Source organism: Candidatus Uabimicrobium amorphum, from assembly GCF_009002475.1.
Lineage (GTDB): Bacteria > Planctomycetota > Uabimicrobiia > Uabimicrobiales > Uabimicrobiaceae > Uabimicrobium > Uabimicrobium amorphum.
In genome coordinates this window covers 7,875,383-7,933,053 of sequence record NZ_AP019860.1, presented here as the reverse complement: position 1 = coordinate 7,933,053, position 57,671 = coordinate 7,875,383, and the positions used below count along the sequence as shown (strand labels likewise).

The 57,671-nt window shown below is 40.8% G+C and carries 39 protein-coding genes (2 of these 39 running past the window's edge); 20 read left to right on the top strand and 19 right to left on the bottom strand.

Annotated elements, in window-relative coordinates:
* A protein-coding gene (locus UABAM_RS27790; protein WP_151971256.1) for a C25 family cysteine peptidase crosses the window boundary here: on the top strand, positions 1-1,407 show its 3' portion. The gene continues 408 nt to the left of window position 1, outside the view; 1,407 of the gene's 1,815 nt are visible here — the last part of the coding sequence; its start codon lies beyond the left edge, outside the window; the stop codon is at positions 1,405-1,407.
* A 44-nt stretch (positions 1,408-1,451) separates the two neighbouring features.
* Here the strand turns inward: UABAM_RS27790 and UABAM_RS27785 are convergent, their stop codons facing one another.
* The 4 genes from UABAM_RS27785 to UABAM_RS27770 are packed head-to-tail and all read right to left on the bottom strand — an operon-like array spanning position 1,452 to position 5,432.
* Complete coding sequence (locus UABAM_RS27785) at positions 1,452-1,922, bottom strand: hypothetical protein (RefSeq protein ID WP_151971255.1); 471 nt, start codon at positions 1,920-1,922, stop codon at positions 1,452-1,454.
* A gap of 21 nt (positions 1,923-1,943) precedes the next feature.
* Positions 1,944-4,613, bottom strand: a complete 2,670-nt coding sequence (locus UABAM_RS27780) for a dynamin family protein (RefSeq protein WP_151971254.1) — start codon at positions 4,611-4,613, stop codon at positions 1,944-1,946.
* A gap of 9 nt (positions 4,614-4,622) precedes the next feature.
* A complete protein-coding gene (locus tag UABAM_RS27775) occupies positions 4,623-4,964 on the bottom strand; it encodes an STAS domain-containing protein (RefSeq protein ID WP_151971253.1) in 342 nt (113 codons plus the stop codon).
* A gap of 3 nt (positions 4,965-4,967) precedes the next feature.
* Positions 4,968-5,432 (bottom strand): ATP-binding protein, encoded by a 465-nt coding sequence (locus UABAM_RS27770; RefSeq protein WP_151971252.1) that lies wholly within the window; start codon positions 5,430-5,432, stop codon positions 4,968-4,970.
* 241 nt (positions 5,433-5,673) lie between these two features.
* Here UABAM_RS27770 and gltX point away from each other — a divergent pair, with 241 nt between their 5' ends.
* From gltX to aroQ, 4 genes are all read left to right on the top strand, one after another.
* Positions 5,674-7,155 carry a glutamate--tRNA ligase gene (gltX, locus tag UABAM_RS27765; protein WP_151971251.1) on the top strand — a complete coding sequence of 494 codons (1,482 nt, stop codon included), beginning with the start codon at positions 5,674-5,676 and terminating at the stop codon, positions 7,153-7,155.
* Positions 7,156-7,258: 103 nt separating this feature from the next.
* Positions 7,259-10,765 (top strand): SUMF1/EgtB/PvdO family nonheme iron enzyme, encoded by a 3,507-nt coding sequence (locus UABAM_RS27760; protein WP_151971250.1) that lies wholly within the window; start codon positions 7,259-7,261, stop codon positions 10,763-10,765.
* A gap of 2 nt (positions 10,766-10,767) precedes the next feature.
* A complete protein-coding gene (aroB, locus tag UABAM_RS27755) occupies positions 10,768-11,844 on the top strand; it encodes a 3-dehydroquinate synthase (RefSeq protein WP_151971249.1) in 1,077 nt (358 codons plus the stop codon).
* Positions 11,837-12,280, top strand: coding sequence for a type II 3-dehydroquinate dehydratase (aroQ, locus tag UABAM_RS27750; protein WP_151971248.1), 444 nt, complete (start codon positions 11,837-11,839; stop codon positions 12,278-12,280). Before aroB ends, aroQ begins: the two co-directional genes overlap by 8 nt.
* A 12-nt stretch (positions 12,281-12,292) precedes the next feature.
* On the opposite strand, the gene UABAM_RS34060 is transcribed toward aroQ, so the two are convergent.
* Complete coding sequence (locus UABAM_RS34060) at positions 12,293-12,421, bottom strand: hypothetical protein (protein ID WP_261343919.1); 129 nt, start codon at positions 12,419-12,421, stop codon at positions 12,293-12,295.
* Between the two features lie 268 nt (positions 12,422-12,689).
* On the opposite strand from UABAM_RS34060, the gene UABAM_RS27745 reads away from it, so the two are divergent.
* Positions 12,690-16,460: an acetate and sugar kinases/Hsc70/actin family protein gene (locus tag UABAM_RS27745; RefSeq protein WP_151971247.1), complete on the top strand. Its 3,771-nt coding sequence runs from the start codon at positions 12,690-12,692 to the stop codon at positions 16,458-16,460.
* 55 nt (positions 16,461-16,515) lie between these two features.
* Here UABAM_RS27745 and UABAM_RS27740 read toward each other — a convergent pair whose 3' ends face one another.
* Entirely contained in the window at positions 16,516-16,881 is a 366-nt protein-coding gene (locus UABAM_RS27740; protein ID WP_151971246.1) for a pentapeptide repeat-containing protein, read from the bottom strand.
* A 322-nt stretch (positions 16,882-17,203) separates the two neighbouring features.
* Here UABAM_RS27740 and UABAM_RS27735 point away from each other — a divergent pair, with 322 nt between their 5' ends.
* The 3 genes from UABAM_RS27735 to UABAM_RS27725 are packed head-to-tail and all read left to right on the top strand — an operon-like array spanning position 17,204 to position 21,970.
* On the top strand, positions 17,204-17,887 hold the full coding sequence (locus tag UABAM_RS27735; protein ID WP_151971245.1) for a hypothetical protein: 684 nt from the start codon (positions 17,204-17,206) through the stop codon (positions 17,885-17,887).
* Between the two features lies 1 nt (position 17,888).
* The gene (locus tag UABAM_RS27730; protein WP_151971244.1) at positions 17,889-19,910 is read left to right on the top strand and encodes a trypsin-like peptidase domain-containing protein; all 2,022 of its coding nucleotides are present in this window, start codon (positions 17,889-17,891) and stop codon (positions 19,908-19,910) included.
* 14 nt (positions 19,911-19,924) lie between these two features.
* A complete protein-coding gene (locus UABAM_RS27725) occupies positions 19,925-21,970 on the top strand; it encodes a tetratricopeptide repeat protein (RefSeq protein ID WP_151971243.1) in 2,046 nt (681 codons plus the stop codon).
* A gap of 192 nt (positions 21,971-22,162) precedes the next feature.
* Here UABAM_RS27725 and UABAM_RS27720 read toward each other — a convergent pair whose 3' ends face one another.
* Both UABAM_RS27720 and UABAM_RS27715 read right to left on the bottom strand, forming a co-directional pair.
* On the bottom strand, positions 22,163-22,390 hold the full coding sequence (locus UABAM_RS27720) for a hypothetical protein (RefSeq protein WP_151971242.1): 228 nt from the start codon (positions 22,388-22,390) through the stop codon (positions 22,163-22,165).
* Between the two features lie 218 nt (positions 22,391-22,608).
* Entirely contained in the window at positions 22,609-23,232 is a 624-nt protein-coding gene (locus UABAM_RS27715; protein ID WP_151971241.1) for a 3'-5' exonuclease, read from the bottom strand.
* A gap of 206 nt (positions 23,233-23,438) precedes the next feature.
* On the opposite strand from UABAM_RS27715, the gene UABAM_RS27710 reads away from it, so the two are divergent.
* The 6 genes from UABAM_RS27710 (at position 23,439) to UABAM_RS27685 (ending at position 35,275) form a co-directional block, all read left to right on the top strand.
* Entirely contained in the window at positions 23,439-24,158 is a 720-nt protein-coding gene (locus UABAM_RS27710) for a tetratricopeptide repeat protein (protein ID WP_151971240.1), read from the top strand.
* A gap of 52 nt (positions 24,159-24,210) precedes the next feature.
* A complete protein-coding gene (locus UABAM_RS27705) occupies positions 24,211-28,677 on the top strand; it encodes a WD40 repeat domain-containing serine/threonine protein kinase (RefSeq protein WP_151971239.1) in 4,467 nt (1,488 codons plus the stop codon).
* Entirely contained in the window at positions 28,608-30,818 is a 2,211-nt protein-coding gene (locus UABAM_RS27700) for a WD40 repeat domain-containing protein (RefSeq protein WP_151971238.1), read from the top strand. The genes UABAM_RS27705 and UABAM_RS27700 overlap by 70 nt, the downstream gene beginning before the upstream one ends.
* 60 nt (positions 30,819-30,878) lie before the next feature.
* Positions 30,879-31,517: a 2-dehydro-3-deoxy-6-phosphogalactonate aldolase gene (locus UABAM_RS27695; protein WP_151971237.1), complete on the top strand. Its 639-nt coding sequence runs from the start codon at positions 30,879-30,881 to the stop codon at positions 31,515-31,517.
* On the top strand, positions 31,518-34,520 hold the full coding sequence (locus UABAM_RS27690) for a serine/threonine-protein kinase (RefSeq protein ID WP_151971236.1): 3,003 nt from the start codon (positions 31,518-31,520) through the stop codon (positions 34,518-34,520).
* An 89-nt stretch (positions 34,521-34,609) separates the two neighbouring features.
* A complete protein-coding gene (locus UABAM_RS27685; protein ID WP_151971235.1) occupies positions 34,610-35,275 on the top strand; it encodes a PEP-CTERM sorting domain-containing protein in 666 nt (221 codons plus the stop codon).
* 46 nt (positions 35,276-35,321) lie between these two features.
* Here UABAM_RS27685 and UABAM_RS27680 read toward each other — a convergent pair whose 3' ends face one another.
* From UABAM_RS27680 to cls, 6 genes are read right to left on the bottom strand one after another with little or no spacing between them, the layout of a single operon-like run.
* Positions 35,322-36,686, bottom strand: coding sequence for a neutral/alkaline non-lysosomal ceramidase N-terminal domain-containing protein (locus UABAM_RS27680; protein ID WP_151971234.1), 1,365 nt, complete (start codon positions 36,684-36,686; stop codon positions 35,322-35,324).
* A 26-nt stretch (positions 36,687-36,712) separates the two neighbouring features.
* Positions 36,713-37,375 (bottom strand): neutral/alkaline non-lysosomal ceramidase N-terminal domain-containing protein, encoded by a 663-nt coding sequence (locus UABAM_RS27675; protein WP_173013617.1) that lies wholly within the window; start codon positions 37,373-37,375, stop codon positions 36,713-36,715.
* A gap of 1 nt (position 37,376) precedes the next feature.
* Positions 37,377-38,423, bottom strand: coding sequence for a hypothetical protein (locus UABAM_RS27670; RefSeq protein WP_151971232.1), 1,047 nt, complete (start codon positions 38,421-38,423; stop codon positions 37,377-37,379).
* Positions 38,424-41,663 carry a WD40 repeat domain-containing serine/threonine-protein kinase gene (locus tag UABAM_RS27665; RefSeq protein ID WP_151971231.1) on the bottom strand — a complete coding sequence of 1,080 codons (3,240 nt, stop codon included), beginning with the start codon at positions 41,661-41,663 and terminating at the stop codon, positions 38,424-38,426.
* A 4-nt stretch (positions 41,664-41,667) separates the two neighbouring features.
* The gene (locus UABAM_RS27660) at positions 41,668-42,000 is read right to left on the bottom strand and encodes a hypothetical protein (RefSeq protein ID WP_151971230.1); all 333 of its coding nucleotides are present in this window, start codon (positions 41,998-42,000) and stop codon (positions 41,668-41,670) included.
* A gap of 33 nt (positions 42,001-42,033) precedes the next feature.
* On the bottom strand, positions 42,034-43,479 hold the full coding sequence (gene cls, locus UABAM_RS27655) for a cardiolipin synthase (RefSeq protein ID WP_151971229.1): 1,446 nt from the start codon (positions 43,477-43,479) through the stop codon (positions 42,034-42,036).
* A gap of 302 nt (positions 43,480-43,781) precedes the next feature.
* Between cls and UABAM_RS27650 the strand changes: the two genes are divergently transcribed.
* Both UABAM_RS27650 and UABAM_RS27645 read left to right on the top strand, forming a co-directional pair.
* Positions 43,782-44,648: a cobalamin-dependent protein gene (locus tag UABAM_RS27650; protein WP_151971228.1), complete on the top strand. Its 867-nt coding sequence runs from the start codon at positions 43,782-43,784 to the stop codon at positions 44,646-44,648.
* A gap of 9 nt (positions 44,649-44,657) precedes the next feature.
* On the top strand, positions 44,658-45,401 hold the full coding sequence (locus UABAM_RS27645) for a hypothetical protein (protein ID WP_151971227.1): 744 nt from the start codon (positions 44,658-44,660) through the stop codon (positions 45,399-45,401).
* 84 nt (positions 45,402-45,485) lie between these two features.
* On the opposite strand, the gene UABAM_RS27640 is transcribed toward UABAM_RS27645, so the two are convergent.
* From UABAM_RS27640 to UABAM_RS27620, 5 genes are all read right to left on the bottom strand, one after another.
* Entirely contained in the window at positions 45,486-48,437 is a 2,952-nt protein-coding gene (locus UABAM_RS27640) for a hypothetical protein (RefSeq protein WP_151971226.1), read from the bottom strand.
* The gene (locus tag UABAM_RS27635) at positions 48,424-51,342 is read right to left on the bottom strand and encodes an FtsK/SpoIIIE domain-containing protein (RefSeq protein WP_173013616.1); all 2,919 of its coding nucleotides are present in this window, start codon (positions 51,340-51,342) and stop codon (positions 48,424-48,426) included. Before UABAM_RS27635 ends, UABAM_RS27640 begins: the two co-directional genes overlap by 14 nt.
* Before the next feature lie 13 nt (positions 51,343-51,355).
* Complete coding sequence (locus tag UABAM_RS27630) at positions 51,356-51,715, bottom strand: hypothetical protein (protein ID WP_151971224.1); 360 nt, start codon at positions 51,713-51,715, stop codon at positions 51,356-51,358.
* Positions 51,716-51,740: 25 nt separating this feature from the next.
* Entirely contained in the window at positions 51,741-52,013 is a 273-nt protein-coding gene (locus tag UABAM_RS27625; RefSeq protein WP_151971223.1) for a WXG100 family type VII secretion target, read from the bottom strand.
* 301 nt (positions 52,014-52,314) lie between these two features.
* On the bottom strand, positions 52,315-53,265 hold the full coding sequence (locus tag UABAM_RS27620; protein WP_151971222.1) for a sigma 54-interacting transcriptional regulator: 951 nt from the start codon (positions 53,263-53,265) through the stop codon (positions 52,315-52,317).
* Between the two features lie 485 nt (positions 53,266-53,750).
* Here UABAM_RS27620 and UABAM_RS27615 point away from each other — a divergent pair, with 485 nt between their 5' ends.
* The 3 genes in view from UABAM_RS27615 to UABAM_RS27605 are tightly spaced (each overlapping or abutting the next) and all read left to right on the top strand, a layout consistent with a single transcriptional unit that may run on beyond the window.
* A complete protein-coding gene (locus UABAM_RS27615) occupies positions 53,751-55,478 on the top strand; it encodes an LTA synthase family protein (RefSeq protein WP_173013615.1) in 1,728 nt (575 codons plus the stop codon).
* Positions 55,471-56,163, top strand: a complete 693-nt coding sequence (locus UABAM_RS27610) for a phosphatase PAP2 family protein (RefSeq protein ID WP_151971220.1) — start codon at positions 55,471-55,473, stop codon at positions 56,161-56,163. The genes UABAM_RS27615 and UABAM_RS27610 overlap by 8 nt, the downstream gene beginning before the upstream one ends.
* A protein-coding gene (locus tag UABAM_RS27605; RefSeq protein WP_151971219.1) for an alpha-amylase family glycosyl hydrolase crosses the window boundary here: on the top strand, positions 56,135-57,671 show its 5' portion. It continues 110 nt past the right edge of the window; only the first 1,537 of its 1,647 coding nucleotides appear in the window; the start codon lies at positions 56,135-56,137; its stop codon lies beyond the right edge, outside the window. The genes UABAM_RS27610 and UABAM_RS27605 overlap by 29 nt, the downstream gene beginning before the upstream one ends.

Sequence of the window (57,671 nt, the reverse complement as noted above, 5' to 3'; positions counted from 1 at the left end):
GAGTCTGAGTATAAATTTAATCCCGTAGCATATGCAACTAAGTATTCGAAAACTAGTCCACTTCGCGTTAAAGAAGTAGGCATTATGCATAACTACAGAATTATTTTGCTACAAATGCAACTTGCAAACTACAGTCCAGCGGACAATAAGATTAAGTTCTACAACAACATTGTTGTAAAGTTAACTTATAACAAACTAGACATGAACAAAGTGAGTGCATTCAAGCAAAAATACTCTTCGCGTTCTTTTGATGTTTTGACAACACGCGTTTTGACTAGCAAAAAAATGGCGCGTTTTAGCCGTGATAGAGCTCCGTTAAAATACGTGATTGTTTCCGATCCAATGTTCAAAAACTCTTTACAAAGATTTATTTCTCATAAAGAGAAAATGGGATACACAGTTGTTACAGCGTATACCGATAAAGTTGGAAAAACACCAGAACAAATCAAAAGCTTTATCCAAAAAGAATATGACAATCCAAGTGACGGAATTATTCCTAGCTTTTTGTTGTTAGTAGGTGACAATGAGCAGATCCCTGCTTGGAAAGCAACCCAAGGAGCATTCATCACAGACTTATACTATAGTCTGCTTAAGGGAGAAGATTTTATTCCCGATGTTCTGGCGGGAAGATTCTCTGCAAAAACAATTAACGACTTAGAGCCACAAATTGACAAGACCATCGTTTACGAAAACGCACAAACTCTCGATAATGAATACTTAAATAGAATCTTGATGGTTGCTGGTTGGGACCCACATTTTACGCAAAAAAGAGGTGTTCCTCATCTGCGTTATGCTTTAAAGTACTACTTAACGGCAAAAGGTGGTTATAAAAACGTAAAAGATAGTACATTTTTATCTACAGGATCACAGCAAAATGTGGCAGCGATTAAGAATGCTTTTGATCGTGGTGTAGGGGTTTTCAACTACACAGCACACGGTGTTGAAGACGGTTTTGTCGATCCAGAGATGAAAAACTCAGATATTAAAAATCTTGCAAACTTTTCCATGTATCCAGTAGTTATTGCCAACTGTTGTTTGACAGGTGCATTTGACACGGATGCTTGTTTTGCAGAAGCTATGGTTCGTGCAAAAGATAAGGGAGCTGTTGCTTTTGTAGGAGCATCTAGTTTTACTTTTTGGGATGAAGACTTGTGGTGGGGTGTTGGTTATACAAGTATAACTAGCAATATCGAAAAAGGATTGCCGCCGCTACGCTCTGATACCGGAACAGGTGCTTACGACTATAGTTTCCAAAAATTGAAAGAATTCACCAACTCGGGAATGATGCTAACAGGTAATATGGCTGTTCAAGAAGCAAATTCTTTCTTAACTAAATATTACTTCGAAGTTTATCACCTTTTTGGTGATCCTGGAATTTCAACTTTTTGGGCAAAAGCAGGTAAGTAGTAGATATTTAATATATAAAAGCTCTATAGCAGAGCTTTTATATATTATTTTTGTTCTTCATTCTCTGATGGTTCCGCAGGTTCCTCTCCTGCCTGTTCTTCTTCTCCCTCTCCCTCTACTTCCAAACGTCCAAACATACGCTTCAGAGGTGGTTGTTCGAAAAACTTGGCAATGCTCACCAAATATCCCACAAACTGTTCCATTTGCTCAGTGGCTTTCGATATTTGCACTTCCATTTCTTGTATACGTTGCAACAAGTTGCGGATAGAAGTTTCGGAAACAGTAATGCGATCATTAATTTGTTTTTCGCGTTGTTGAATTTCTTTGATTCTCTCATCAGTTCGCGAAGCATTCTCGCGCATTTCTTCTAGATAACTCAGTATATCTTCTAGAGCATCTGTTTGCGCAAAAGTTTCTACTATTTTTTGTACAGCTTCCTCTAAAACGGCCCGCGTTCCTTGATCTACAAAGCCAGCGTATTCAGCTTCTCTTTTTTGAATATCATTCTCCGCCATTATTAGACCTTTCTGTAAGTTTTATAATGATAAATTTTCGAGTGATTTTTGTTCGCTAGAAAATTGTTTTACTTCTTTGAAAAAACTACGGATAAAACCTTCACGACCACTAATAACACGTGGTTGTGTTCTCGTCAATATTTCCAGTGCTTTTAGTTCATCGCTTACCGAGTCTTTGTCTCCTAAACTATTCGCTAGCCACAACAGCGATGTCAATAATTCTTCGCCATCGCCAAGAACAAAAGGACGCAAACCATAGCCTGGTGCTTTTTTTAGTCGTTGATAGGACTTATGAGCATCGATAAATTGTCCCCCTTTGAGGAGACGACCTGCTCCGAAACCAATGTAGGCAATTTTTTGTTTGTTGCTCTCTAAAATATCTTTTACCGGGAGTTTATCGAGACGTGTGCATTCATGCCCGATTTGGTGGAAGTCAACAGCGCGCCATATAATGTCCACCTGATCAACAATTTTTGCAAATGTCTCTTTTGCCTCGGGGGACTCGAAAATTCTGTCGTGAACAACAATTACTTTGGTTTTTTGTAAAAACCAGTTTTCGCGAAGATCTTTGCTGTCGCTAGAGACGTGCTTAATCGGAAGAGATGTCGCCACGGGTAGACTACAACCATAAACAACGATACCGGAGTATAACTCACTTTCTTCTAAAGTTAAATCTCCGATAATGGTTAGGTAATTCATCATTTCTTGCGAAAACGGTGTCGAGATCAAAACCTTGTGCTCTTCTTTTTCAGGGCACACTTCGTTGCATACATGCCAAAAACGATATGTTTTGTGATTGAAAATGAGTGTACGGCATGCTTGCAAGATGGGTAGGGCAAGTTTGGCGTAATGCATGGTTCTTGTCGTTGCCATCTGTAGTGTTTGGCGACGCTTTTTGTATTTTAACGCACTAAATCCCATCGTATGCTGTTTTCCTGTTTGCTTTAACTCTGATTCTAACCAGTCGCGAACGGTACGCAACTGATTGAGTAGGATGCGATACGGTTCAGGATCGTGGTCAACAGCACTTGTGTTGAGCTCGTCTTTTTTCTGCGCCAGCACGGTAAGGATAGTTCCCACATTTTGAAACCAGTTTTGACTCCAACTTTTTAGGTAACCGTTGAGGGTAATGAGGTAGACATTGTGGTAATCGAGTAGGTCTTCTTTTAGCGCTTCACGGTCAACAAAGGTTTCTGTTACTTCGCGTTCGGTGTATCCCCAGTCGTCTTTTTTGAAGAGCTTTCCCATCCATCTTTTCATCTTGGAACTTACCCCAGCTTCTTCTAATACATCAACGCGTACAACTTTTTCGTAGCGTTTTAACTGCGGCATGTCGGGAATGGATTGTGCATCTTCGGGACGGGCAGCTTGCAAGTCAACCGATAGCTCAACGGCAATTTTCTGTAAACGTTCTTCAATGCCGTCTGCTTGTTTAAAGAAAACGTTTTCCACATTTTTAATTTTATCGCGCACTTTTGTTGCCAAACCGTCGAGCTGTACATCTTCTGACTCTTCGATAAATGCGAGAAAATCGTCTTTAACTTTGTATATGTCTTGTTGTAACTGTACCAAGTTGGGAAATGCATCGTCTGTTTCAACGGGAATCGCATTTTGTAGGTGATTTAAACGCTCTTTTTCTTGTTCGCGAAAGTACGACGCTTCTTTTTCTTTCCCTCGGGCACTGAAGTAATCCATTTTTACACGGTCAGCGAGTTTTTGAATTTCGTTGAGAAGAAGCTGTAAGCGCTTGCCGGCTATTTGTTGCGAGACCTTGTCATGTAAACGTTCAAGAACGCCTGTTACTTCCCCGAAACCACTCGAATGCCATGCTTCTTCGGTGGAAGGGTCTACATCTGGCGACTTTAAACGTAAGTTAAGTGCATCGATAGACGACACCTGGATAATATGAGCGTTTCCAAGACCTATCGTTTGATGTAGTAAGTTTTTTACGCGGTTTTGATGCTTTTCCAAAACTTCCTCGGTGGATTCAATGATTTTTCCACCTTTGCCATAACGCGCTTCCACTGCGTCCTTGTGAGTTTGTACCACAATAGTTGGTTTAGATTCGCGACAGATTTTCGCCAGTGCTTTCAAATTTTCCTTATCACTGGTTGATTTTGTTGTTGTGAGAAACAACACCACGTCCACTAGTGGAATGAGAGTGCGTAGTGTAAGCTCTTCATGTCCTTGTAAACCAAAGGCATCAAGCCCTGGAGAGTCGATAAGATCGTACTTTGGTGGTATCATTAGGTTTGGTAGGTATAAGTGCATTTCTTGCACATTTTGTTCGTTGTTGGGATTTTCGGCTTCGTCTCCGTAGCGTTTTACCCACAAAGAATTGCATTCTTCGTTTTCAAAGTTGTATTCATTTTTGTCGCCGAAGAGTACTTTTAGTTTGCGTTCTTCGGACTTGCGGCACACAACTAATATACCTGAAGTCGGTTGTGCCCCTCTAGGGAGTATATCTTCTCCTGCGAGAGCATTGATAAAAGTAGATTTACCTGCCGAGGTAATCCCTACTAAACCGATACGCAAAAAGTTTTTTTCCCAATCGTCGACGCGATTGGTTAGCCATGAATTAAAATTATCGAGATATGTCGATGTCGGAAGTTCTCCTTGTTGCAGAGACTTTAGCTTTTCTATGGCATTTTTTAGCGTTTGTGTATGGTTAATATTATTATTAGCATCCATTGCGATTTCCTAAGGAAGGTTGTTGTGAACTTCTTCAAGAGAATCAAAAAAGCGAAAACGATTTTCGACTCTGGTCAACTTAAATACTCGCATAACTTGAGGTTGCGTTTTTACCAGCCAAACTTGACCATCTTTTTTCTCCATACGCATAATGGCAAGAAGAAAGCTTGCTAGTCCTTCGCTAGCTAAAAAATCAACGTCCTCCATATCGACAACGAGTAGTTTGATATTTTCTAGGTCAGCAATTTCTACAAACTTAGGTTTCACCACTTTGGCAGATTCAAAATCTAAACTACCTTGTAGTTTTACAAGGCGCGTATGTTCGCTTAAATCTTTCTCTTCGATGGTCATAACTCATCTTTCTGTAAATTTTTTTAGTTTCCATATGTTGGTACCGTGCGTTGTACGTGCGTATGAAAATTCGTCCATTAATTCTTTGATTAACGGAATTCCCATTTTCCCTACTTCTGTTGTTTTTGTAAAGTCAGGCATTTTCGCGGTATGAAGTATTTCTTCACAAAAAGGGCATCCGCGGTCACGGACGATGACCTCAACGAAGGTTTTTCTTATTTTAAAAGAGTACTTTATATTTCCTTGTTTACCGCAATAACCGTAGCGTATAATGTTTGTTCCATGCTCTTCTAATACAAGAGCAAAGTCATGCATTATTTCATTACATACCCCTGCTTTACAACCGTTGTCCATCCAAAAATTGCGGATGCTCGACAAATATTTGGTATTTGCAGGAATAGAAACATTAAAAAATAAGGGGTATTTCATCTTCACCCAAAATAAATCGGCAATGTTAGTTAGTAGCATGACATGCTACTGGTTCAAAAAACCTAGTATAATGTGTCATACGACACTTTTTCATTTAGTGTTGGATTACACTTAATTATAGCTATAAAAAAACTAAATTGAACATTTTTTTGCGGATATATAAAAATATTGTTAAAATAAACGCATACTATCAATTCATCTTGAAAAACATTTTGCTAAGGGGCGGCTGTAAATTTGTGAAAAAAATAGCCCCGATTTGCCTAGATCAAAGGATGTAAATATGTCACATGTACGGGTACGAATAGCCCCTTCCCCTACAGGCGCTCCCCATGTGGGAACTGCTTATATTGCGTTATTTAACAAAGTTTTCGCCATGCAAAATAGTGGGAAGTTTATTTTGCGTATAGAAGATACTGATCAAACGCGTTCGCATCCCGAATACGAAAAAAATATTTTTGATGCTCTAAAATGGGTAGGTCTTTTATGGGATGAGGGACCAGATGTTGGCGGAGATTATGGTCCTTATCGTCAAAGCGAGAGAACCGAGACTTACCAACAGCATGCAGAGAAGCTGGTACAAAAAGGCGGAGCCTATCGTTGTTTTTGTACACCTGATAGATTGGCAAAAATGCGTGCCGACCAGATGGCAAGAGGTTTATCTCCCAAATACGACGGTAAATGTCGTCACATTTCTGAAAATATTGTGGCGCAAAAAGTCAATAACGGAGAACCATTTACGGTACGCTTAAAAGTGCCGCGAAGTGGAAAATGCGTTTTTGAAGATCGCTTGCGTGGACGCATCACATACAATTATAAAGAAATCGACGATCAAGTACTGCTAAAATCGGATGGATTTCCTACGTACCACCTTGCGAATGTCGTGGATGATCATCTGATGAAAATATCGCATGTTATCCGCGGAGAGGAATGGATTTCTTCCACACCAAAACACGTACTTCTGTATAAATTATTTGGGTGGGAACAGCCTGAGTTTATCCACATGCCACTGTTGTTAAACGCCGATGGTTCTAAGCTCTCGAAGAGAAGAAATCCCACTTCTATTTTTTATTACCGCGATGCAGGTTACTTGCCGGAATCACTACTCAACTATTTGGGACTTATGGGATATTCGCGGCCAAATGGCGAAGAAAAGTTCAACATGGAACAAATGGCCGAAGATTTCGATATAGAACGCGTGAGTTTAGGTGGCTCCACTTTTGACTTGGTCAAGTTAAAGTGGCTAAGCGGGAAGTATATTCGCGAAGATCTGAAATCAGATGTTTTGCAGCAGCGTTTGAACGAGTGGCGATTAAATAGCGAATTTTTTACAGAAATTATTGCATGCGTACAGGAAAGAATGGATACTCTAGGAGATTTTATTCCTCTGTGTAGCTTTTTGTGGGCGAGAGAAGTTGAGTTAAATCCTGAAGATCTCATTCCAAAAAAGAAAGACGATAAAGAGACCCTTCAATTCTTGCAAACACTATTATTTGCTATAGAAGAAACACCTTTTTGGAATGCAGAAGTTATTGAAGAAAAAATTAAAGAAGTGGCTGAGTTTTTTGAATGGAAACTACGTCAAGCAACACAACCTCTTTTCGTGGCAATCTCCGGTAAAAAAGTGGCACCACCTCTATTTTCTTCTATGGCATTTTTAGGAAAAGACCTAAGTCGTGTACGTATCGTTAGCGCTATTGAAGCGTTAGGCGGTGTTTCAAAGAAGAAACTACAGAAGTTTCAAAAAGCCTGGGATCAGCGTTAAAATATAAGACACATGCGAATTTGTAAAAAATTCGCATGTAGAGTAAGACTCATACCGTTTGTTTTCTCTACGGTATTAAAATCGGGAGGTAGTCAAACAATTCATGTCTGGATCTATTAAGTTTTTCAAATCTTGTTGTGATATGGTCGCAAGAATAGCCGTTTTCGCTTCCCAAGATCCAATTTTTGGTAGCGGTGATTTGCACAGCTTATTTAAGCGACACCGTATAAAAGAGCAATACATCCACAGTTGTTTTAAACAAGCCATTACGGCATCCTTTAAAAGTATACAAGTTGCGCTAAATCAAAAACTCGGCCATGTAAAAGATGAAAAAAGTTATGTTCAAGAAATTTTTAGCTCATTCCCCATCATCATTGACGTCGACTATTCCACTTTAAAACAAGAAGCGCTTTCGGTATGCAATAAAATGTTAGAAAACAACAACATCGATAGACTTATTCGCACTGAAAAACTATCTCTTGATACTATTGTTACTGTTTTTTACGAAATTTGCGAAGGAAAGACGATCGCGAAGTTACCGCGTAGTTTTACCAAAGGGGTCGCTTCCATCTTACAATGTTCCCAGGACGATTTAGGAATAGCGTTTATCCGCCAAAACAATCTATTGGCAAAACTCGCCAATTTTCATTTTCGCCGCGCATGGTTTAGCAACAAATTTTTTGAATTTCCCAAGGATTTTTTTGATTACAAAGGGATGGAAAAGCGCATTGAATTTGTGGCACGCAAATCGCAATATATTCAGCAAGACTTGACGCCGCTGATGAATAGTTCTTCAAATGTACAACTGCGCAAAATGGCCAACGAAATTGAAAAATATGAAAGCGCTTACGAAAGAATGAATCAGTTTTTGTTGGCCAATAGAAAACCTCTAAAGGTTTTGGAGTCACTGCAAATTTTCCCTAACGTTGCCAGTAGTGGTACGCGCACTGTGCAAACTTCCGAGCGAAGTCTTACGGAACGAGTCAATACAATTACCGCTCGTACTAGCTATCCTGTAAGTGATTCTGGAAAGAGTAAAACAATCACCAAAAAAGTAGAACTTGTAAAAAAAAGCGATACAAAATCCAAAAAAATCACCCAAACAGACAGAGTACGGCTCAGTAAAAAAGTAAAAACGTCACCGGTAAGTAAGAAAATAACTAAGATAGATACAAAACCGAAAGTGACAAAAGAAAAAGTGGAGAAAAAGTCACCGGTTGTCAATAACGACGTGATTGTCATTGATGATAAGCGCGATGTGATTGTGTTAGAAAAAAAATCAAATGCTCAGCGGAAACCTCAGGTGGTAACTCCGGAAACCTCAGTAGACTCAGAAACTTCAGAAGTTGTGATTAGTGCGTCTTTTCGCGAAGGGGTGAAAATTTGGAAAACAGATGTGGATTGTATTCAAAATGATGACAACACCAGTGAAGAGGTTATTGTTAAAGAAAATTCTACATCTGAGAAGTCTGATTCTACTTCGCCACCCAAAGTGAAAAAGTCTTCTACGCAACGAAATGAGGTAAATACTACTCCTCAAGCGGAAAAGAAAAACGAAAATAAAGCACCGGCACTAAAAGATACGGCAGTGATTAAGTCCGAAGTCAAAAGGGTGAAAGATCTTATTGCGCCAGCCATTAAAGTCGTAGGCCATCGTGTTAGTTTTCGTCACTTTTTTATTCGCGACAATCTGACACAATTTCAAAATAAGATTAAGAAAGCCGAAAGTCATACCTCTAAACTGCAAAAAAGTAAGCAGCAGTCAATGGTCGCGAATGACATTGGCGTTATTCTCAACGCCTTAGAACAACCACGCGAAGCAGCAAAATATTTTAAAATGGCGTTGAATGACAAGTTAAGTTCGGAAAAATACAGCGTTGTATGTCGCAATTATCTCTATACACTGCTTAACATGGGTGATATTGCCTCGGCAGAAAAACACTTGCGCAAAATGATTACAGAATCGCGTATCGAAAAGTTGTACGACTATAAGCGTTTCTCTTTTAAACACATTCTCGGTGTGGGAAGTATCGGAATTGCTATTTGGTGTTTTGACCAAGTGGAAAAACAAGATGTGGTCGTGCGGTTATTTTGGAAAAAACCGGGTGGCAAAGATGTGGCGAGTGGTTTACATGATATTCGCGAGATGGAGCATGCGCGGTTTGTTCGCATACATGATATCCATTGGGGAGATCAACTTTACATTGTCAACGAGTTTTTCGAAGGGCACAATTTACGTGAACATATTCTCGGAGTTCGTAAAGACAAACCTCTAGAAACAAAAGAAGCCTTGCGAATTATCATGCAAGTAAGCCAAGGTTTGCACTGTTTACATACCAATGGCAAAGCTCATGGGAATATACGTCCTACTTCCATTTTGTATTCCGCCAAAAGTGGCCAAGTAAAAATAACCGATACGTGTTGTAACTACTTTAGTGTTGCTCCACAATGGTTGCAGATCGCTGCGAAATGGAAAAACTTACCAAAGAAACATATCATTCGTGAAAAAGTTGCTGAAGTGGAAGCATATACTTCTGTAGAACAAAAAAATAAAGGATATGCAACAGATAAGTGCGATATGTATAGTCTGGGAAAGACGCTCGTGTTTTTAGTGACATCGCAGTACATTCCTGGAGATAAAGTAATTTCATTACCAAAAAATCTCCAAGAAAAGATTGGGCATCTGGTGAAAAAAATGCTGCACCCACAACCAGAAAAGCGCTGCACAGCAATAGAGCTTGTGAAAGAGATACAGCAAATGTTGGGGACTTCTACCCCTACAAATACCAAAAAAACGGCGCCAAAGATTATTTTACCCGCTGGCGTTGCCAAACTTCCCGAAGGATATGTCAACGACAAAGACAATAGCGAATTGTGTTTTGTACCGCGTGGCTATTTTTTAATGGGGGCAAAAGAGGTGTACGCCAAAATGGATGAGCAGCCTCAAAATAAGATATATCTTAGTTCATATTTTATTGATAAATATCCTGTGACATGGCGACAGTTTAAGGAGTACTTGAAAGCGAAATATGGTTGGTTAAAATGGCGCGGATATATGCCTGAGGTACCATGGAAAACACGCGATGATGAACCTGTGGTGAACATTTCGTGGCAAGAAGCCATGAAATACGCTGCTTGGGCGGGAAAAACTCTTCCAACGGAAGCACAGTGGGAAAAAGCTGCCAAGGGAGGATTGTTTTTAGATCAGAGTCAAACACAAAAAAATCCATATCCGCAACGTCACTACCCATGGGGAAATGCTTCCCCGCAGGTAGATCAATCTTTTCGCGCCAATTTTTCGCAGACCAATTTGCAACAAACTACTTCGGTATCCATGTACAACGAGGGAAAATCTCCGTATGGATGTATGGATATGGCAGGTAATGTGATGGAATGGTGTAGCGATTGGTACAAAAAAAATTATTATCGTCATATTGCGTCAAAGAATCCGCAAGGACCTGCCGCAGGTAAAGAAAAAGTGGTACGTGGTGGGGCATGGAATACACCAGCACTAGCTTTGAAAAATACCCGCCGTTGTCATTTCCCGGTAAAAGTGCAAGAAACGCATATTGGTTTTCGTTGTGTTATCAATATTCCTGAAAGTAAGTGAGTATGCTAACAATATCAGTTTCGATTCCAGGAGAGAGTGTCAAGGAATACAATATTTTTATCGGTGAAAGTTTTGACGACAAGCAAATACTTTCGCTATTAAGCGCAAAGAAAACAATGTTGATTGCTGATAACAAGGCATTTGAGTATCACAAAGGACTGCTGCCTTCCATTTTGCAGCACAGTGCTACATACATAGTATGCGATGCGGAAAAATCAAAAAATCTTCATGAAATTGAAAAAATAACGACTTGGGCGATAGAAAATGGTTTTGATCGTGACGCTCAGGTGGTTTCTTTTGGTGGAGGAGCCGTGGGGGATTTAGCTGGCTTTTTTGCCTCAATCTATATGCGTGGTGTTCCTTTTATTCAAATTCCAACAACTCTTCTTGCCCAAGTGGATGCTTCCGTAGGAGGTAAAACGGCGGTAAACGCCTGTAAGGCGAAAAATCTCATCGGTAGCTTTTGCCAACCCAAAGCCGTTGTTGTCCATACCAAAGTTTTGCATTCTTTGCCAGAAAGAGAACTGCGCTCTGGTATGGCGGAAGCGATGAAAATGGGTGTAATTGCCAGCGAAGAACTATTTGTGCTTACACAGAAGTCTTTGGCAAATGGTTTTACCCAAATGCCCGACATTGTTGCACAATCAGTACGTCTAAAGATGAAAATTGTACGCGACGACGAGCGTGATGTTGGCAAACGAATGTGGTTGAATTTAGGGCATACCACAGCACACGCCATTGAGTCTGTCACCAACTACACTTCCTACTTACATGGAGAAGCTGTTGCCTTTGGTTGTATTGTGTCAGCAAATGTGGGGCACGAGCTAGGAGTCTGTTCTAACGACACGGTAAAAAGAGTAGAGGATGCTTTTCGACATATCATTGCAAATCTCACATTTGATCATCTCGTCGCCGATGACATAACTACGGCAATGAAGTACGATAAAAAACGTAAGGGAGATGAAATTCGTTTTATTGTTCCTTTGCAAATCGGTAAAGTCCAGGTTGTGGATGACATTGATTTAAATATCGTTCGCAAAACAATAGAAAAATTAATAGCAAAGTACAGCAATGTATAAAATATACGTAGTTCATGGCCCTAACTTAAATATGTTAGGGGTGCGCGAAACCGATGTTTATGGTTGTCTTTCTCTAGAAGAGATCAATGGCAAAATAACGATATTAGCGCAAGAACTTGAATGTAAGGTCAGTTTTTTTCAGTCAAATCATGAAGGGGAAATGATTGATACGATACATGATGCTGCGAATCATTACGATGGGATTATCATAAACCCTGCGGCATATACGCATACCTCTGTGGCAATACGTGATGCTATTGCAAGTATAACGCTTCCCGTTGTTGAGGTACATTTGTCAAATACGCATGCTAGGGAGTCTTTTCGTCATCATTCGTACTGTGCTGCGGTGTGTATTGGACGCATTGAAGGGTTTGGAGCACATTCTTATTTGCTTGCCTTACGAGGTCTTTGCGATTTTTTACAGGATAAAAAATAGCGACGTAAGCTTTCACAGAAACAAATAAATCGATCCTGGTCCCAATCCCGATTCCATTCCCGAAACAAAAAGATTTTCGGGAACAGGAACGGGATCGGGATCGGGGTTGTATTCGTAAAAAATAAGTTGTTTTATAAACATAGAAAACCTATAATGGTCACGTAACTTATTATAGATGTAAGGCGCGGAAGTCTGCGCGCCCTATAAAGTTATTAGAAATTTTAATGGATATTTTGATATTCAGAAAGGAAGTGCGAGGAATATTTTGCAGCTTGGGGATGTGATTGCGATGGATTGACTGTTTTCAACTACATTCCTTAAAATTTCAAATCAAATATCTTAGAGGTATCAAGAAAGAGCTTCAAGTCTGCTTTGTACCCTGATGTATAAATGACCTCGCCACATTGTAATGAAAAACGCCGAGTTTTACCCCGAACAAAAAAGTATTGAAATTCATCCAATCGAGGATCAGCAACCTCTGCGCTATTTTTTGGATGGACTTTCAGAAGATTCTTCTCCTCAGGAGTTTGAATTAAAGTTAGCTTTTCCTTCCAAATGGAATTTGCAATCTCCCAAATTAAAACAAGAAGTGCGCAAGATTCTAGCGCGAATCATTGCGGTGTCTAACTTTACAATTGACCAAACAGGCGAACAAGTTATTGTTGATATTCCTATCCGTACACTAGGGGACACAAGTTTGTTACCTGAAGCCGGTGTTGTAAATATTCCTATTTTGGTTAAACTGGTCGAAACCACGGAAGATGGTGAAGTGATCGAATATAAATGTCGTCAAGAAATCCTGCTGAATACAAATTCCGAAAATCAAGAAGATGTAGAAGAAGATCACGATGATTTCGCCGACGATGAAGAGCAGTATGATTCTGAAGGCGCAAGTGAAGATGAATATGGCGACGATGAAGGTGAACATCACGGCGAAGGTGAAGAGGAAGGCGAAGACGAAGACCAAGGTATGGTGGCTGGTGTCTACAGTGGTTTACTAGCTATTGACTATGGTACAGCAAACTCATCTGTTGCGGTTCGCGACCCGTCTTTTGCTGCGGAAGAGGTTCGAGGGCAGCTAGGTACAGATCAATGGGAAGCTCTATGCGAATGGATGGACATGTGGTTGACAGAGCACTTGTCTTCTCTAGAGCCGGACAATGTCGATGTATTTATCAAAAATTTAACTTTGGTGATTCCTACCGCAGAATTTCCAGAGTGTGGTGCTCCAAAAGCTGACATTTCTCAGGCCTTAAACCGTTTTGATGAAAAACTTCGCATTCAATTTTTGTCCGAGTTGATAGGACGTTTATCTAACTTCGTCAAAGACGGCGGGGACAGCCAAACAATCAAAGGCGTTGCAAGCGAAACGATGCAGGGGTTTGAGGCGAGTATTGATTCGCAAAACCTCGAGTCACAACGTTACTTTGTACTTGAATTAGATAAAAATGTTGGTCCGGCACCTATTTCTAGTGTACTACAAGTTATTGATGCACCAGATAGTGAAGATCCTGATCGTTTGGTCGAGGAAACCAAAATCGATATGGGGGCGCGTGTTGGATTGCTTCTACACAGTGCGGCAACTGGAGAACTTGATATTCGTCAATTTGTTCTGTCGAGTAAACGATATTTCGGGCGTGATGAAATCATTTCTGTCGTACCACAAGAGTCCGGTGGAAGAGAAGTCAACTTTCCTTCTGCAGCACTTGCTAAAATAACATACAAAGAACTGTTTACGCGTTCGGTGAGTGACATTCACCGTCGTAGTGAAGAAGGTAAATTTGAAGATGCGGAATGGCTATGCTCAGTTGTGGCAACTTTCCCGACATCTTACCCCGCAGCCAGTCGTCATTTACTACGCGAAATTCTCAACGAACTCAACATTCGCGAAGTGGACACTCGTTTTGACGAAGCGACAGCGGCGGCGATTTTCCATATTTGGCGTGAAATAGGCGCTGACCCCGTTTGTGGTATGCACGGTTTGATGGCACGTAGCCGCAAAGATAAATATGGACGTTCTTATCAAAATATACTTCTGTACGACTTAGGTGGTGGAACCACAGATATCGCTCTCATTCAACTCCTTTATGAAGAAATTGAAATATTCGAGCAAGGTGAAGACCGCGGTCATGGTGGATCTTATTTCCGTATTACACCTCGTTTGTTAGGAACAACAGGGCACGCATATCTCGGTGGTGACTTACTTACCCTATGGGTTTTCCGTTACATGAAGTCACGTCTTGCTGATCAGGTTTTGACACTCATTACCGAAAAGAACCTAGAACCACCTATGGACAGCGAACTAGGACAACTTCTATTAAACATGCCGGATGATTTAATCGATAATGAAGATGATCCGGAAGCCTTACCTCGTTATCGTCCAGGAGCACTTCTCGAATGGACAGTGCATCCATCTCAAAACCTACGTAATTACGACAACCTTAACGAAAAGGTTATCGACAAAGTCATCCCAACGCGTTTTATTGATGACAGTGACAAAATTTCCAACTTTTTTACACTATGGGAAATTTGCGACGAATTGAAAAAGACGTTAGGTACGCCAATTATTGAAAATTTTGGTACAGTAATGGCAAGTGCTTTACCAGAAAATTGGCCGGATGAAGTAGAACTTGACAGTGGTCAGCTCTACAACTTTATGCAAATGGCACAAGGATGGCTCGTTGATTCAGGTGCGATCCAACAAGATGACCTAGCACTTGTCGTCACTCAAGAAGACATGAACAACGTGATTATGGATACCATAAAACAATCGTTGAGTCTTGCCGCTAGTTTGGCCATTGCCAGATTACAAGGTACAGATGAAACCCAAGGAGATCGCATTGATCGCCTGATTCTTTCTGGTCTTTCTTGTAACATGAAAGCTGTACAACAAGGTGCTCATGAGATATTTACCGAGACTTCGGATATCTTTGATTACGATCCTGCAAACGTACGCTTTGACCGTGATTCTGCAAAAACCGCTGTACCTCTAGGAGCATGTATTGGACGTTATATGGAATCTGTTCGTGTCGATCCATACAACGAAAAAACACGCCAGTTACTACGTGATGGTTACGACCAAATTGAGCTCATTATTGAAAACTTGTTTAGTTATCTACCATGTCGTATCGCTTACGACTCACTCGTGGCGATGGTAACTATTTTTAGACAAGGTCAAGAACTCAATGTGAAGTCTTACTGGGACAAAGACGAAACTGTCGCACGTACCTCTATCAAAGACTTCCGTCCGGTACAGGAAAAATTCTGGATTTATCGTATCGATTTCGAAGGTGCTGAGCCTCAGTACTTAGGACTTATCGATTCAGAAGCTGTGGCCGCTGATCATGATTTTGAAAATTTCCGTCAATTCCGTGAAGAATATGTCGTTGGTTTCGAAGTAAACTCTGACATGGCGATTCGTTGCTTCTTCTTACCAAAAGGACAAACAACGATCGTTCTTCAAGATTATCATGAGCCAGTGGAAGGTGAGCCAGTACCACAGATCATCGAATCTATTTCTGATTATCGCGCACGCAATGTGAATCAGGAAGATGAAGAGGACGAATACAACGAAGATCCATACGCTGCGGAAGAAGAAGAAACACCTGAAACAGAGGAAGACCAAGGTGATGTCGTATTTGATGAAGAAGGTGAAGCTGATCCTGAAGACGATCAAATACTTGATGATGACGTTGATTCCGAAGAAGAAGGACAGGAAGAATACACTGCCGATGAAATGGAAGACGAACAACCTTCGACGAAGAGTAAGGCGATTAAGTCCGAAGAAGAATTCGATCCACAGTTTGCAGTGAATACCTCGATTCAATTGAGAGAAACTCTTGCGGAAACCACAGCAATCAATGCCGGTGATGCACTGAACTTTCGCGTACAGTATCCTGGTGGAGAAACCAAAGACTGTACATTGAGTTTAGCTGTACATATTCGCGATGAATATGAGTTTAAACTACAAGAAGCAGAAGGCGAAGATCCTTCTGAAGATTTAGTTGCACGTTTCAAGATAGACGAAACAGAGACCGAAGAAGCTACTCTCATTTGCGATCAAGATGGAAAACTAGTGATGACCAGCAATTGCCTTTTTGATATAGACATCTATGCTGAAATTGAGTATGTCGCACAGAAAGTCAACGCTGAATTCGATCCATTCTGCGGAACGCACTAACAATCCTAAAATAAAAAAAGACCTGATTTTTCAGGTCTTTTTTTATGACTTCATATTAATTTTTTAAATCCGTGCCAGAAAAATTGGCCTGCGAAAGATCAACATGTGAAAGATCGGCATTGATCAATTTCGCACCGCTAAAGTTAGTATTTTGTAATTTTGCTCCCACCAAGTTGGCATTTGTCAGATTTGCCTTGCTAAGATTTGCGCCAGAAAGATCTGCACCCTCAAGATCAGCTCCCTTGAGATCTGCATGTGATAAGTTCGCATTTTTTAAAATTGATTTGCGCAAGTTTATATTCTGCAAATTGCATTTGCAAAAATCAACATTGCTAAGATTCAAACCCGAGAGATTAACACCACTCAGATTATTGTCATTCAATTCATGCATGCTAGATTCTTTTTGAAAGACTATAAACATTTGTTCTCCTTTTTGTGTATAAATGATGCATCAAGCGATGCATTTGTCATATATACATTTGTATTGGCAAAAACGGCAGGCATTGTTATGTTTTTTTTTGAAAAAAGTGTAAAAAATTAAAAAAGCTGCACAAGTGAACGATATTCATCTTTCACATCTTTTACATCTCTCAATAGATCTCTGTTACCTCATGCTATGGTGCTGCGGGCTCGGGCTTTAGCAAATAGATATATTTTAAATTCATCACGCGCCTAGACAAAAATTATCATTAGGGCTATAATGAATATACGGAAAACTTGTGTTTCGATTTTAAGGAAAAGACATGAAAATTTTAGCGATTTTTACCGTTTTATGTGGATGTGTGTGTCTTGTTGCGCAAGACAAAGTTATTTTCGATTTGCAAAAAATACATGACAACCCTAAAGAACTATTGACCAGCGTAGAACAAAATATAAAAGAAGGAAAGCATACATTTGAAAACTATGTATACTCCGCATCATCTCTCATTGAGTTGCGCAAATTTGAAGAGGCTGTTGGTGCATGTGAAAAAGGGCTTGGTTATGTAAGCGAAAAAAAACACAAGGCGGTTCTTTACGCAGTGCAGGCCATTGCCTTTTCTATGTGGGCAAAAAATGACGAGAAGTCTGCAACGAACAACTATAAAAAGGCTCTTCTCAAAATAAAAAGAGCCGTGGCTTATGATGCGAGTAACATGTACTTTGCGCAAATGTATCACTTATATGCTATTTTGGCCAAAGATAAACTCGAAGAGCATCTGGCGCTCAAGAAGATTAAACAGGTCGATCCCAATGCCGCAGGACAGGAGGTTTTTTTGACTGTCGGTGGCGTTGCCGTAGTGATATTTATCGGTGGGGTGTTAGCAGGTATGTATATCCAAGGAGACGACAAGACAGAGGACAAGGTGTTAAAAGTTATCGAGAGCGTACTGATTTCTACGGCACATGACGTGGTGAAAATTCCGTTGATAAAATTTATGAGAAAATAATATGTGGAGAGTTAGCGTTGCGGTGTTGTTATTTTGCGGCTGTATTTTTGCGCAAAAAAGAGACGCCATTATACATATTGCCACGGAAGTCGAGTATACATATAGTTATAAAAAGCGCAATGTCATTTGGGGATCATCACAGCAAACCGCAACTTTTTCTGAAATCGTGTCTGGCGCAGGTTTTTTAATCGGCGACTATATTGTTACAGCAAGGCACGTTGTGACGGGGAGAGTTCCCGAACAAATTCTTAAAATCGGTGACATTGATTTTTCTGTGGAAGGCAACATTATCCATTCGAGTGCATGCCGTATACGTGTGAGTAGTAATGGCTTTGTTCCACGTGCGATATACATTTGTTTGGATAAAGATATCGCCATTCTCAAACTTGCCGAAGAAGATCGTGAGCTATTACAACTGCAACAGTTATCGTTGTCTACATCTCCTCTGAGCATCGAACAAAAAGTAAAGGCTTGGGGATTTCCCGCAACAGTTAATCCCCAAGTCAAAACCGATTTATTGGTTACCTCCATCAAAAACGAATGGTTTGTTCTGGATTGTCCATTAGGTTCTGGATTTAGTGGAGGACCTGTTGTCGATGAAGATGGGGCTGTTCTTGGGGTTGTGTCGCGCTCGGAAAAAAAACAGTCGCGCATTGTAAAACTTAGCCAACGAGACCTTTCGCGTGTCATTTTGGACCCTTATTGGGACACGATGTTTATTAGCAATGACGCGGATTTGTCTACAATTCTTCATCACGAGAACAATGTCTTTTGGTATCGAAAAATGGCCGCAAAGGACAATTCCCAAGCAATGTATTACCTTGGACTGTGTTTTTATTATGGCGAAGGAGTGAGCCAAAATTATCAAAAAGCACAACAGTGGTTTGAAAAAGCGACCGACTACAAGAATAGTTCTGCAATGTATGAACTGGGTTATTGTTATTACTACGGAATAAATACCGCAATGGATCGCGAAAAAGCGGTACTACTGTTCACAAACGCTGCTCTTTTGGGAAATGCTCACGCAATGAATACATTGGCAAGTTGTTACTACTATGGTGAAGGTGTGGATTGCAATTACAAAAAGGCAGTGAAATGGTATGAAAAAGCCAGTCTTTTGGGTTTACAAGATGCGCAGCACAATCTTTTACATTGTCAAAAAAATGGTCTCGAAGACAAGTTGATATTTGTCCAGCCAAAGTTGCAACTCGCTGCTACTGAAAATGTATTTTCCATGTTAGAAATTGGGCAAATTTATTTACACGGAATACAAAATCATCATAAAAATTTTCGCGAAGCAAAAAAGTGGATATGGAAAGCAGCACACAAAGGAATTGCCGCGGCGCAAACGGAACTGGCTCTGATGTTTAAAGATGGCTTAGGTGTTGGTGTGGACCATAAAGAAGCACTGTTGTGGCTGACAAAGGCTGCCGAACAAGATTTTGCAAAAGCACATTACTACCTAGGGCATATGTACCGTGGTGGCATGGGAGTCGAAAAAGATTTTAAGATGGCGCGAAAATACTTTGAGAAAGCTACGGAAAACAATGACGCCGACGCAATGGTATTACTCGGAATAATGTACGATCGCGGCGAAGGGATGGAGCAGGATGTCAATAAAGCACTGAAGTTCTACGGAAAAGCCGCTGAATTAAATAGCACTACGGCGATGAATTGCATTGGTAGTTGTTTTCTCAAAGGCGTTGGTGGTGTACCAAATTATGAAAAAGCCATTAAATGGTATACCAAATCGCATGAGTTGGGAAATAGTAGCGCAAGTTTTTATCTTGGCAATTGTCATGCAAATGGACATGGAGTGACCCAAAATCTCAATAAAGCTATTGAGTTGTGGGAAACTTCAGCAACAATGGGAAACATCACTGCGATCAAGAAGCTGGCTTCTGTGTATAAATCTAATGAGTTAGGAGTACAAAACCACCATCGCGCTTTATTTTGGTATAAAAAAGCGTTGGAGGCGGGGGATAAAGAAGTGAGAAGCAAGATTATTGAGTTGATCGAATGAATAAGGTGTATACAATGAGAGTAGTTGCGATAGTGGTGATCGTTTGTCTCTGTGGTTGTTCTATCATTCCTAGTGTTGTAGAAAAAGCACTGGCAGAAGAGAAAATGAGTGCTGCGGGAGTACAATACGAGGAGAAAAATCTCGATGCCGCTTTGGAACTTATTGAAGAAGCAATTGCACACAATGCACAATCGGGAAAAGCCTATGAACTTCGCGCATTTATCTTGCTTGGGCAACTGAAATGGGGAGATGCCCTTGATTCAGCGCGTACCGCATTGGCATTAGATTCTTCGTTAGTAAAGCCCCATTTTTTTGAAGCAGCGAACTACTTGCTTTATGGGCAATACCTTTCGGCGATAAAAACCATTGATAAAGTAAAAATGCTACATCCCGATTACCCATTTGGCAATGATGAAAATTTGGGGCTTTTAACCGCCTATTGGCGTGAGCTGTTGTCACTGTATCGCGATAAACTGCCACAAAGTGGAGACGTGTTAGCCAAAGAAGCATTAAAGAATTTTCCCCGACAAAATTTTTTACTAACGATCAAAGGACATTTTGCACTAGAGCAAAATGAACACCAAAGCGGTGGTGAATTTCTAGAAAAAGCATTGCAAGAAAATCCCTATTCTCTGCGCACGGTACAAATATATCGTCGATTTTTGTTGCGTAAAAAACAATATCGCAAGGCGTATGAAATTTGGCGGAGAATTGTTCCAGTTGAACTCATCTTTCACAAAGAAAACAAAGTCCGTTCGCGTTATGTCCGTTTGCAGAATGCGATGGAAAGTGCACGAGAAAATGACCAAGCATCTTTATTTGAATTGGCCCAGGCCCTAACATTTGTTGGTTGGGAAGAAGAAGCGCTGATTGTTTATGAACAACTACATGGTTATGAAGAGCACAAGCAACACCTAAAAAATCACGTGAAATTTGTCGAAGCGCTGCGCAAGTACGTCGGAAAATACTATCAGACAACGAAGCGTGACATCGTGCAGATGTTGCAAGACATTCGTGAAATTGCCACGACATTTGACATTGATCTTAAAACGACACCACAACGAGAATTTAATCGCTACTTATGGGTGGTGCGTGAAGCCAATCCTTTTAACCCAAAAGCCCAGAGCTTGTGCGATTATTTTGCGCGCTACAACAAGTTTTTCGATATGGGAAACAACTATGGACAAATTGAAATACGCCTGATGAACCGTCTGTGCGACCGCATATACCATCGTGAAATCTGGGGAAAGCCACGTACATACCAAGCGATTACTTGTGACGAAACATATATTGACTCTTATAGTGGCTATTTTTCTGGTTCCCCAACTATTGCCGGTCGTGCCTTTCTCTCCAACCAAGGATTTTATGTGGCGGTTGACACGCTGCGTCCGCACATTATTACCCTAAAGGAAATGTATCAGCGCATCACCAAGCCACAACAATTTCCCGAAAAGTTCGCCATGCGCGACAAGGAATTTTTGCCATACAATCGCTCGATTGCCGATGTTTTTTTGAAACGTTCCTTGGGAGATGAGGTTCAAAAACTTCCTGAAGGAGACAAAAAATGGGATGCGCTTTTTAATTTAGTATTAGAACGCCGTGTTGATACGGTTCACAATCATGAATTAGGACACATAAACGATCTTCCGTGCTACATGCCCATACAAGACAATGTCACGCGACATCTGAATTTATTGTGGAAACAAGGCTTTTCACCTAATAATATCCAGACAAGATTTGAACACGTTGCCGAACTGTTTGGAGTGCGCCATACCAAATATTTAGATTTTTATTTGTTTCAGGTAATGGAGCGCCTCGATGCGGATTTCGAGGGAATTTTTACCATGGTTTATTGGGCATGGTACGGTAGACTACCCAGTGACGATCCCTACTATAAAAGCGCGTCGCGCATCTATCGTGGTTTGATGCGTTTGTCGGGAAAAGAAAACGATTGGCCAACGCTACAAAAATTAACAACTTGCAGTGATACGCAATTGCGGCAATGGATTCACGATTTATGCGGTGAACAAGAGATCACCCAGCGCTGCGATTGCGATTAAGGATTTCCTGGTTGACTTGGGTAAGAATTTTCAGATGGTGCCCTCACCATCGTCTTGTAGATTTCAGCTACGCTGAAAGCAACAAGTCTCATGCCTCTCCCACAGGAGAGGCGTAACACGTCTTAATGTGCCTCCATTTGTTTTTTGTTGGTACAGCCAAAGGCATAAACATCAATCAAAAAATGAAACTATTCAGCTCAATATCCAGCTACGAATGCGTTTGTAGCCGTATTTGGAAATACGAATTTTATCATCTTCCATAAACACCCCTAAATTTGCCGCTATGATAATGTTCACGTCTTTACGCACGTCTTTGGGACTCATTTTGTATTCCTTGGCCAGACTTTCTACGGTGACTTGTGAATACGGAGACAATTGTCCTAAGATGTTGAATAGATGGGAAATTTTTTTCTGCCACATACTTTCTCTCCTTCATAAATTTTGTGTATTTTGTTGGTAGCATAGAGAAGCAAAGTACATGCCAATTTCAATATTCGATTTTAGAAAAAGTTATGAAGGCTATGTAAAATAAGGTGTTTGTTAAAATGTGAGAAAATAGGACACATTTTTTTGATGGAAGAATTTGCGGTTGACTGCGCGATTTCGCTCTGTTATGTGAGCGATTTCGCACAGTGCGATTATTGCGCTAACTTTGCAGATATTTTACGCAGTTTTATATCGTTTTGTGAGATGACTTCGCGGAGATTGGATTCGCCACAAATTTTATTGACTAGATGTGCACATGCCGCAGCATCAGAAAGAGCATCATGGTGATTCAGCGGAATGTCGAAATGTTTTGCTAAGGTATTTAGTTTGTGATTGGGAACTTCTTTTACGGTTTTCTTTGCTAAATGCACTGTGCATAGGTAATCAATATTTGGATAGTCTAGGTGATAAGAATCTAACACTGCCTTTAGTGCGGTAAGATCGAAGCTGGCATTGTGCGCCACTACTAACTCTTGGTCAATGAATTCTTTGATCTCGGGCCATAGTTTATCAAAGGTGGGTTTGTCTTCTACGTCCTTAATGCTGAGGCCGTGAATTTCGGTATTGCGTTTATTAAACTTCAATACCTTGGGACGAATGAGAAAGTGTTTTTTTTGTTGTATTTCGCCGTCTTTTACCACCACAATTCCGCATGAACAAATGCTCGATTTATCATTATTTGCCGTTTCAAAGTCAATGGCCACAAAATCATACTTATTGTTGTATGTTTCCTCTTTTTCACGAGCGAGAACTTGTTTGAACCAACTCCATAGCATATACTTTTTCCTTCAATGTAATATAATGTAAACAGTAAAGTGTTTATCTTCACTTTAGCGCATCAAATTATACAACAAACCTAACTTTTTTGAAACGCGTTTTTGCTTTTAATGCACGTAAATAAAAGTGAATTTTACATGGCTTTATGTTACAATTTTGCCGGTAGCGAATATAAAAGTGTTGTTACGTATGGAAAGGATACACTATGAAACGATTATGTTTACTATGTCTTTTTATTGTCAGTATTGTTGCCTCTCCTGAGCTTATTAACAAAGCCAAAGAGGTGGAGAAGACGTTTTCCTTGAAAGATTTAGAGGCGGTTCAGAAAGAGCTACGTCAATGGATGGACAAAAATCCTCAAGATGACAACGCTCATTATTGGTTTGCGCGCGTTTGCCTAGCCAATTGTAATGTACAACGTTTTTTCCGACGTGAATTATCTGACAAACAAGGAAAGAATATTACACGCCCAGGAACGGCAAAGGTCGCGGAAAAAGGTATTGTTGTTTTAGATAAATTGCTCAAGAAAAGAGCAAACTGGAGTGAATTATATCGGGTGCGTGGAGAACTTCATTCCCACACTATAGTCGGTTTTCTTACTGGTATGAGCAAAGGACCACAAGCACTAGAAGACTTAAATCGTTCTATTGAAATCGATAAAAATAATTCTTTGGCACATATTGCGAATGCGAAAATGTTTTACTATAATCCTCCTATTGCCGGCGGAGACGTGGATAGAGGTATTGCCACATGCAAGAAGGCCGTTAAGTTGGGCGGAGATGACAAAGCGTACACCCTTCTTGGTAGATGCTATATCAAAAAAGGTCGTCCGAAGAGAGCTGAATTGTATTTGCGTAAGGCTTTGAAGATCAATCCCAAAAATTTAGAAGCACAACATTTTCTTAATATTGCATTGCAAAAGTAGTGGAAAATTTTAAACGCTGTATTTAGTGTTGGACGAGAAAGAGGTAGTGTAAATGGATGAGAAGAGAATTCAACAACTGTGGTCGAAAACAATTGGGGCTGAGCAACTGGAAAAACATGGTGGTGGAGCAACGTATAAGGCAGAATCTGTAACTGCTGAGACCAATGTGTACTTACCGTTGATGACTCTCCTAAATGAAGGTGACGCTCCAGTAGAAGTGGTTCAGCCTCAAAAACAACAAGGAGATGAAACGATCAATGAAACGGCTGTCCGTCCGTTTGTGGTGGAACAAGAAACGGCGGTAGATGAAAACAGCCCTTTACAAAAAATGCCTCTTGACACAACACTAGATGATAATGCTACGGATGTTACCGGACAACAAACAATAGACGAGGCAAACACCTATAGTTCACAGCTTGCAGAAGAGGGAGCGCAAACAATAGACGATCCACAGTCGCAAGCGATCTTGGCCGCAGCCCATGAAGACCATTCGATTATAGATGACGGTAAGTCACAAATACCACTAGAAGACGGCTCACAAACACTTGATGCATTTGCCCAAGATGCCTCACCACTTGCGGAAGAAGGCGCGCAAACAATCGATGATCCACAGTCACAAGCGATCTTGGCCGCAGCCCATGAAGACCATTCGATCATAGATGACGGTAAGTCACAAATACCACTAGAAGACGGCTCACAAACGCTGGATGAATTTGCCCAGGATGCCTCATCACTTGCGGAAGAGGGCGCACAAACGATCGATGATCCACAGTCACAAGCGATCTTGGCCGCAGCCCATGAAGACCATTCGATTATAGATGACGGCAAGTCGCACATACCACTGTTAGAAGACGGGTCGCAAACACTTGACGCTCCCGCACAACACGAGATATCTGATCTGGAAAAAGGAGCACAAACTCTATTTGCCGACGAACAACAAACGGAAGACGAAAAAGACATTAGCGGTGAGCAAACCATTATCGATGATGAAGAATTGGCGAGTGCCATAACCGAAAAACAAGACAACTATAAATCTCCACAAAGTGCAACCACAAGAGGTAACGCCACCACACATGGCCTGAAGGAAACACTACACGAAGGGGTGAAAAGTAAACTCAGTAGTATGCGTTCCGAGAACTTTGTGATTGGAACCGAAATCGCGCGCGGTGGTATGGGAATTATCAATAGAGGTGAACAAAAGAGTCTCAAACGCAAAATTGCCATTAAGCGCATTATTCCCGGAAGTATCAATAACACCACCCAACAAAAATTTATCTCCGAAGCGCTGGTGACCGCATACCTTGACCACCCGAACATTGTTCCTGTCTATGAACTGGGGAAAGATACCAGTGGAGACGTTTTTCTCACCATGAAATTGGTCAAGGGTGTTGAGTGGAAAAAAAGTTTGAACAAAACAGCAGAGGACGAAAGATTTAACAACTACGATTTAGAAGCGCATTTACGTACTCTGATTGATGTTTGCGATGCGATGGCGTTTGCCCATAACAAGGGAATTGTGCACAACGACCTGAAACCCGAAAATATCATGATCGGAGAGTTTGGTGAAGTACTGGTGATGGACTGGGGGCTAGCGGTTTCACTCGAAGAAATTTCCACTGAGTTACGTACTTTACATAAATCGATGGTTGCAAGTCCGATGGGAACACCACACTACATGAGTCCCGAGTTGGCGGAAGGTCATGGTAATGACATCGGTCCATGGACCGATACCTATCTTCTCGGAGCGATGCTATACGAAATTGTCACCGGAATACCTCCGCATTACGATGAGAATATTTGGAAGTCGTTGATGAAGGCGATCGCCTCCGACCCACCGACATTTGATCATAAACGCGATGATTTATTTCCCGATGAAGTCCCTCAAGAGCTTAAGTCTATTTGTACGAAATCTTTGGCCAAAAATCCCGAAGATCGTTACCAAAGTGTTAGAGATTTTAAAGAAGCGATTTCCCACTTCTTAAAACACCGTGAAAGTTTGATCATTACACGTGAAGGACAAAAGATTCTCGGTGAAAACGAACAAAAGCTTTCCAAGCAAGACAACAAAATTCGTGGAAAAGAAAGAAACTATCTCTACGCGCAATATTCCAAAGCGGTGAGTTGTTTTGAGCAAGCTCTTAAATTGTGGTCGGGTAACACTGCCGCAGGGCAAGGGCGATTTGACGCGCGCTTGGCCTATTCTAAGATTGCTTTGAAAAACGATGACTTGGGATTGAGTGAAGCGCAAATTGACGAACTCGATTCGCAAGACCCGCAGGTGCAAAAAGTTCGCAAAGAAATTCACCTGGCGAAGGAAGAGAAAATTCGCGCACAGAAATCTTCACAGCGTATACGTATATTGTTAGCGGCTTCTATCCTGGTTACTTTTATCGTCTTAAGTGTCAGTTTGTATTTTATCCGGCAACAACACTTGTTGGCGGAGAAAAACGCTGAAGAGGCAAAGGCGCAAGAAAAGATCGCGCGAGCCAATGCGCAAGAAGCGCAAGAGCAAAGAGATATCGCACAGCGTGAAACAAAAGAGGCACAAAGACAACATCAACGTGCCGAACAGTCGGCCAAAGAAGCCGAAGAAGCGGCTCTGAAAGCGGCAAAAGAAGCGCGAAGAGCCGATGCCGAACGCGCTAAGGCGCGGCGCGAAGAGCGCATTCGTTTCGCCGAAGCGAAAGCTGCGAAGAAGACCTTGGCCAAAATATCGTTGCAAAAAGCCAGTGAGGCTTTTGACACCCAACAATGGAAAGATAGTATTTTATTTGCCGGGGCTAGTCTAGAACTTACTAAGGGCTTACCGTTGCGAGAAGTGCGTAAAATCCGCGAACAAAACAAGCAATTTATCAAACTTGGACTGATGAAAGAAGGTTTGGCTTGGGAAACAACGCCACACTACCGAGCAAAGCTGTCTCATATTGCTTCCAGTGTAGATGGGCGGATGTTAGCGAGCACTACAGGCGACAGCGCGTATTTGTGGGACGCCAATACCGGTCGCTTGAATAATATATTTCAAGAATCATCTACGGAATTTTTGTTTGCGGCATTTCGCAGCGACAACAAAGAAATTGCGACGGTATCGAAAGATCATTGTATATATTTATGGTCCATTGAAGAAAATGGTAGTGAAAAACTACTACGTGGCCACCGCGGTGAAATTACGGCGGCACTTTATAAACCCAATGGAGACGAGCTGATTTCGATTGCGAAAGACAAAACCATTCGCATTTGGGATACCACGGAGGAAACTGTCAAAAAGACCATTGCGTGTAATGAAATTGCGCGCGATTCTCTTAATATTTTTCTACGTGATTATCAGCTGGTGTACCTGAGCACAGATGGCAAACTCGTTGTGTGGAATCTGTCTACAGGAGAAAAAGAATACGTAAGTAATGAAAGTTATAACGCAATTACTTTGCACCCTAGTGGTAAGAGTGTGGTGGTTGCTGGTAACAAGGCAATACAAGTGATTGCCTTGGGAAATTTACAAAAACGTAAAACCCTGGGGAATTTCAATAAGAAAGTAAATGCATTGGCGTATAGCGATGATGGAAAGTTGATCATTACTTCGTCGCAAGAAATTATTGTGGTCGATTCCTCATCGTTTAAGGTAACGGAAACCAAAGAATGCGATGCGAAGTTTCGCGACGCGCATTACAACAAGTATTTACAGGCGGTGATCGGTTTGGAGGAATACGCACGTATTTATCCATTGTCGCAGAGCAAGCTAAAGGACCATGAGGAACTATTTTATCGTCCGCAGAATATTGAATGCTTACGTTACAGCCCGAACATGAAAACGATCGCGATTACCTCCGATAATTTGCTACAGCTTTTTGATAAAAACGGAAAGTATATTAGTCAGTGGCAAAATAATGCGAAAATTCGCGACATTGCTTACCACCCGAGTTCGGCGTTTATCGCGGCGGCAAGTAGCGATAACCATGTGTATATGTGGAGCACTTCTAAACGCAAGGCGCAAAAGCTCATTTCCCATGACGGAGAAATCACCATGCTGCGTGTTGCTCCCAATCAACGTTTGTATGCTACGGTCGCTAAAGACAATGTTATTTGTTTGTGGGATACCCAAGGACAAATTGTGCACTATCTAGAAGGACACACCGCGGCGATTAACGATATTGACTTTCAGCAAAATAGCGAATACATCGTTTCCACAGGAGATGATAAAACCGTACGCATTTGGAACGTAAAGACCGGACGCGAGCAAGTGAGTTTCACCACAAATGCGGCGATGCATAAGGTTCGCTACAGCCCCGATGGTAAAAAAATCGTGGCTTGCGCTGCGAAAACACTGTTTTTGTGGAATGTGCAAAACGAAAAGTTAGTTCGCAGGTACAGTGGTCATCAACGAGAAATCACCAGCGTTACTTTTGATCGTTCCAGTCGTATCATTTGTTCGGGAGATAAGGACAAAAAATATGGGTGTGGACACTTACAAATAGTAAACCCAGGTATGTATTGCGTGGACACAGTGCGCAAATCACCGATTTGAAGTTTAGTCGTAAACGCGATGTGATTTATTCCATTTCTTCTGATCGTTCTTTGCGTTCATGGGATTTACGCTCTGGAAAACTCGAACGCTCTTTTACTGGTCACAGTGCCGATGTGACTTCGATGGATTTGTCGAAAGATGAGAGATTTGCCGCGTCTACTTCTGGTAAGAACGTATATCTGTGGGACATGCAAAGTGGAAGACGTGTCGCACAATTCACCGGACACACTTCTTGGGTGAAGGGGGTTGTGTTTAGTAACGACAATCAGTACTTGATTTCTTGCTCATCGGACAAAACAGTAAAACTGTGGAGTATTCGTGCGCAAAAAAGTGTCGCAACGTTACGTGGACATGACGACCAAGTGATTGCTGTACGCCAAATGCAAAACCATGTTGTTTCTATTTCACGCAAAGAAGCGATCGCGTGGAATAGTTCTACGCAAAAGCCTCATTATGTGACGCACACTGGACACACCGCTCCAGTAAATACAGTGGTGGTAAGCCCTGACGGGAAATGGATTATTTCTGGCTCCGATGATAAAACGCTGCGTATTTGGAGCACGAAAACACGTAAAGTTTACCAAGTACTCCCTGGACACAATTCCGCGGTTTTAAAAGTGGCGATTAGTCCAAAAGGACAGTTTATGGCATCGGCCTCCGACGATAAGACTGTGCGCATTTGGAATAAAAACAAAACTATTTCGGTATTGTGGCACAAAGGGCCCGTGACCTTTGTGAAGTTTCATCCGCAAGGCAAGAGTATCGTTTCTGCATCTGCGGATAAAACTACGCGGTTATGGAATATAATTACTGGTCAAGAGATCAGTAAATTTAAGGAAGACCAGACGCTGGTGAATGATATTTCTTTTAGTCCCGATGGCAATACCATCGCGATTGCCTATAAGAATAAGCCCGCAGTGCTACTTAATTTGGGCACTGAGGTTCCTGTCGCTTACATTGATCGCGAAAATCGCAATACACGTGGGATTACTTATAGCCCTGATGGTAAGTATGTCGTCAGTGCGACAAAAAGCATTGTGCGTTTGTGGCATACACCACAAAAGAAACACATTGCATTTTTTGGAGATCACTCGGGTAAGGTGAACTCGGTAAGCTACAGTCGCGATGGAAAACGTTTTGTGTCTTCGTCAAATGATCGAACTGTCAAGTTGTGGGATGTGAAAAGTAAGAAGGCCATCGCAAGTTTACGTGGCCACAGACACAAATTAGTGCGCGTCAAGCACACGCAAAACTTCATTGTAGGGGCAAGTGAAAGAAATCAGTTGTGTGTATGGAACGCAAAAAACTTTTCTTTGAGAGAAACGCTTACCGGAGAAAAGAACTTTGCGGTTTATCGGGACCAGCTTGTGTACAAGCACAAAGCCAAGATCATGATTCGCGATTTGAAAAGCGGTAAAGTTCAGTATAGTATAGACTATCCCGAAAAGCTGTCTGTTTTGCGCTACAGTCACGATGGCAATTGGCTTATTGCGGGCTCTACCAATATAAAATTGTGGCATTTAAAAACGCCACGTTACTCTTATGTGTTGTATAATGGGGATTCTCCCATACGCACACTCGTGCACACACGTGGTGACAAGATCATTTTCTCCAAAAACGATGGGATTATACACGTTTGGGATCTAAAAAAACGCGAAGAAATACAAACCTTTCGTGGTCACAAGGCGGCGATTACGCAACTATTCTATGATGGAAAGTTTCACGCGTTGTTTTCGGCTTCGCAAGACAACACCGTTATTTGGTGGGATTTAGTGACGTCGAAAAAAGTAAGCGTTGTTGCACAGCATCGCAAGGGTGTTTTGAGTATCGATCACGCAGACGGCGTTTTACTCACAGCATCTCTCGATAAAACGATCCGTTTATGGCAAACATTGCCCATCGCCAAAACGCAAATGAAAACTCCAGGGTGGATTTTAAAGATCGTTGCGCAAACAGACGAAAAAATCCCTGCCAAATCACAAGAGCTTTTGTTTCGCGGTAGTATTCCTGAACGATCTTTGGACTATGCAATCGACAATGAACCGCTTCACGTGATTCAGTACTTATATCATTCACGTGTTTCAGATACGTTTGCCATAAAGAGTATCCCAAATTTCCGTTTGCCAGGTTTAGGTAAGTAGTTTTTTTAGGAAAAAAAGTAACTTGCACCATAATGGTGTCAGTTACTTTTTGACGAAATTATGAATAGTAAACAACAAAAAATACTGAATAATATGCCCATCGTTGCCATTTTACGTGGCGTAGAAACTAGTAAGATAATAGATATTGCTGCGGAATTAGTACTCGCGGGAATACGCATTATCGAAATTCCATTAAACTGTCCGAATGCTTTACAGGGCATTCGTTTACTGCAAGAAAATTTCTCCGAGCATATCATCTTTGGTGGTGGAACGGTACTAAATACCCAAAGTCTCGAAGAATTACACCAATTAAAGGCGGAAATGATCGTGGCGCCGAATACCAACACCACGGTCATCAAAGAGAGTTTGGCAAAAAATATGATTCCTGTCCCGGGATTTGCCACGCCAACAGAAGCTTTTCAGGCAATCGACGCGGGAGCCAGACATCTAAAACTATTTCCCGCCAGTTTTTATGGACCGAAGTACATAAAAGCTCTACGCGCAGTTATCCCCAGTGAAATTTCTATTTTTGCCGTAGGCGGTGTGCATCCGGGAAATATGAAGGAATGGCTTCAAGCGGGAGCAACGGGCTTTGGCATATGCTCGGCTCTTTACCAACCAGGGTTTACCGCAAAAGACACCGCAGAAATGGCACAAGAAGTGGTTGCCGCATTCCGTCAAGCCCGACAGGACGACTAAGTGGAACGAACCAAAAAGCTTAACCAACAGAGCCGATATCCGATGTTTGGCAAATACCAGTTAGTTTCCAAATTAGGTGAGGGCGGAATGGGGGTGGTGTACAAGGCGTACAATCACGATTTAAAATCTGTCGCAGCGCTAAAAGTCATTCAAAGCTCTGAACCGGAATATCTCGAACGTTTTTTTGCCGAAGTAAAAGCAATAGCCAAGCTCAATCATCCCAACATTGTACGGTTTTATGAATACGGAAGTGTCCCACGTCCTTACTTTACAATGGAATATATCGATGGAGTTCCCCTTTCTGATTTAATTAAACATAAAGAAATTAAACCGCACAAATTTGTGGATATTCTCATCGCTTTGTGTGAGGCACTCCATTATTCACATTCGAATAAGATCATGCATCGCGACATAAAACCTGCCAATATCATGGTTGCCAAAGATGGAACCGCGAAGGTGATGGATTTTGGTTTGGCAAAAGCCTGTGATCGCAGCAAACGGTTATCCAAAACAGGGCAAATGATGGGTACACTTGCATATATGGCTCCCGAACAAGTAGAAGGACGAGCGTCTTACAAAAGTGACATCTATTCACTGGGAGCGTCTATGTATGAAGCGCTCACCTACAGACCTGTTTTTCAAGGCGAAATAGAAGTCAATATTGTTTGCCAAATTATGGAGCAGTATCCCATTCCATTGCGTCAGTTAAACCCCGATATTTCGCCGTATTTAGAAGCCATTTGTCTGAAGTGTTTGCAAAAAAAACCGCATAAAAGATACCGAGATTTCGCGCAACTTGCGACAGAGCTACAAAATTTCCAGGCTCAGAGATCCATTATTGCCAAACAATATACCTCTTGGGATGTTTTGGGAAACTTTATCCACAAACACCGCATTCTATTTGGTAGTCTTACGATGATTTTCTTGGTGATGGTGGTTTCTTTAATTATCACTGTTAGCGCGTTGCGCGACGCAAATCATGCTAGGTATACCGCCGAGCAGGCAAAATTTGTTACCGAAAAGCAAAAACAAAAAACCAAAGCTGCGCTCAATAAAGTGATGAAAGTTCTGGCGTATTCGATCAGGACTCACGAATTTCTGCAAAAAGATAAAGAGTTTGCGGCATTGTTTGAAAAGATCTTTGTCGACGTGGAACTTTACGGAGAAAGTAAAGATTGGAGTTCCATAAAGGGTTACATAAATCAACTCCTCGGCAATGCGCAAAAGAGCTTACAATATTACACCGAAAAACTAAAAAACAAGCCTGCAGCAGATGTGTATTGCAATCGTGGTTATCTTTACTTTGAACTGAAGCAATACGACAATGCCTTAAAGGATTACAATAAGTCATTAGAACTAGATCCCAAAGCGGATGTAACCTATAACAACCGTGGTCTTCTTCACTTCCAATGGAAGAATTACAAACTATCATTGGCTGACTACAACAAAGCCATCCAGCTAAATTCAAAAAACTATCATGCACACAGTAACAGAGCAAACCTTTATAAAGAGTTGAAGGAATATCAAAAAGCTTTTAAGGATTTAAACAGAGCGATTCGTCTAGATCCGAAAAATCCCAATGCATACGACGTACGTGGAACTCTTTACGCGAAACTAAACGAACCCGAAAGAGCGGAGGCCGACTACACACGTTCTATTGAAGTTGATCCTGAATTTTTCCAAGCGTATAACCACCGCGGTGCTCTTTACGCCAGTTTAAAAAAGTATAGCAAAGCAATTGCCGATTACAATAAAGCACTTGCTTTATCACCGAAATATCCTGGGGCGTACAATAACCGTGGTGCTCTTTACAAAGAGTTAAAGCAGTATGATAAAGCCTTGGTTGATTTTAACCGTTCTATACAGCTAGATCCGAAAAATCATGAAGCATATAGCAATCGTGGTAACCTTCATCAAAATATGAAAAATAACGACAAGGCTTTAATTGACTACAATAAGTCCATTGAACTAAATCCTAAATATGCGATTGCATACTATAGTCGCGGTAGCCACTACAAAGTCATGAACAAATATCAAAAAGCGATCCGCGATCTCGACAAAGCCATTGCATTGGACCCGGAATTTGCAGAAGCTTACCAAAGTCGTGGTGGAGCTTATAAGACGTTAAAAGTTTATGATAAAGCTCTGCGTGACTTTAATAAAGCCTTAAAATTCAAACCTAAATTGTACGGCAGTTACAATAATCGCGGCGGACTTTATCAAAGTTTGGGAAAGTATCAATATGCCTTGAGCGACTACAACAACGCGATTAAAATAAACGCAGACCAACCAGAGGGGTATTTTAATCGCGGTAATCTTTATCGTGACTTGGGGCAATACAAAAAAGCGTTTCAAGACTACAATACAGCCCTTAAACTCAAAGCCAATTTTACCGAAGTCTATATCAATCGTGGTAGCCTTTACAAAAATTTAGGCCAATATCAAAAGGCATTGGCCGACCTCAACAAAGCGCTGGAGAGCAATTCTACGTTTCCGCATATTTATATAAACAGAGGTAGCGTTTATGATGCCTTGCGCCAAGACAAACGAGCGATCGCCGATTACAATAAGGCCATTGAAATAAATCCTAAATTCGCCAGTGCTTACAATAGTAGAGGTGTTTTTTATAAAAGTAAGAAAAAATATCAGGAAGCTGTGGCGGATTTTACCAAAGCAATTCAGTTGAGTCCTAAATTTGCCGACGCCTACGAAAATAGAGGTTCGATTTTTAAGGAAGTCAGAAGATATCCACAAGCCTTGGCGGACTTTGCGAAAGCCATTGAAATAAATCCTAAATTTGCGAGAGCATACAACAACCGCGCTGTTCTTTACATGAATCAAAAGAAATATACACAAGCGATCGCCAATTTCACCAAAGCAGCCTCTCTAGCTCCGCAATTATGGCAGGCACATTATGGGTTATCTCTTTGCTATAAAGCACTAAATAATAACAAAAAAGCACAATACCATTTACGAAAAATGCAACAAATAAGACGCAAATAGTATATATACTTTGCCCTTGACACTCTTTTGCTTAAATGTAAAAATACCCACTTATACACAAATAAAGAACGTCTTATGGAGGAACCTAAATGAAAGCTTTTGTTATTTTATGTACTTTATGCTCATTATTTGCATACCTAAATGCGGAAACAATTACTTTTTTCGATGGTGATTTTGTGGATGGTGATTATACCAGTATTTCTCAGGGGACAGGTGTTGTCAATGCTTCTACTGATAACAGTGGTGGAAATCCAGGAAGTTTTCGTCGGATTAGTCTAACCGTCGATCCTTTTGAAACAGCGCGTGGTATCGAACTGTTAAATAGTGCTGTTTTTAATCCGCAATTGCAAGGGGAAGTTCAGTCGGTATCTGTTTCTTTTGATGTGGCGCGTGTTTTTAATAGTGTGCCTGGTGCAACTCAGATTTCGCGTGGTATTGCGGTTGAACAAGACGGTAATGTGTTTTTACTGATTAACAGCCCTCCTGCAACAAATACTTCTTTCCAAAATTTTTCGGTGAATGACATTGTTCCTTTACTAGGCGGTGTCAATTGGGTGGACGGACCAGAGATTACCTTTGGTTTTTTTAACCAAGTTTCCACTTCGCAAACTGGTTTTACCATTGATGGTGGATACGATAATTTTGAGGTCAATGTGACTTTTAATCCAATACCGGAACCTTCTACATACATTGTTTTACTATTTGGATTTGTATTTTTTGGGCTTATAAACACAACAAAACGCAAGCATTCATAATGACAATCAAGATAGAAGTACATAGTTACTTCTATCTTCACCGAAATTAATTGTAGCTAAAAATACGCGAATACACCTGCTGTCCATCGATTTTTTTGACACAGAAGCGCAGTGGCAAATCTATTTTCATTTTTGATGTTGGCATCCAAATAACACCCCATTTACTGTCTTTGCCCGTGGCTTTTAGCAATATGGTGACAAAGTGAATACCTCGATCGTTCTCCGCAACACCATCTATTTTAAAATCACTCCATTTACCCTCTTTTTGTACCTGTATTTTGACATATGGTGTAACATGCTGCTGTGGTTTAGGTGGCCATGGAGGAAGGATATCATTCCACGTGAATTGTGGGTAATTGCGCATTGGTTTGCCGCTTTCTAAGTCCTGCACTAAGTTACCGAGACCGCTGTCGAGTAAGTATGGTTCGCTACCGATATCTTGTAATTGAAATTTTCGGTGGGGGCCCGGATGGTAGGCGTATTTTTTTGATGTTGTACGCTTTGGAGTTGCGTCCTTATTTATGGCAATGCGCTGTAACTCCTTTTCGATAAACACACCAGAAAACGGCCCGTAGAGTGTAGAGGCACCTTCGTAGTGTTGTACTTCGTATTCTTCAGGTGTTGTAAAGTAGGAAATGTATTCATTGGCCAAGCCAATGGTAAGTACCTTGCCTGGGATTTCTTTGGCGATGGCTTGGCGAATGCGACTGCCTTGGGTAGTGGTGAATTCGCCGGGCAGAGTTGCAAGTACTATGTCACCCAGTTGGTATACTCCTAAAGGGCAGTCTTTGGGAGGGACAATTTGTCCCATCAGCGAGTCGAGAACAAAACGCGCGATAAAAGGCAGTTCCATACGTAGTGGGTTGTTCGGCGGCTGCTTGGTACCTTGTTGTTCATTACGTGTGCCTTTGACATGTTCACGCCATAAAAAACTGTGTAAGCGACTGCGCCCATCTGTGGCACCTCCGAGTGTTGCTACTCCTACGCTTGGTTTTTCGGCGGTGCAGCGTTCGATATTTTTTAATTGAAAACAGCGTTTGACTAGGTTGATGTTTTCAAAGCGATATTGGATGTCTGTATTTGCGATGTTTTGTTGTGGTTCGTCTAGTAGATGCGTTAGCCCATGTGCTAGTTTTTCCCCAAGGAGCATCGCGTTGCGCCGATCGCGTTTTTCCCAGTTAGGAGAGATGTCTCCTTCTGCTCCATTGAATAGCGCGACAATTGGTTGTGCATCTTCTTTTTTTTGTAGATGTTGTTCGGCGATTTGTGTGGCAATACCAAAAAGATCCGCGTGATATACCTCTGTTTTTGCTCCCATGACGGTGGGATGTACGGCGAAAAAACCGGCAGCGGCGATCGTTTTGTTGGTCGCAATCTCGCGACAGTGAATGAGGCTGAGTTCCGCATCCACAGCATGATAAGCTTCTTGTGGAAAATCTAGTTTTTTTCGATGGTGAGCTGGGCATTTTTACTTAGGATTGCGTTGCGATCGACATTCAAAAGAAAGGCGTCAAGACTACGATTGCGTACCAACGCAGGTATTTTTTTTTGCGAAAAGGATACGGTGGCCGGTTTGCTACTTTCGATGGCTTGAACGATCGATTGCGCGATTCTTTGGGCAAAAAAGTCAAAGAGATTGTTGTCAAAGCCTTTGCGATAGGAAGCAAATTCGTTGTACATGGGGGAAGTGGAAAAGTTACCTGGGCTATGGTGTGTGTGTGTGGCGGCGAGAATAATTTGTTCACGCGCTAATGGCTTTCCGTGCTTTTTTACGAGTTCGGCGATGCGGTCAGCCAGTCCACCGCTTACCGACCACAAATCGCAAGAAACCATGGCAAAACTATGGCCTTTTGTGTCGCGAAAGTATATTGTGCGTGCGTATAGGCGTGTCCAGTAACCACGTCCGGTTGTGCCTACGATGGAGTATCCGCCCATGGCAATCCCCGGTATGGGAGTTATGTCTACTTTGGCAGCTCCCACGCAGAAATTTTGTTGTTGCGAAAGTTGTTGTGGGGGTGGCAAAGTACCGCTAATCTTACCATAGCAACCGCTTAAAAACAGTAGAATCGTTGCCACGCCTTTGTGAAAAAAATGGCGCAAGTTATTTTTCCTCTCTTGTATAAAAACCTACAGCGTAAAGAGCATCGATGACAGTAACGCTAAGAGCCAATTTTGCGACAACGGTTAATCCCGAGCAATCAACGGCACATGGTAATGTTGCCATGCGAATGATGTCCATAGGGTTGACGTCACCTACTTCGGCCATCTCTGCGGCTTGATTTAGTTGATCTTTGCGTTGTACCATAATTACGTGATTTCTACCGTCTAAACTAGTGGGAAAGTCGAAGTCGACGATATTTTCCAGATCAATGTCAAAGTTGCGATCGCTAAATCCTCCTTTATATTTTAGAGAAAATGTTTTTGGCGAGATTTGCAAATTGTAAACAGTGGAGAGCGATCCTAGTCCTGCAAAAAGAATCAATAGGGTAATAAGTCCGAGAAAACTACAGATGGCGATTTTGCCTACAAAAAAATCGGCAACGGGTATGAAGGCGATAAATCCAAGAATACCACACAACACAAGGACTATATGTAAGTTACTCGCGAGATTACTGCCTTTTTTCCAGCATATATTTACATTGTCCCCCGCTGTGGTGGAGTCTATGTTGTTGCTGTAATTGTCACTTGTGTTTGTCAACACGACGCGTTGTGATATGGTGTCGTAAAAATTTTGTACGCGTGTTTCGTTGGTGGCGCTATGGACAATCCACGCATCACCATTGAGAAAATTTAGGTAAACTTCGTTGTTTTTTAAGGAGAAATCTTCGAGGTATTGGTAGGGAATTTCTGCGGTATCATTACCTCTAGTTACGATAACTTTTGCACTGTCGTTATCGAAAATGATGCTACGTGGATAACAGTCTTTTAAGAATATACCCCTTGCAAATCCAAGAGGTATAAGCCCCAATGACCATAGCGAGAAGTGCCATGCCACAGGAATGATATTATTTTCTTGTATGTGGTTCATCATCTTGGGTAACGCGATGACGCATATCGCGAGAAACAGCAACGTAATCGTCGGGAAATGGTTATTTTTTTTTACTAGAGTTAGTTTGTTTTGTGTGTAGTCTTCCATTGAATACGACATTTAGTTCTCCTTTTCTTTTTTACTCAGAAAATTGATAGCGTCTTGTGAGTGCGGGAGTTTGTAGATGAGAATATCTCCGTTAATAGAAGGCATGGCCACTTTTTCCCAATCGGGAAATAAAAATACTCCACTGCCTTTGAAGTAGCCGCTAAACAATTCGTATTTTTCTTTGGTTTTTCGATCGAACATGATTGTTTTTCGCGGTGTGGTAACAGCAAAATATCTCGCATCAGGGGCAAAAAATAGATGAACAATTTTATATGGATAATTATAAGTTTCACCGTGTTGCCATTTTTTATTTTCGTATAGCCAGGTATGGATAGTACCACTTGCTGTTACAGTAGCAAAAACTTTGCCGTTCTCATGCCAAATAATCTTACGTGCCAGATCTCTGCGATGAAAAGACTGAAAAACGTTTTTTTGCCCCTGTATATAGTTACCATTCCACAGTTCGATATGGCCATCATTGTAACTGCACGCCAACCATTTTTTGTTGGGACTTTCTTCTGTGCATAGAAAAATTCTATTCTTTGTAGGGATGCTTATATGTTCTTTTGTGACAATATCAACAATATGTAAACCTTTAAGATCATTGGCAAATATATGCTGGTTGTTCAATGAAAAGCTCATGTGTTTACTACGTCCACGTTGTAATTTTAGTAGTTGTTGCATGCTTTTTGTCGCCATATCCAAAACTAGCAACTCTCCGTTTTCCTGTAGATTTGCCAAATACCTTTCGTCATGACTAAAACGTAGACAAACAAAATCGTTTCTGTTCATAAAACTATGAATCAATGAGCATGGTTTGTTGCCTTCCCATAGCATAAAACGAAAGTGGAAGGGCTGCACAACATAAGTTCCTTTGGAACTAACTAATACCGGTTTTTGTACAACAAAGTTGGATTGTGCCGCGGCATTTTTCTTGCGAAAGTGTTGAAGTAATTCATGTGTGGATTTATGAGCAACGTATTCGCGCATATACTTTTGTCTCGTCCATCTCTGCAAAAAAAATTGCGTTGGGGTGCTGGAAAGCAATACGATATTTTGTGAGGCATCGAAAACTACTTTTCGTGGAGTCTCTTTGACTTTAAATTCTGATATTTTGCGAAATAACGAGTCCCATAGAATAACTTTTTTATCGAGACCACATGTACAAAAAAAGCGATGGTCGCTACTAAAAGTAATGTCTTGAATTTGATTTTCATGGGCAGTGAGAATCGTTTTTTGATGCGCGACAAAGTCGTATAAAAAGACACTTCCCATATGTTCGTTGTAAATAATGTGTCGTCCACTCGGACCAAATAATATGTTTTTAGGGCTGTCTCGCCAATCATTGGTATTTTTTTTGATAAATATTTTTTTGTTAAGGCTCCAAATAAACATACCTCCCCGCGCAACTCCTGCAATGAATTTGCTATCGCGACTCATCGCTACGTCACCTTTGATGCGTACAAGATCACCATTTTGCGCGTTAAATTCTTTGTTTTGCCCGTGAATGACCAGTCGATCGTCATTTTTGGCCGCAAGATACGCAAAATATTTTTCATTTGCGGAAATGATGAATTTTTTTAAGTAAGGTAGTCTTGTTGCGCGTTTCGATACCTGACGACGTTTGTTTGCGGCAAAATTCAAAAAAAAGATTTGGCCTTTGTCGATATAGTAAATTCCCGAAGCATCGTGTTTAAATTGAATAGGGCCCTCATCGCAAACTATCTTGAATAACGCATTGTGCGGTGTACAATCTATGCCATCTTTTATTTCCCAACATAATAAATATGCACGACCATGTTGTGGATGAGGTATGATTTCCGCCATGAGTTTTCCATTGGGAGAAAGCTGCAAAAACGAAGGGAAACGCTGTATGAGAGTTGATACGGGTATTTTAATTTTTTGTTGTGGAAATACGACGTTGGGTAAAATACTTTGCCCAAGCAAAATAATATTTTGCTGATATCGTTTGAGTTTCTCTTGTAAGCCTTTGTGTGCTTTGTTTTTTCTCATTTGCTGGTAGGCATTTTGTAGCTCTGAAAAAGCTTTTCGCAAAGGTTTTATCGCTTTGGTATGCTTTTTTAGGCTTATGCTGTTGGTGGCGATGGTCATGTGTGCGAATATCAAACTAACTTGTTTTTCCAAAGTAGTTTGTTGTTCTCTTTGTTGTGCACTGCGCAATTGGATATTTTGCATGAACAACACCAGAGATATTAAAGGCACTGCCACCAGAAAAAAAACTTGGACAGGATGACGAAAACAGTATTTTGTTATTTTGGTAATAACACCTGCTGGTCTTGTTTTTATCGGGAGATGCTTTTGTACACGCTCTATTTCTTGACGTAATTCTCGTACGCGTTGATAACGATGTTCGCGTTTGGTTTGAATGCAATGCATACACACGACTTCGAGATCTTTGTTCACTCGTGGATTTATAAGAGATGGGCTGGGAGGGTCTGTATTCATAATGGCAAAAAATAATCCGAGAACCTCATCCTCTTCATAAGGAAGGCGTCCGGTGAGCATTTGATAGAGAATAACACCCAAGGCATAGATGTCACTGCGTTTATCAGCTTTTTGCCCGCGGATGATTTCAGGTGCCATATAACGCGGAGTTCCCATAATGTTTCCGGTTTTCTGCAACGTATAGTTGGTGTCTAACTGTCGTGCAATACCAAAGTCCATGACCTTGACACCATTCTTACTGAGCATGATGTTCTCTGGTTTAATGTCACGATGTATGACTTGGTTTTGGTGCGCGTACTCTATTGCTTGGCATATTTGGTGAAATATATCCAAGTATTCGTTTTCGCTCCTTTGCACCTTTAGCCACTTTTGCAGGGTGATTCCTTCGACGAGTTCCATCGACAAAAAACATTGAGGAAACGTTCCCGTGTCATATACCGTGACAATATTTGGGTGTTGTAAGCGCGCCATCGCGGCCGCTTCTTCTTGGAAATGCACAGGCGTTTCGCTGTCATTTTTGGCCACAATTTTGACAGCGCAGTAACGTTTCAATAAAACATCTCGCGCTTTGTAAACTATGGCCATACCACCATGTCCCAACTCGGAAATAATCTTGTAACGTATGGGAAAGATGTCTTTGGTGACGGCAACAGACCAGTGTTGCGCGTCTGTTGAAATCATGTAGCTGTCATCTAGTTGGTTTTGTTGAAAAAAATGGGCAATTTGCTCACTTGTATATGGTCCGTGGTGTTGAGGCTGGTTTTTCTTTTTGACATAATAATGCATTGTTTTACTCGGGATAAACTAAGTCAAAATGCGGATCTCCTGTGATAGGCCACAGTACTAAAAAGTGGTGGATCAAGTCCGAGAATACTAGACATATGCCACTAATTACCAGCAGGTAGAATAAATTATTTTTTTTGCGGCGTATAAAAAAAGCCCACAGGAGCAACAAAACACCGATGTAACCATGGTGGATGCGAATACCGAATGTGATTTTCGCAATGAATTTTGTGTCTTTTGAAGAGGCCATATTAAATCCAAAGCGAAATAGGCAAGTGATTGCTTCTACGATTATTGTAGATACTATACTCAAACGTAGCCAGTGTTTTTGTAGGTACATTGTATTTCCCTTTTTATTTCAAAATGTAGTGGTTCATAGTAAAGGTGAAAATAACCGTGCAATGGAATAAAAAATGCGCGATGAGTAGCGCATGTGTTGATAATCATGTAAATTTATGCGGTGTGCTTCTTTTAAATCATAGCAAAACTGCTGTGCCAGTTCTTCGACAAATTCTTTTTGATAGACAAAGGCATTGATTTCGAAATTTAGTTTAAACGAGCGTATATCCATGTTTGTAGAGCCAATGGTTCCCATCCAGTTATCAATAACAAGCGTTTTCGCATGTATGTAGCCCTTTTTGTATTCGTAAATTTTGACACCGGCACGTAGCAATTCGCGATAGTAGGAACGCGTAGCACCACCTATAAATAAATTGTCGCTTTTTTTAGGTAATAGTATGCGCACATCTATTCCGCGAAGAGCAGCGGTTATGATAACCTCTTTTATCGTGGCATCAGGAATGAAATATGGCGAAGTGATCCACACACGCTCTTCGGCGAAGGCAATTGCCTGAAAATATATGCGGAAAATAGTGGACCAACGGCTATTGGGACCTGAAGGCGCAATATCAACAATGGCGTTTCCCTGACGTTGTTGTGTTGTGGGAAAGTATCGCTGTTGATCTAGCACTTCCTTTGTTGTCATAAACCAGCTTTCCACAAAAGTTTGTTGCATACATAATACTGCCGGGCCACAAATTTTAATATGTGTGTCGCGCCAATGCCCGTAGCTCGGAGATAATCCGAGGTGTTCTTTTCCGACATTTATTCCTCCGGTAAACCCCACGCGTCCATCGATAATGACCATTTTGCGATGATTGCGAAAATCAATGCGATCGTTGCGTTTACCAAATGACATAATGGCTGGTTTAAACGGGTATGCGTACCCACCAAGGTCTAGAAGTGGTTGCCAAAAAGATGTGGTCAGTGCGGAACTTCCAATCGCATCGTATAGGACACGTACTTCCACACCTTGGCTCTGTTTTTCACACAGTAAATCGCGTAACGCCACGCCTATTTCATCTGGTTGAATAATATAAAATTCAAGGTGTATATGCGCTTTGGCATTTTGGATCGCCTCGTTGATGGCCTGGTATGTTTTTTGGCCGTTGAGTAAAATTTGACAGGTATTGCCCGAACACGCGGGTAGGCTGTCGGCTTGCTCGGCTAGTTTAATCAGGGCATAGGTACGGTAGGGCAGTTTGTTATTTTGGTAAAGTTGATTGACATTTGTGGATATGTTGTACTTGGCGAGTGATATGGAAACTGTTTCATAAGCGAACTGCGCTTTTTTTTGTATAAATCTCATTCGCGTTGGACCAAAGAGTAAATAAGTAAAAAGTCCAAAAACAGGAACAAATATTAGAAACAATAACCATGCCAAAGTGGATGTCGGATTGCGGTCTTCAAGAAGTAAAATACCAAAAATCACAAAAATATGTAAAAATACCAATACGATATACATGTAATGCACCAACATAATTTTTTCCTAGTCTACCGGAATGAATGCGTGTCGTAAAAGAAATTGTATGTCTCTATCTTCTGATGCAATAGAGAATTGCATAAATTTTACTCCGGTAATTTTCAGCGATAGAATCCATTTTTGCGCCAGATTTATCATACAAAAAACCGAAAATATAAACCATGACAATCATTTAATTTACAAAATTTTTGCAAAAAGAATGATATATTCTACAAATTGTGCTAATATATGTTGTATATTATTATATGTTTTGTTAGAGAACTAACAACGTGTCCTATAAAAAGCTGAAGGAAAAATAAATGAATCATGAGACCCAAGGTCTACAGAAACGTTATTTGGAAACTTTAGTACAGGGAAATGCAGATGCTTGTTCTAAAGTTATCAGCGATGCACTTGAGAAGGGACTTAGTTTAGCGCATATATACTGTGATGTAATTGCACCATCGCAAGCAAAAATGGGTGCGTTGTGGCTTGATGGCGAAATCAACATCGCCCAAGAACATCTTGCTACAATGATTACCTTGCAAGAAATGGCACGTTTACGAAGTGTTTTTGAACCCAAAAAATTACATGGGCTGCAGGCCGTTGTTGCTGTCGCGGAGAAAGATCTTCACGTGATCGGCGCACAGATGGTCGCTGACCTTTTATATATAAATGGTTGGAAAGTGGATTTTTTAGGTGCAAATGTGCCTAGCAGGGACTTAGTGGACTTTGTTCGAAAAAAAGAACCTCATGTGGTGGCGCTTTCTGTTTCTTTGCCAGAGAGTGTACCATTGGTAAAAAAAGCAATTATACAAATGAGAAAGTTTGATGATAGCCCTCGAATTATCGTTGGCGGGCTGGCCATCGACCCAAATTTTGTAGAGGACCTAGATGTCGAGGTAATACAGAGCGCACAGCAAATTGTGGAAACGCTCAATCAAAATGTGCAGCCTATTTCATTAGGTGACTATTTGAAAAAAATCGGCAAACAGATTCAATTTTTGCGCAAAAAGAACAAACAAAGTCAGCAAGAGTTAGCGAATGCTTGTGGTTTAGACCGCACCTATATCAGTGCTGTCGAGCATGGTAAACAAAATATTACCATTGGTGCTCTACACAAAATTTCAGGAGCGCTAGATATACCAATCAATGAATTCTTGAATAAAGTGCACAATACGCTGTAGGAAACAGTTTTGATACTAACAAACCAATTTATTTTCTTACATATGTTTCGTAGTGGTGGTACAACGGTAAATAACGTACTGATCGAACATATGGACGGAACTATGCTAGGCTACCATCGAGCGCGTAAAGAGATACCGGCAGAGTTAAGAACTTTGCCACTGATTGGCACCATACGTAATCCATGGGATTGGTACGTTTCCGTTTATCATCACGCGATTAATTTTAGTTACCCAAAGGGAGCAAATACCTTTTTGAATTGGCTAGTCGACTTTCACAAGATGTCTTTTAAAGAGGTAATGCTGTACCTATTACGTGTAAAAGAAGTTCCCCATTATCAAAAAACCATAAGGTATTTTCCCGATGTGTATGAATGGAATACGATAAAATTAGATAATATTACAAAAGCAGATTACATAAGCTATCACAATTCTGGTATGTCATTTTGGTCATGGTTGATAGAACATATGTATTCAATCGAGGGAAAAATTGATGGAGTTTCGTGGTGTAAGACCAGTGAATTGCACCGTGAATTTTATACAGTACTCGAATCGTTTGTTGGGGAAAAGCCCGAAATAAAAAAGTTGTTGTCCACACAACGTTTAAATGCGATGACAGGTTACAACTCCTATTTACGTAAAAATGTTGCTGTTCCAAGAAAGAAAAACTACCGGTACTATTACGATGACGAATTGCGCGAACATGTGTATGAAAAAGACTACAAATATATACAATATTTTGGTTTTGTATTTTAACTAGTGACGGTAGTCGTAATTGTAGGTGACAATTACGACTATCTTATTTATCATTCCATCCACGATTTTGTGCGGCAAACACACCTATTTGTTTTTTTTCTGTGAAAACTTTAAGTCAAACCTCTTTATCTTCAATAAAAAATCCACCACAATACTGAGAATTTTGCGGCCATCTTTACTTAAGTGTAAAGGGTTATACGTAAACATCAAACCGCGAACTTCTTTGTTCACACTGTGAGACAAAATTGTATATCCTTGATGGTTTCCTGCATAAGGAATCCAGGCGTCGGGATAAGGCGAGGTGACGAAAAATGTATCGAACTGCTTTTGTACGGAAAAGCGTTGATTGATATCTCCCAAAAAGCCAGATGCCATACTAATGACACGGTGATTTTCCGTACTGTGTTGTTGCCACGCGCCCCCGAGCACCTCACCGCAATTATACAGCAATAACACTTTGGTTCCTTGTGAGATAAACTCTTGGATGCGTTCTTGGGATATGGCTTTTTTTTCGGCAACGACGATTAGATTTACTTCGGGAATGGCTTCGATGCTATGAACCATTTTGATATTGTGATATCCGAGTTCTTGTAGTAGTTTTTTTATCATCAACTCTTGGCCAGAAAATGTGTGGATTAATGCAATCTGGGCCTGTTTTCGTTGATGAGCTAGTAAAATTTGCAGTGCTTTTTGCGCAGCGGAATTTTCTATTTGGGCAATGCACTTTACTGCGGAAATAATTTTGTAGCGCACACTATATTTTACTAATATTTTTTTACGCATGGTGGGCGATTTGGTTTGCGCTATTTTTTTCCACAACGGAAAGTAATTCTTGTAGAGAGTTTTTAGGGCAACTGCCGCTTCTTTTCGTACCGCGTAATGTGTTGAAGTGCAGAGCAGTATTAGCAAATTGTCAATACTGTTTTTGTCGTTCATTGTAGTGAGAGCTTGAATTATTTTTATTTGTACGGGTTTCATCTTCACCAAAAGCATGTTACTTCGCAGATAACCTTTTGTTGGTAAATGCATTATTTTTGCCAAACCATACAAAACAATTTCGCGAGACTTTGCGTCTGATTTTTTGGCGATATTCACAAAGTGCCCCGCCACTTTTTCCTTTTGGTCTTCATAGCGTTTGGCGAGAATGACAAGTGCTTTTGTGACAACTTTCCGTTTCGGAGTTGGTAATTCAATAGTTAGCAAGTTCAGAATCTTATCTACCCAGGTATCTTCTCCATGTAGAGAGAAATATTCGATTGCCTCATCGTGTTTTTTCCCCTGATCATGATAGAAAGAAAAGACCATCTGCCAATGTTGTTGGCGTTGCGGTTCAACAACCTTTAGTTGTTTTAATGCTGCCGCAGCTGTTTGGCGTGGTTTTGCCTTTACTAATATTTGCAATACCTTTTTATTAAAATGCGGAATTTCACTAAGTGTGGTACTTTTTTGAATAAAAATTGCCGCAAATTTATGATCGGGAAATATTTGTGACACGCGCTGCCAATTTTGTTGTTGGATAAGTTGTTCTTTGTAACGCGAATTATATTTCTCCATTTGTGGGGCATCGCGGTACTTTTGGTAAATGGTGAATAGCGTATCTTCCGCAGCTACTTTTAACTGTGGATGTTCACGATATTTTTCTAAAATATCGAGATGATGAAAATTGAGCTCGCGTTGCGAGTGACTTTTGAGATGCCCAGCGTGGTGGATGAACGAACTTCCCCATATATAGGTAACTGTCGCCATGAAAATACCCAGCACAATGATCCCTGTGGTATAATGGTACTGTTTGCGCAAATCGCAAAATTGTTTTAAGACATGTTGCTTCATGATTGCGTTGCTGTAGGGAGTGACGGAAAGTTGTTTTGTTAGAGTAAAAATCGCCACGGCAACAGCGGTGAGTGCAAAGCTAATCAGTAGGGCAAATGGCGTAGAAATATTGTAAAAAGAAGCGATGTGCTCTATGGGAGTTTGTGGCAATAAAAAAGAGATGTCTTTTATCAATGAGTAGCCACTTATCGCGAGCATGCAAATAAGGATAAATGGTATACAAGCACCTAAAGCGAGTAAACGTTTTTTCGATAAGAAGGTGATCGCTTGTGTACAAAGTTCTTTTTCTTTTTCACACTCTTTTTGCAACTGAGTTTTTGTGTGTAAAAGACGCTGTTGTTCTTGGACAATCTCGTCTTGCCAAACAGGTAAAGAAACCGCAAGTATTTTTTGGGTATCGTCCATTTGCGCATTGGCAACACGATAATCGAGCGCCGCGGAACTTTCATTGAAGAAGAAGCTTTTTTCTACTTTCTGAAAATCCTCAAGCAATTCTTGTGCATTCTGTGGCTTGTGGGTTAGCAGAAGTGGGTAGTCTACGGCGGCGATCGTGGTGATAAAGTTTTGCAGTTTATCGTTTGTGTCCTGTAAGTGCTCAGTGAGTTGTTGTTGTTTGCGGATCGAAATTTCTTGCGCTTTTTCTAGTTTTCCTAGCAACTGCGTCATCGTTGCGTCTAAAATAGGCAGTGTTTCTTCGTCTATTTCGCGTAACATATTCTCTATTAAATCGAGATCATGGCGTATTTCTTTCCACAGTTCTGGGGCATATAGCTCCAGGTTATTGCTGTCGTATAGAGCAAATTTTTCGGCGAAATATAAAATTTGTTCGCGTATGTTTTGTCGTAGTCGTTGCTGCTCTTCTATTTTTTGCTGTTGTTGTTGTGCCTTATCTTTGGAAGAAGCAAGTAACAATGGAAGGGATTCGCGTACCGCAGTAGAAAGAACATTTTGGCTGTTTGTTGCGATATTTTTTAATACTGCTAATTTTTTATCATCGATTTCGTTTTGCAACATTTCTTCGATACGTGTAATGTTACGCAAAATGGTTTCATAGCGTTTGCTGTCGTTTTTTTGCAGAATTTCAAGGTCACAAACCTGCAAGGTATGGAAAAATTTGTGTAGCAGTTGTTGTACTTTGGTCACACGAGAAGCGTCAACATGCGGCGCGGACAAGGTATCGATTTTTTCTGGGCTATATATTATCATGATTTGTACCTAATTTATCAAACAGCGTTTCTATCCACTTTTTGTTGGGAAATTCATAAGGGCAAAATTTTTCTAACTCCGCGCTGTGTTCTTCGTTATACACAACGGCGCGATTTGCATCGAGTTTACTCGCGAGTATGGAATCGAGAATGGCCGAAGAGTCCATGGCATTCATCTGTAATGTGACGCGTATATCAAATTCTTTCAGTGATTGACTGAGAATCTTATTCATATTTGCTTTGGTGTCGCAATGTATAAATGAGTGCACCCCTACGTCGGGTCCTTCTTCTAAGATAGTGGTGAATTTTTTTGTCTCTTCCGGAGGTGACCAAGAATCGGGAGCGTAGAGGTCCCGCGCACGCTGTAAACCAATAAAGAACAAGTAGACTTTTTCGTCGTTGCGTTCCATAGTTTCCTGTTGCAATCTTTCATCAACAATGGCGTGAATTTCGTTTACCATTTCTACACAAGCACGGCGATTTTTTTCCATTTTCATCAAAGAGAAAGGCGAATTTTTGCTGCTGACCACTACATCGAGTGCACTTTGCCATGCGGTGTCGGTAGTCCCCAAATTGATAATGTAAAATTTTGTTTTTTGTGGGCAACTTTGTGCCATAACACTCAGCATCGCACTTAGGAAGATTCCGAGTATTCTTTCTTCGTTTTGCCCCATAAACAAAATATTGGCACCTGTTTGTTGTTGCAAAAGAATGTGTGTGTGTTCGTCTTTCATCGCAATGGGTTGTCCAAGCCATATTTTTATTTTGCTACGGTCAACTTCGCTACTCTCTAGTACTTTTTGCAAAGATTTATTATCAATGATATTTGCCAGGGTGTCACCTTCAAATAACACTGTCTCGCAGCGAAATGGCGCTTCGTTGTGTATTTTTTGCAAATACTCTTCCATAATATGATCTTCTAGCCAAAACGTTTGAAAAACGCTGTTGCCTTCCACAAGACCATTGGCGTCGTTGTAAATTCCCTCTCCTGGACGACTGAGATGTTTTGCCGCGGGGTTGTTGTCTCCGAGTATGGATCGCGAATCACCGTCGCTACATTGTAGGGCAATACGAATGGCAATTTGATTGGTAATCGCCAGTGGTAAACTACCCGAGCCACTTAATGATTGGCTAGAAAGTACAATGTGTATACCGGCACTTCTACCTTTGCGTACTAGTCTCTCCAGTATGTTGCGTGCCTGCATGGCCAATTGATCTTCTTCGGTAAAGAATTCTTGGAATTCATCGACCACTAACAAAATGCGCGGTAAGCTTTTTCCTTGCTTGTTGCGATATTCGGTGATGTTTTTTACCTTGTGCGGACGAAATAGCTCATCGCCGCGATAGGTCAATTCTTCGTCAAGGCCCTTTAGTACACTAATGCCAAATTCTCTCTCACTTTGTATTGCAATTACTTTCGCGTGCGGCAAAATAGGATCGGCGTATTTTTTGAATTCGACACCTTCTTTAAAGTCTATGAGATACAGTTGTATTTCTTCGGGGGAGTATGCAATCGCAGCTCCAAGAATTAGGATATTGAGAAGAGTACTTTTGCCCGAGCCGGTTTTTCCCACCATAAGTGCATGATGGGTTAGTCCTTTACCTACGGAAAAATATAGTTCATTGCGTCCAGACTTTCCGATAGGAATCTGTACATGATTTCGCGAATCTTTTTGCCACCACTGCGGGTACAAACGGGCCACAAATTTTTCGTAAGGAACGGTTACATGGCTTGCCGCATTGTACGTTTCTTTTACTTTGTGTACTATGTCGTTGAATCTTTGTGGCGGAGGAGGGCTTTCTAGTGAAATCTTTGTTTTCTTGCCCTGCTGAACGATTACTGTTTCGTTTTTTGATTTCTTATCGCAAAATACATGACACACTTTTTCCAAATCTTCGCTGGAAAAGTTATGTGGCATTTTTTTCGAGGGGTCGAGATGTATGATCACATACATACCACTTTTCGGACCGTTTTGCGCTAAACTGAGTAGACGTTGTGCTGCGTAGGTACTAAAATTTGTAGGAAAATTGGCGACAACAACAACACGATAAGGCTCTGCGACCTCTGCAGCGGCTTCGTTGTATTCCTCCATGGATTTATATTGGTTAAGTAGATATTTTTGGATAATGTTTTCCATATGTTCGCACAATTCACCCAGTCTCTCTTCGATTTTTTGAGGATCTGACCAAATCTTTCCACTCACGGCTTCTTCTGGTAGATGCATAAAACCCGCGAAATTGGACCCCACACCTACAGGGTCTATCATCAAAAAGCGTAGGCGTGCTGGAGGAAGAGAAACCAGTAAACGTAGAGAAATATTTTGCAGCGTGTCAATCGCTGTGGCGTATTGTTGTGATTTAATGAGGACGTTCTTATTCCCCAAGATATCCAAGCTGAGTGGTATGGTGATGGTTTCATCACTGTGTGAAATTTCCTCGGTACCTACGCGTGTGAGTGGTAGAGAATCGAATTCTTGCAAAGGTGTATAGTTATCCCAAACATCGCGACGTTCCCATGGACAAACTCCATACTGGTCGTCGCCGATACATTGCAGTAGATGTTCTTTGTTTTCTTCGTATTTGCGGAGGGGGTCTTGTTGTGGCTGTGATTGCGTTTGCGTCTGTGACTGTGGCTGTGACTGTGGTGTCTGAGTCTGTTCTTTTTTTGAGGAATTTTCCGCTGCTGTGAAGGTGAGTGCAGGAGAGGCAAGTACCATATCGCGTAGTTGCTGGATTTGCTGTTCAACTTGCGAAGCGGTCGCTTCATCTTTGGCAATTCCCATGTCGGGAATGGAGTGTAAATTATTGCTGAGTATATCAGAATGCTGCTGCTCAATAAGTTGTTTTGTTGCATTGAGTTTTTGTAAAAGCTCTCGAAATTTCTGTAGGAGTTGTTTTTCCGCCATTATGCACCTGCGGCTATCTAGCAAAAGAGGTAATTGTTTGCTGTTCATCAGAGGAGCGTAGTTGTGCTTCCTTGGCTTCTTTATCTTGTATTTGCTGTTCAATTTTTTTTAGTTGCGTGGCAACAAAATTGGTATCTTCGGGTACGGTAATCTCATTGTTGAGTACCTGAAAACGGAATCGGAAAAATAGTAGCAAACGATGACTTGCCGAAGAAAGCACAACTCCCCGAATAAATCCATAAACGCAAAGTAGTATTACTGTCGTAAAGACAAGTGCAAAAATGACGAGTGTGGTATACAAAGTTCCCCAAAAAATTATGGCGCCACAAAGTAGTATTGTGGTTAGTATAAAAAGGTATTTGGTTTTTGTCATTTTGCTCTGGTTAATAAAGAAATGTTTATTTTTGTTGTAAATACTTTTCTGCTGCTTCTGCTTTGCGAACTAAAAATTGTGAATACTTTTCTGTTGCTTCGAGTAATTTTTGTATAGGTTGCATTGCTTGAGTAAATTCTTCGGAGAATTTTTGGTGTTCTTGGTCACGCCATGTGGTAGCTAGTTGACGCGCGTGACTATTCATTTTTGCGCTCATTTCTTTTAAGTTAGAATCAAATTGTTTGAGATGTGCACAAAATTTACGCAATTCTTCTGGTTTAACAATAGCTTGTGGCATAATATTTCTCCAAAATCGGATTTTATGTGATTCGAAAAATAGATAACTCGATCCCGAACCCGCTCCCGATCCCGTTCCCGAAAATTAAAAAACAAAGATCTTATCTTTGGGTGAAGGCTTATAGAATCAATAAGTTATCGTGCTTGTTATACTTGATAAAGTAACCAAGAACTTTTTTTCGGGAACAGGTTCGGGATCAGGAACGTTTTCTGTAACTTGTTAAAAAAAGTCGAAAACTGTGAAATATATATTAAATATTTTGCATTGTCTTTCTGCAAAAAGTCAACACAAAAATAGCTTTCTATGAAGAAACACCTATTTTGTAGTACAAACAGCGACGCGAAATACCTAAAAGACCGGCGGCTTTGCTCTTATTTCCTTCCACCATTTTTAATGTTTGTTGTATATAACGATTTTCAAATTCCACAACCGCTTGCTTTAGCGTACGATATTGACGATGGTTTTTACCTGTAATTTGTGGGGATAAGTCGCCACAAGTAATACAGTTTCCTGCTTTTTTCAGAGCGACAATTCGTGAAATTTCATGATGTAGTTGGCGAATATTCCCTGGCCAATGGTAGTTAATGAGTAAGTTCTGTGCTTCATGGTCGATTGCGTGGATATTTTTTTGTTTTGCTATAGGAATCGTTTGCAAAAAATTTTCGATGAGTAAAGGGATATCTTCTTTTCTCTTTCTAAGAGGAAGTAAATGAAGTTCAATTCCCTGTAAACGGTATAGGAGATCTTCGCGGAATAATTTGGTTTGTACAAGGCATCTCAGTGATTTATTGGTGGCACAGATTAAACGAAAATTGGTGTTTTCCCATACACAGCTACCGATTTTTCTCACGGCCTTTTTTTCAAGAGCACACAATAGCTTTGTCTGCATCGTCATGGGCATATCTCCGACTTCGTCGAGAAAGAGAGTTCCATTATTTGCCGCAAGGAGTAGACCGTTCTTTTGGATATTCGCACCGGTGAAGGCCCCTTTGTTATAGCCGAAAAGTTCGCTTTCCAGAAGCGTTTCGCTAAAAGCCGCACAGTTTTCAGAAACAAATTCGCCACGGACATTACTCATCAAATGAATTTCACGTGCAAGAATGCTTTTCCCGGTTCCACTTTCACCGGTAATGATAATGGGAATGTTTGATTGTGATGCTTGGATGGCAAGGTCAAAAATTTGGTGCATCTCATCGTTACATGAAACAACATTTCCCAAGGATTGGTTACGCGTTTTTTTGCTCTTCGTCATCAAAAACCTCCTGAAAAATTTTTCACTTTTGTCTTAGCCTGTATGCAATATATCACACACTTCGACAAAACAGCCTCGCGACAGATTTTTTTCGATAGAGATGGACACCATATTTTCTGTATGCTAACATGAATCCAAATATTGTCTGAATTTGCCTTCTTGTATAACAAAGGCGCTATGAACTCTAAATTTAGTAAGGACATAAATTGTTATTTGCAGATTTTAAAAAAGTTTTTCGCATGTTTTTATTTTTGGTCGCTGCGAATGTGATCTTTTTTACAATAATGCGTGTAGCTTTTTACATATACAATTACGAAAATAGTTCCTTTTACAACACTATTTATGCGTATTATGTCGGTTTTAAATTCGATCTTCGCTTGACCCTCTTTCTCAACTTGCCCTTGTTTCTACTGAGTGTCGTGTATAATAAACTTAGCCCCTTTGATAATAAATATGCACGGCTATTTTGGTTGTGGTATTTGGTTGTGGTCAATTTTTTGGTATTGATCATCTTTATCATTGATTTTGGTTTTTATGACTACTTGGGAAACCGTCTGACGGCTGTGGTTCTTCGATTCTTTTACAACCCTGAAATTTCTTGGGGGATGGTGACGAGTAGCTATCCTTTTGCCATTATACTAAGCATCGTTTTCTTTTTTTTGGGACTTTTTTTGTTTGGCTACCGTTATGTTTTGGAGTTTATTCATCGTGACGATTCGCAAATGCCCATGAAAAAATCAATCGCTATCTTTCTCGGAACGTTGCTATTTTCCTTTGCGGGTATATACGCCAAATTTAGTCGTTATCCTCTGTTTTGGAGCGACGCATATTTTTCTTCCAATTCCTTCGTATCCAATACCGCACTCAATCCCGTACTTTTATTTTTCGAGTCTTGTCTTCGCGAAGATCCCGATTATGACGAGAACGAGTTGCAAAAAAATTACGAGGTGGTTAGTGAATATCTAGGAGTAAAGGACAAAAAAGACCTGAATTTTACACGTAGTGTAACGGCCAATACTCAAAATCGTTATCCCAACTTAGTCATTGTTTTTATGGAGTCGCTGGCTTTCCATTTCACGAGTTTATCTGGTAATCCTTTGCGACCTACACCAAATTTTGACGCGCTAACGAAGAAGTCTATTTATTTTGAACGTTTTTATACGCCGCACCGCAATACGGCACGGTCTATTTTTACGACAATTACAGGGTTACCTGACATCGGAATGGTGCGCTCCACTTCGCGTAACCCAATGCTCGTTAAGCAGCATACAATTCTCAATGATTTTCACAACTACAATAAATACTACTTTGTTGGTGGAAGTGCTAACTGGGGAAATATTCGTGGGATATTAGCAAACAATATTAAAGACTTGCAGTTATATGAAGAACACATGTATGAGTCGCCCAATTTTGATGTGTGGGGAATTAGCGACTTACATTTGTTTGAGGAATTTATCAAAACAATAAAAAGAAAGTCAGCGGATAAGCCTTTTGTTGCTTTTATTCAAACGGCAGGAAACCATAGTCCGTTTCGCATTCCTCCAGACAATCGTGGTTTTGTTAAAAAAGATTTGCCTACGGACGAAGTGCGTCGGTATTGTTTTCGTAGAGTCAAGGAATACAACTCCCTGCGTTTTCTCGACCATAGTTTGGGAGTATTTTTGCAGCAAATTGAAGACCCGTTTTTCGACAATACGATTTTTTGCTTTTTCGGCGACCATGGCAAGAGAGTTCACACCCCAGAAGGTGTTCCACATATGCATAAATCAGCGCACGGATTGGGTTTGACACAATATCGCGTACCTATGGTAATTTACGCACCAAAAATTATAAAGCCCTTTGTTTACAAAGAGGTGGCAAGCCAAGTAGACATTCTACCAACTTTGGCAAGCTTTACGTCAGTTTCCTACGTAAACAAGGGATTAGGACGCAATTTGTTCGATAATAGTTTCCGCGATCGTTATGCATTTACACTGAACTACAGTGCGCATGAAATAGGCCTGATGGGAAAAAACTTTTACTTTTTAGCTTCTATTAACGGTGAAAAACAACGCTTTTATGATATAACAAGCCCTGGCCCGCTAAAGGATATCAAAAATTTACATCCGGAGAAGTTTACAAAATTCAAACAACATTGTTTTGGCCTCTACCAGTTTTCCAAATATATGCGCGTTAAGAATAACGCGATGAAACAAAGAGAAAAACATGAATAAAAAAGTCAGCATAGTTTGCGGAATATTGCTATGCCTATACATTTTGATGTCGACGAATATCGACTTAGGACTCTCTCATTTTTTCTTTGATGGGGAAAATTTTAGCGAAAGTCCAGCATACGTTTTTATGCGTGATAGCGCGAAAACAACAAAAAACTTTTATTTGGTGATGAGTATTGTACTGTTTACTCTAAGTCTATTTTTGGCGAAATGGAAAAATTATCGCGTGGCAATGCTCATCATATTGGTGGCTCCTATGTTTAGCTATCATGTTCTACACAAATCCATCAAAACAACGTGGCAAAGACCACGACCAAACAACGTAAAAGATTTTGGCGGAAAATATCCATTTCAACCTTTTTATGCGATGAATTTCCAGGGGAAAGGTAACCACAATAGTTTTCCTTCTAGTCATTGCGCAAAGGGTTTTGAATACATTTCTTTGTGTTTTGTGGGGGTTGTATACCGGCATACTCTGATGTTTTACACCGGTGTATTCCTGACCATTGTATTTGGTTTTTTTCAGATGATGGCTTCCGTTGCTGTGGGGCGGCATTTCTTTTCTGACACACTATATCCTCCGCTACAAATTCTTGTAATGTGTTATATATTCTGGAAAATTTTTACGTATATCGAAAACTATCTAAAGGATCACTATGGAAAAAATTCAGACACTGTGGCGTGAACTATATAAAAATAGTGAAGAGCAAGTTCTCGACGAATTGCAATCGTATTTGCGCGACCAAAAAAAATCTAATTTTGCGAAGTATGACGATGAACAGTGGTATCAAAAAGCGGTGGTGTACTCGCTATATGTGCAGTTTTTTGACCGTACGATAGAAGGTTTAAAAAAGCGTCTACCTTATTTGCAAGACTTGGGGGTAAATTGCCTGTGGCTTCTACCGGTTTTGGAATCTCCGATGTGCGATGCCGGCTATGATGTCTCAGACTACATGTCGATTCGCAGCGACTTGGTCGAAAATAAAACGCAAAGTAAACAGGAACGCCTAGATGTATTTCGCGATTTTATCACCGCGGCACATGAGCATGGCATTCGTATTGTGATTGATGTTGTGTTAAATCATTCATCCAGCGAGCATCGTTTTTTTCAACAAGCGATCCAAGACCGCAATTCGGAGTACCACGATTACTATGTGTGGAGTGATACGGGTAAAGAATATCCACAAACACGCATTATCTTCGAAGGCTTATGTACCAGTAACTGGGAGTATAGCTCTAATGTAAATCGTTACTATTTACACCGCTTTTACCCACAACAACCCGATTGGAACTATCGCAATCCAAAAGTGCTGTTGCATATTTTGCGTATTTTTGTTTTTTGGAAACAGTTTGGAATAGACGGTTTTCGACTCGATGCGACTCCGTTTTTATGGAAAGAAGAAGGAACCAACTGCGAAAGTTTGCCGCAGTGTCACACCATTCTCAAAATAATTCGCGCTGTTTTGGATTACTTAGAACCGGGAACATTACTCCTCGCCGAAGCATGCCAACCGACATCACAAACTGTCGCATATTTTGCGGAGGGAGATGAGTGCCATGCTGCGTACCACTTCCCCCTAATGCCGAAAATTTTTCTGTCACTCGCCAAACAAAACCCGCGCTATATAAGCGATATTTGGCAACAAACACAGCAAATTCCATCGGCGTGTCAGTGGTTTGTGTTTTTGCGTTGCCACGACGAGTTGACATTAGAAATGAGTAGTTCGCAAGAACGATCACTACTCTATGAACACTATTGCAAAAACCCACAGTGGAATTTCCGCAATAAAAATGGAATTTCTGCACGTTTGAGCGACCTACTAGACAAAGATCCACGCCAAATAAAATTAGCGTTTACCATATTGGCAACATTACCTGGTACGCCGGTCATTTATTATGGGGATGAAATTGCCATGCAAAATGACAATGTGTTCTACGAAGAAATGATCGAACACACCGGATATGCAGATACTCGTAATTTGTGTCGTAATCGCATGGATTGGCAGCAAGCACAAAACGCTTTAGAAAATGCACAAACGCTGGAGCACCAGGTGCATACTTACTTACGCAATTTGTTACAAATACGCCAGCAATGCGATTGTTTTTTCCAGCACAATGTACAATTTGTGGACCTTAGTGATGCTAGTGAAAAATTACTAGTCTATGACCGAGCAGGAACAAAATCTTGTCGCG

Excerpts from the sequence above, each read along its gene's own strand:
- UABAM_RS27785 (WP_151971255.1), bottom strand. The coding sequence starts at position 1,922 with ATGGCGGAGAATGATATTCAAAAAAGAGAAGCTGAATACGCTGGCTTT.
- UABAM_RS27780 (WP_151971254.1), bottom strand. The coding sequence starts at position 4,613 with ATGGATGCTAATAATAATATTAACCATACACAAACGCTAAAAAATGCC.
- UABAM_RS27775 (WP_151971253.1), bottom strand. The coding sequence starts at position 4,964 with ATGACCATCGAAGAGAAAGATTTAAGCGAACATACGCGCCTTGTAAAA.
- UABAM_RS27770 (WP_151971252.1), bottom strand. The coding sequence starts at position 5,432 with ATGCTACTAACTAACATTGCCGATTTATTTTGGGTGAAGATGAAATAC.
- gltX (WP_151971251.1), top strand. The coding sequence starts at position 5,674 with ATGTCACATGTACGGGTACGAATAGCCCCTTCCCCTACAGGCGCTCCC.
- UABAM_RS27760 (WP_151971250.1), top strand. The coding sequence starts at position 7,259 with ATGTCTGGATCTATTAAGTTTTTCAAATCTTGTTGTGATATGGTCGCA.
- aroB (WP_151971249.1), top strand. The coding sequence starts at position 10,768 with ATGCTAACAATATCAGTTTCGATTCCAGGAGAGAGTGTCAAGGAATAC.
- aroQ (WP_151971248.1), top strand. The coding sequence starts at position 11,837 with ATGTATAAAATATACGTAGTTCATGGCCCTAACTTAAATATGTTAGGG.
- UABAM_RS34060 (WP_261343919.1), bottom strand. The coding sequence starts at position 12,421 with ATGTTTATAAAACAACTTATTTTTTACGAATACAACCCCGATCCCGAT.
- UABAM_RS27745 (WP_151971247.1), top strand. The coding sequence starts at position 12,690 with ATGAAAAACGCCGAGTTTTACCCCGAACAAAAAAGTATTGAAATTCAT.
- UABAM_RS27740 (WP_151971246.1), bottom strand. The coding sequence starts at position 16,881 with ATGTTTATAGTCTTTCAAAAAGAATCTAGCATGCATGAATTGAATGAC.
- UABAM_RS27735 (WP_151971245.1), top strand. The coding sequence starts at position 17,204 with ATGAAAATTTTAGCGATTTTTACCGTTTTATGTGGATGTGTGTGTCTT.
- UABAM_RS27730 (WP_151971244.1), top strand. The coding sequence starts at position 17,889 with ATGTGGAGAGTTAGCGTTGCGGTGTTGTTATTTTGCGGCTGTATTTTT.
- UABAM_RS27725 (WP_151971243.1), top strand. The coding sequence starts at position 19,925 with ATGAGAGTAGTTGCGATAGTGGTGATCGTTTGTCTCTGTGGTTGTTCT.
- UABAM_RS27720 (WP_151971242.1), bottom strand. The coding sequence starts at position 22,390 with ATGTGGCAGAAAAAAATTTCCCATCTATTCAACATCTTAGGACAATTG.
- UABAM_RS27715 (WP_151971241.1), bottom strand. The coding sequence starts at position 23,232 with ATGCTATGGAGTTGGTTCAAACAAGTTCTCGCTCGTGAAAAAGAGGAA.
- UABAM_RS27710 (WP_151971240.1), top strand. The coding sequence starts at position 23,439 with ATGAAACGATTATGTTTACTATGTCTTTTTATTGTCAGTATTGTTGCC.
- UABAM_RS27705 (WP_151971239.1), top strand. The coding sequence starts at position 24,211 with ATGGATGAGAAGAGAATTCAACAACTGTGGTCGAAAACAATTGGGGCT.
- UABAM_RS27695 (WP_151971237.1), top strand. The coding sequence starts at position 30,879 with ATGAATAGTAAACAACAAAAAATACTGAATAATATGCCCATCGTTGCC.
- UABAM_RS27685 (WP_151971235.1), top strand. The coding sequence starts at position 34,610 with ATGAAAGCTTTTGTTATTTTATGTACTTTATGCTCATTATTTGCATAC.
- UABAM_RS27670 (WP_151971232.1), bottom strand. The coding sequence starts at position 38,423 with ATGTCGTATTCAATGGAAGACTACACACAAAACAAACTAACTCTAGTA.
- UABAM_RS27665 (WP_151971231.1), bottom strand. The coding sequence starts at position 41,663 with ATGCATTATTATGTCAAAAAGAAAAACCAGCCTCAACACCACGGACCA.
- UABAM_RS27660 (WP_151971230.1), bottom strand. The coding sequence starts at position 42,000 with ATGTACCTACAAAAACACTGGCTACGTTTGAGTATAGTATCTACAATA.
- cls (WP_151971229.1), bottom strand. The coding sequence starts at position 43,479 with ATGTTGGTGCATTACATGTATATCGTATTGGTATTTTTACATATTTTT.
- UABAM_RS27650 (WP_151971228.1), top strand. The coding sequence starts at position 43,782 with ATGAATCATGAGACCCAAGGTCTACAGAAACGTTATTTGGAAACTTTA.
- UABAM_RS27640 (WP_151971226.1), bottom strand. The coding sequence starts at position 48,437 with ATGATAATATATAGCCCAGAAAAAATCGATACCTTGTCCGCGCCGCAT.
- UABAM_RS27635 (WP_173013616.1), bottom strand. The coding sequence starts at position 51,342 with ATGGCGGAAAAACAACTCCTACAGAAATTTCGAGAGCTTTTACAAAAA.
- UABAM_RS27630 (WP_151971224.1), bottom strand. The coding sequence starts at position 51,715 with ATGACAAAAACCAAATACCTTTTTATACTAACCACAATACTACTTTGT.
- UABAM_RS27625 (WP_151971223.1), bottom strand. The coding sequence starts at position 52,013 with ATGCCACAAGCTATTGTTAAACCAGAAGAATTGCGTAAATTTTGTGCA.
- UABAM_RS27620 (WP_151971222.1), bottom strand. The coding sequence starts at position 53,265 with ATGACGAAGAGCAAAAAAACGCGTAACCAATCCTTGGGAAATGTTGTT.
- UABAM_RS27610 (WP_151971220.1), top strand. The coding sequence starts at position 55,471 with ATGAATAAAAAAGTCAGCATAGTTTGCGGAATATTGCTATGCCTATAC.